The sequence below is a fragment of the Pseudomonas sp. RIT-PI-o genome (genome assembly GCF_001297215.1).
GTDB lineage: Bacteria > Pseudomonadota > Gammaproteobacteria > Pseudomonadales > Pseudomonadaceae > Aquipseudomonas > Aquipseudomonas moraviensis_A.
The window spans coordinates 1-48,657 of sequence record NZ_LHPA01000010.1; the positions used below are offsets into that span (position 1 = coordinate 1).

The window sequence follows — 48,657 nt, forward strand, 5'->3', positions numbered from 1 at the left end:
TGGTGGTCCCCGCAAGATCCAGCCCCCCCCCTCACCCCAGCCCTCTCCCCCCAAGGGGGGCGAGGGGGAACGGGAGCAGATCTTCATGCTTTTCATGACCTGAGTTCGGCTCGACATTTCAGGTCGGCGAAGCTCGCAAGAACAACTCGGTCAGTCCCCTCTCCCTCCGGGAGAGGGTTAGGGTGAGGGGCTTTTGATTTCAGCGCCCCAGATGTGCCACTAGAAAATCGATAAACACCCGCGATTTCTGCGGCAGATGCGGCATATCAGGAAACACCAGGCTGATCGGCTGTGACGGCAGCGAGTATTCCGGCAACACGCGCAGCAGATGCCCGCAGGCCATATCGTCTTCAACCATCCACACAGGCAACACCGATACCCCTAGCGACGACAAGGTCATCGAACGAATCGCCGTCGAGGAATTTGACTGGAATTGACGCGTGCCATTGACCTCGACCCCCTCCCCCACACCATCGCGTAAAACCCACTGCGTCGGCGCCAGCAAATTGCTGTTGGCGATCCACGGTGCGGCATTGAGATCCTGAGGCGTTTTTACCGGATGGCGGGCCAGAAACCCTTCAGTCGCCACCAGCACAATTTCATACTCCGCCAGTTTCCGGCTCTTGAATGCCGAGTCTGCCAGGTTGCCCAGGCGAACCACCAGATCCAGCCGTTCGGCGAGCAGATCGTTGAGCGAAGAGTTGAAGTCGTAGCACAGGCGGATGTCCGGATAGCGCTCGGCGAATAACGGAATCAGCGGCAGGATGAATCGCTCGCCGTATTCACTGGTGGAACTGATCCGCAACGTGCCCGAAACGCGGTTTGTGCCGTGCATCACCCTGTCGAAGGCAGTGTCGATATCGGCAACGATGGTTTTGAATTCGTTGTAAAAGCTTTGCCCGGCCTCGGTCAGAGACACAGCACGACTGTTGCGCATCAACAGCGTTGTAGACAACGCCGCCTCCAGCGCCTTGATGTGCAGGCTGACCATGGCCCGGCTGAGGTTGAGATGGCTGGCAGCCTTGGTGAACGAACCCAGTTCGGCGATCGCCAGAAACGTCTGTACCCGGTTCAAGTGCGTATGCAGGGCGCCCTGCGTCACGGTTCAATCCCTTCAAACATTGTGTTCAGCCCCAGTGCATCGACGGCCGGAGTCTATCGCCCCTATGCTTGACGACAAAGGGGAAAACACCATGAGTTACCGCTATAAAGTCGCGTGGGTTTTCCTGCTCGGCTTCTTTATCGACTGCATCAACATCTTCATGTCGGCGGTGGCGCTGCCCAGTCTGTCGGCAACACTGCACGTCAACAGCTCAGCGGTGGCATGGGTTGGCAATGCTTACATTCTCGGCCTGACGCTGATCGTTCCGGTGAGCACCTGGCTGGCCGCACGCTGGGGCAGCCGCGAAATCCTGACGGCCTCGATGTTGCTGTTTGCAGCAGCGGTATGGCTGTGCGGCCAGGCCGACAGCTTCGAGGAACTGGTGATCTGGCGCTTCATCCAGGGCATCGGCGGCGGCCTGCTGATTCCGGTCGGGCAAGCGCTGGCGTTCAATCTTTTCCAGGGTGAGCAACGGGCGAGAATATCCACGCTGGTGATGGCCGTCGCACTGCTCGCACCAGCGATTTCGCCCACCGTGGGCGGCGTCATTGTCGACATCAGTTCCTGGCGCTGGGTGTTCTACAGCAACATTCCGTTTTCGCTGCTTGCCGCCGGGTTGTCCTGGTTGTGGATCAGGGAAAGCCGCCCCGCCAGACTTCAACGCCCGGATATCAAAGGCCTGTTGCTGGTCAGCGCGGCGCTCGCCAGTCTGCTGATGGGGATGTCGCTGTACGGCGGCGACTATCCGCCATGGGCAGCGCTGGGTTTTGTCATGGCGGGGCTGATATTCATCGCGCTGTATCTGCTGCACTACCGCCGCTGCAACAACCCGATCATCGACTTGAGCCTGCTCAGAAGCAGAAAACTCAGCACGTCGATTTTCATCTATTACGCGATTCCGGGCGTGTTCACCGGGGTCAACCTGATGAGCATTTTCTACCTGCAGAGCACCCTGCACTTCAGCGCCCGGCTGACGGGAATGTTCATGCTCCTCTACGCCATCGGTGCGTTCATTGCGATGACGATTGGCGGCCGGGTCTACAACCGGGTTGGCGCCAGGCGCCTGTTTACCCTCGGCATGCTGTTGCACAGTGCCGGCATTGCCACGCTGGTGCTGGTCAGTGCGCCAGGTGATCTGTGGATCATCGTGATCGCTTACAGCCTGATGGGCATCGGTGGCGGCATAGGTGCCAATACCGCGCAGACCACCTCCATGATGGACTTCGCCGACGGCGATATGCACAAGGCCAGTGTCATCTGGAACATCAATCGCCAGATGTCTTTCAGCCTCGGCGCCGCACTGTTTCTGATGATCTTCAACGTGCTGCTCCAGCGGCTCGACACCACGCCGGCCTATCACCTGACGTTCGCGATTGCAGCGCTGATCGGGCTTTTCCCGCTGCTGCAGATGCATCAACTCTCCCCTGCAAAGGAACGCCCATGACAAACGATCCCATCGAACAGGCCGAACACAGTATTCACCACGTCCACGAGCTGATCCTTCGGGTGTTCACCGATGCCGACGGCATGGGCGCCGCCAGCATCGAGCCGTTGATGCAGGCATTTGCCGAAGATTTCAGCATGCTCGGTATCTCGGCGATTCCGTTGGACCGCTGCGAAGTGGAGCAACTGTTCAGGGGAGCCGTGGGCGCCAGAAAGGGACTCGATATCGAGATCAGTGATTTGCACACGCTATGGCAGCAGGACGACAGGCTGGCCGTGAGCTACGTAGAAACCCATCGTCTGGACGGCGTTGAACACTCGCGGGCGTCGGTGGCGATCCTGAGCGCGCAGCCAGCCGGGGTGAAGTGGCTGTATTTGCATGAAACACCACTGAGCCGGGAAGCCTGAGCCCGCGAGTTACAAGTATTCGGTTTTCCGAACGCGACTCCTCAGTCGGTTCGGTTAACCGGATCAGCGCCCCATCAAATTGCCGCCACAAAAGTTTAATAACGTTATAAAACAAGGCATTAACCAATGGTGCCTGCTCTGGCACGAGTCATGCTCTACACTCTCTCGACGAATGCCTGTTGTGCCAACACTTCAGGAGCCGTCAGGCATTCGAAGCACAAAAAGGGCCGACAAACTGGCTCCATAAAAAAAACAAAGTCGAGGAAAATTTGATGCGCATCGTTCCCCATATCCTGGGCGCAGCCATTGCTGCCGCTCTGATCAGCACGCCAGTTTTCGCCGCCGAGCTCACCGGCACCCTGAAGAAGATCAAAGAGTCCGGTGTCATCACCCTTGGCCACCGTGACGCCTCCATCCCGTTCTCCTACATCGCTGATGCGTCCGGCAAGCCGGTCGGCTACTCGCACGATATCCAGCTGGCCATCGTCGAAGCGATCAAGAAAGACCTCGACCTGCCGAACCTGCAAGTCAAATACAACCTCGTCACCTCGCAGACCCGTATCCCGCTGGTGCAGAACGGCACCGTGGACGTCGAGTGCGGTTCGACCACCAACAACGTCGAGCGTCAGCAGCAGGTCGACTTCTCCGTCGGCATCTTCGAAATCGGTACCCGTCTTCTGTCCAAGAAAGACTCCAAGTACAAGGATTTCGACGATCTGAAAGGCAAGAACGTCGTGACCACCGCCGGCACCACCTCCGAGCGCATCCTCAAGGCGATGAACGCCGACAAGCAGATGGGCATGAACGTCATCTCCGCCAAAGACCACGGCGAATCCTTCCAGATGCTGGAATCGGGCCGTGCCGTTGCGTTCATGATGGACGACGCCCTGCTCGCCGGCGAAGCGGCCAAGGCCAAGAAAGCCACCGATTGGGAAGTGACCGGCACGCCACAGTCGTACGAAATCTACGGCTGCATGGTGCGCAAGGGTGATGCGCCGTTCAAAAAGGCTGTGGATGACGCGATCGTCGCCACCTACAAATCGGGCGAGATCAACAAGATCTACGACAAGTGGTTCATGGCGCCAATCCCGCCAAAAGGTCTGAACCTGAACTTCCCGATGAGCGACGAGCTCAAGGCGCTGATCGCCACTCCGACCGACAAAGCGGCTGACGACAAAAAGTCCTGATTTTCTGACTAACCTTATCCCCTGAGGAGGCGCCTGCCTTTTCAGGGGATGGTCACTCCCTGCTGGCATTTTTCTGGAAACACTCGAACCGGTGGCTGTCGAGCCGATCGCGTGTGCCCGGTCTTTGAAAAAAGACTGGGGAGGGAACGGAGTTCCCCAGGCGGGCACTTGTACATCGATCGAATCGAGGGGAGACCCTAATGAATTACAACTGGGACTGGGGCGTGTTCTTCAAGTCCACCGGCGTGGGCAGCGAGACCTATCTCGACTGGTTCATCTCCGGTCTGGGCTGGACCATCGCCATCGCCGTCGTGGCGTGGATCATCGCCCTGCTGCTCGGCTCGCTGCTGGGCATCATGCGCACCGTGCCGAACCGCATCGTATCCGGCATTGCGACCTGCTACGTCGAGCTGTTCCGTAACGTGCCGCTGCTGGTGCAGCTGTTCATCTGGTACTTCCTGGTACCCGATCTGCTGCCGGCGGATCTGCAGGAGTGGTACAAGCAGGACCTCAACCCGACCACTTCGGCCTACCTGAGCGTGGTCGTCTGCCTGGGTCTGTTCACCGCCGCCCGTGTCTGCGAGCAAGTGCGCACCGGTATCCAGGCGTTGCCTCGTGGCCAGGAATCCGCCGCCCGCGCGATGGGTTTCAAACTGCCGCAGATCTACTGGAACGTGCTGCTGCCCCAGGCCTACCGGATCATCATTCCGCCGCTCACCTCGGAATTCCTCAACGTGTTCAAGAACTCCTCCGTGGCGTCCCTGATCGGTTTGATGGAATTGCTGGCGCAGACCAAACAGACCGCCGAGTTCTCGGCCAACCTGTTCGAAGCGTTCACTTTGGCGACGCTGATCTATTTCACCCTCAACATGAGCCTGATGCTGCTGATGCGCCTGGTCGAGAAGAAAGTCGCGGTGCCCGGCCTGATCTCCGTGGGGGGTAAATAATGGAATTCGATTTCAGTGGCATCGTCCCGGCCATTCCCGGTTTGTGGAACGGTATGGTGATGACCCTCAAGCTGATGGCCATGGGCGTGATCGGCGGGATGATTCTCGGCACGATCCTCGCGCTGTGCCGTCTGTCGCACAACAAGTTGCTGTCGAGCATCGCTGGCGCCTACGTCAACTATTTCCGCTCGATTCCGCTGCTGCTGGTGATCACCTGGTTCTACCTGGCGGTGCCGTTCGTGCTGCGCTGGATCACTGGCGAAGACACGCCGATCGGTGCGTTCACCTCCTGCGTCGTGGCATTCATGATGTTCGAAGCGGCGTACTTCTGCGAAATCGTCCGTGCCGGTGTGCAGTCGATTTCCAAGGGCCAGATGGGTGCTGCACAAGCACTGGGCATGAACTACGGACAGATGATGCGCCTGATCATCCTGCCGCAGGCGTTCCGCAAGATGACCCCGCTGTTGCTGCAGCAGAGCATCATCCTGTTCCAGGACACCTCGCTGGTCTACACCGTGGGCCTGGTGGATTTCCTCAACGCCTCGCGCGCCAGCGGCGACATCATCGGCCGCTCCAATGAGTTCCTGATTTTCGCCGGTCTCGTGTACTTCATCATCAGCTTCGCCGCCTCGCGGCTGGTCAAGCGTCTGCAGAAAAGGTTCGCCGTATGATCTCTATCAAAAACATCAACAAGTGGTATGGGGACTTCCAGGTGCTGACTGATTGCAGCACCGAGGTCAAGAAAGGCGAAGTGATCGTGGTCTGCGGCCCGTCGGGTTCCGGCAAATCGACGCTGATCAAGTGCGTTAACGCCCTGGAGCCGTTCCAGAAAGGTGACGTGGTGGTTGACGGCACGTCGATTGCCGACCCAAAGACCAACCTGCCGAAACTGCGTTCGCGGGTCGGCATGGTGTTCCAGCATTTCGAACTGTTCCCGCACCTGACCATCACCGAAAACCTGACCATCGCGCAGATCAAGGTGCTTGGCCGCAGCAAGGAAGAGGCGACCAAAAAAGGCCTGCAACTGCTTGAGCGCGTCGGCCTGTCGGCGCACGCCCACAAGCATCCGGGGCAACTGTCCGGTGGTCAGCAACAGCGTGTGGCGATTGCCCGTGCGCTGGCGATGGACCCGATCGTCATGCTATTCGACGAACCGACCTCGGCGCTCGACCCGGAAATGGTCAACGAAGTGCTCGACGTGATGGTGCAACTGGCCCACGAAGGCATGACCATGATGTGCGTGACCCACGAAATGGGCTTCGCCCGTAAAGTCGCCGATCGGGTGATCTTCATGGACCAGGGCAAGATCATCGAAGACTGCCCGAAAGAGGAATTCTTCGGCGACATCAGTGCCCGTTCCGAACGCGCGCAGCACTTCCTCGAGAAAATCCTGCAGCACTAACAGCACCACCGATCTGCCCTTTGTGGCGAGGGAGCTTGCTCCCGCTGGGTCGCGCTGCGGCCGCAAAACCTGCAAATTGCGTTGTATCCGACACAACGCATTCGCAGCGTTTACGACTGCTTCGCAGCCGAGCGGGAGCAAGCTCCCTCGCCACAGGTTCCAGGCTCGACCAAACCAGTGCGTCGTCCGCGGCAGCGCTGGTTGACCCAAGGCATCTGTGATGAAATGCGACCCCACTCTTTATCGCGCTGCAGAGCCATCACTTGCCGTGAAGCCCCGTCTGATCCGTCATCTGTTCCTGCCGCCGCTGATCATCGCCCTGATGGTCGGACTGGGGTTCATCGGCTTCTGGACCAGTGAACACTTCGGCATCCGCAGCCTCGGCGAGAACGGCCAGCGCCAGCTGGAACTGCATGCCCGTGCGGTCGAAAGTGAAATCAGCAAATACACCTACCTGCCCAGCCTGCTGGAACTCGAAACCAGCGTCCCGCAGTTGCTGGCCGACCCGACCCCGGAGCACCGGCAGACGGTCAATGATTACCTCGAAGGCCTGAACCGCCGTAGCCGTAGCCGCGCCATCTACGTGATGGACACCACCGGCCGGGTCATGGCCACCAGCAACTGGCGCGATGTCGACAGTTACCTGGGCGAAGACCTGTCCTTTCGCGCCTATTTCAAGGACGCCGTGCGCGGCCAGCCCGGGCGTTTCTACGGCATTGGCAGCACCAATGGCGAGCCCGGCTATTACCTGGCTCACGGCCTCGAAGAGCACGGCAAGATCATCGGCGTAGCGGTGGTCAAAGTGCGTCTGGAAGCCATGGAAGAACGCTGGCAACGGGCGCGTCTGGAAGCGTTCGTCAGCGACGAGAACGGCATCATCATTCTCTCCAGTGACCCGGCCAGGCGGCTGAAATCGGTGATCCCGCTGAGCGACGAGGTCAAGGAAAAACTCGCCCGCAGCCTGCAGTACTACTGGTTCCCGCTCAACGAACTGCAACCGTTGGCCCGCGAGACGCTGGCCGAAGGCGTGGAGAAACTGACCTTCCCGGCCAACAGCGAATTGCAGCCCGACGAGGACGACATCAGCTATCTGGCGCAAACCCGACTGCTGAGCGATACGCCGTGGAACTTCACCCTGCTCACGCCGTTGCAGGACCTGCGCCGCGAAGCGATCAATCAAGGGATTCTGGTGGCGGTGGCGTTTGCCCTGTTCGCCTTCCTGTTGACCGCCTGGAACGAGCGGCGCAAAGCCCCCGCCCCCCGCCTCGCCGCCCGCGAAGCCCTGCAGGAAGCCAACAGCCAACTGGAGCGGCGGATTACCGAACGCACCGCCGACTTGCGCGCCAGCAACGAACGGCTGAAGAGTCAGATCCGCGAGCGTCGCCAGGCCGAAGAGACCTTGCGCCGCGCCCAGGATGAACTGGTGCAGGCCGGCAAACTCGCCGCCATCGGGCAGATGTCGACCAGCATCGCCCATGAATTGAACCAGCCGCTGGCAGCCATGCGCACGCTGTCGGGCAACACCGTGCGCTTTCTCGAGCGCGGCCAGCTCGACGTCGCCAGCACCAATCTCAAGACCATCAATGATTTGATCGACCGCATGGGCCGGATCACCGCCAGCCTGCGCTCGTTTGCCCGGCGTGGAGACAACAAGGGCCAGGCCAGTCTCGGCAAAGCCGTGGATGCCGCGTTGCAAGTGCTGGGCGCGCGCGTGGAAAACACCGCGCTGCAGATTCACCGGCAGTTTGCCGAGGTGCAGTTGCTGATCGATCAGACCCGCCTCGAACAGATCCTCGTCAACCTGATCGGCAACGCCCTCGACGCCATGCACGCGCAACCGCAGCCGCAATTGTGGCTGGAGGGTGAAGAGTTCAACGGCAAGTATCGCCTGCGGGTGCGCGACAACGGCCATGGCATCGACGCCGAAGCGCGCAAGCATCTGTTCGAACCGTTCTTCACCACCAAACCCGGCGAGCAAGGCCTGGGACTGGGCCTGACCCTGTCCGCCAGCCTCGCCGCTGCCACCGGCGGGCATCTGGGTGTCGAACACCCGGCCGGCGGTGGCACCACCTTCGTCCTCAGTTTACCGTTGGTAAGCCCTCTTTCTGCCGAGCCAATATGAACCCCGAACTCAGTGTGCTGATTGTCGAAGACGACCCCCATGTGCTGCTCGGCTGCCAACAGGCGCTGACCCTCGAAGACATCCCGTGCATCGGCGTGGGCAGTGCCGAAGAAGCGCTGGCGCAGGTCGGCGACAACTTTGCCGGCATCGTTATCAGCGACATCCGCCTGCCGGGCATCGATGGCCTGGAACTGCTCACCCGTCTCAAGCAACGTGACCGCAGCCTGCCGGTGGTGCTGATCACCGGCCACGGCGACATCTCCATGGCCGTCGGCGCCATGCAGAAAGGCGCCTATGATTTCATGGAAAAACCGTTCTCCCCGGAGCGTCTGGTGGACGTCGCGCGGCGGGCGCTGGAGCAACGCAGCCTCGCCCGTGAAGTGTCATCGCTGCGTCGGCAACTGGCTGAACGCGATTCACTGGAAGGGCGGATTATCGGTCGCTCGCCGGCAATGCAGAACCTGCGCGAACTGATCGCCAACGTGGCCGACACCTCGGCCAACGTCTTGATCGAAGGCGAGACCGGCACCGGCAAGGAACTGGTCGCCCGCTGCCTGCACGATTTCAGTCGGCGCCACAGCAAACAGTTCGTCGCGCTGAACTGCGGCGGTCTGCCGGAAAACCTTTTTGAAAGCGAGATCTTCGGCCACGAAGCCAACGCCTTCACCGGCGCCGGCAAACGCCGCATCGGCAAGATCGAACACGCCGACGGCGGCACGCTGTTCCTCGATGAAGTGGAAAGCATGCCGCTGCCGTTGCAGATCAAACTGCTGCGCGTATTGCAGGAACGCACCCTCGAACGCCTCGGTTCGAACCAGAGCGTGGCGGTGGATTGCCGAGTGATTGCGGCGACCAAATCCGACCTTGATGAGTCGAGCAAGGCCGGCGAATTTCGCAGCGACTTGTACTACCGCCTCAACGTCGTGACCCTGGAATTGCCGCCGTTGCGCGAACGCCGCGAAGACATCCTGCAACTGTTCGAACACTTCACCCAGCAGTCGGCGCTGCGCTTTGATCGCGCGCTGCCGGAGCTGGACAACCAGACCCTGTCGAACCTGATGAGCCACGACTGGCCGGGTAACGTGCGCGAATTGCGCAACGTCGCCGAACGTTTCGCCCTCGGCCTGCCGGCCTTCAAGAAATCCGGGGCCAGCGCCGGCCAGGGCCTGGCGTTTGCCGAAGCGGTGGAAGCCTTCGAGCGCAACTTGTTGGTCGACGCCTTGCAACGCAGCGGCGGCAATCTGACCCAGGCCAGCCAGGAACTGGGCATGGCCAAGACCACGCTGTTCGACAAAGTCAAAAAGTACGGGTTGAGCCACTGATGGATCTGATTCTGAAAGCAGCGATCGGCGCCGCAGTGGTGCTGATCCTCGCGGCACTGTCGAAGACCAGAAACTACTACATCGCCGGCCTGGTACCGCTGTTTCCGACCTTTGCCCTGATTGCGCATTACATCGTCGGCAAGGGCCGCTCGGTCGACGACCTGAAGACCACGATCGTGTTTGGCATGTGGTCGATCATTCCGTACTTCATCTATCTGGCGACGTTGTACGTGATGGTCGACCGGATGCGGCTTGAAGCATCGCTGGCCGTGGCGGCGGTGGCGTGGTTGATGGCGGCGACGGTGCTGGTGACGGTCTGGGTGCGGCTGCACAGTTAAGATCAAAGGCTGCCCTCACCCCAGCCCTCTCCCGGAGGGAGAGGGAGCCGACCGCAGGGTGCTTCAAATTACATCGACCTGAGAAACCGAGTCGATTACGGATGCGTAACTTGAACGCGTTTTCATAATCGACCCGCTCATTCAGGTCGGCGGATAGCGCAAGACACCTCCGTAAGTCCCCTCTCCCTCCAGGAGAGGGTCAGGGTGAGGGGCTCTTGATCTTCAGCAGCTAAAGCAGATTCCCCTTCGCCACCGGCTCAACCTGCGCCCAATGCGAAGTGTCCTCACGATGCGCCTGCAGATACGGCAGCACCGCCGCCAGCAACGGCTCCTTGAACGCCTCCTGAAACCGATGCGCCAATCCCGGAATCAGCCTCAGTTGACTGCCCTGAATGTGCGCCGCCAGATGCACCCCGTGCATCACCGGCAGCAGCGGATCCGCTGTGCCATGCACCACCAGGGTCGGCACGCGCAACTGATTGAGCAAGGCGACACGGCTAGGCTCGGCAAGGATCGCCATGATCTGCCGCTTCACGCCCTCGGGGTTGAACGCACGATCATAGGACGCCGCCGCCTGCTGCAACAGCGCCTGCCGATCATCGCTGACTGCCGGACTGCCCAACGCGGCCAGCAAATCCGCCTGCTGTTCCAGCGCCACTTGACGATTGGGCGCACCGCGCCGCGAGAGCAATTGCACCAGCGCCGCACTCGGAGCAGGCAGGCCTTCGGCACCGGAAGTGGTCATGATCAGCGTCAGGCTTTCCACCCGCTGCGGCGCCATCGCCGCCATGTGCTGGGCAATCATCCCGCCCATGCTCGCGCCGAGTACGTGGAATTGCTCGACCTGCAGCGCGGTCATCAAACCCAGCGCATCGTCGGCCATGTCGGTCAGGCTGTACGGCGCCGAAATCGGCAAGCCGAGCTTGTAGCGCAGCACTTCGAACGTCAGGTTGGCCTGCGCCGGTGCCTGACGCCAGGTCGACAGGCCGGCGTCGCGGTTGTCATAACGAATCACCCTAAAACCCTGCTGACACAGGGCGACTACCACCTCATCCGGCCAATGGATCAACTGCCCACCCAGACCCATGACCAGCAGCAATGCCGGATCCGAAGCACGACCGATGCTTTGATAGGCAAGGCTGACTTGCGGCAGATCAACGTGCTCGGTCGGCACGTTCACATCACAGCGCCCTGCTGCAAACGAGCCGGCCCCGAACAAAAGCGCGGCCAACGCGGCCGCGACTGAAAAAAATCTCTTCAACATGAAAAAACACCAAAACGCAGCACCCCAGTAGAGCGCGAGTCTGATGAAGTTCGTGCGAGCGCGCTGCCACACTTCCATGACAGTTTGATGAAGAGTGCCGAGCGGTCATCCAGCCGCGGCAGACAATATCCCTGTACCGCCATGCTCCTGAGCAAACGCTTTTGAATGACCCGCACAGGAGCGGATGCCCCGCTCCCCCTTGCGAGTCATCCACCATGCTCGAACCCCTCACACTCGATTTGCCGCCGTCTGCGCCTGAGTCGTTCGCGACGTCCCTGGCGCTGCCTGAAACCATCGACGAAAGTCTGTTGTTACGGGCCAATCAACGCTGGCGCGACAGCAGCAATGGCTTGCGCGAACTGTTTGCGAAAAGTCCCGCCCTGCGCGACACGATCAACGCGTCGCTGCGACAACAGCTGCAACTGGATGGCGAAAAAACCGGATTCGGCTTCATTGCCACCCAAACGCAGCCGGAGCATTTCGTCAGCCTTACCGACGCCTGCGCTTTTGTCGTTCAACATCCGGCGCCAGATACCTCGCTCGACCAGCGCTGCCACGTTATCGGTCTGCCGCCTGATCACCCGCTGTACGCACTGAACCCGTCGCAACTGCTGGAAAAGCTCAAGCTGCTCGACCCGCAGTCCGCCCACGCCACACGCTGGGTCGGGTTCTGGGATGCCCGTGCGCCTGGCACCCCGGTGTCGCGGCGCACGCGTGCTATCGAACTGTACCGAACGCATTTCGAAGCGTGCGCTGACGCTGCGTACGCCAGTAAAACCATCAGCACCGAACAGCTCGACCTGCTGCAGCACATCGTTGATGCCGGCTCCTACCCGGTGACGTTCAAAGGTCAGCCGGTTCACCTGGAAAAACCGGCTCTGGTGCTGAGCAACCACAGCAAAGTCAAACTCCCGGGGGCTTGGGTGATCAGCCTGGGAGACCGCGCCACGGCCCGGGCTCTGCTCTACCTGCCCTGCCGCCCCGCGTGCATCCAGGCATTCGACAATCGAGCGGATCTGCAAACGTGGCTGGCCGCTCAGGTGCAGATTCCCACCGGCCTGCCGCGCGAGATCCAGCGCTTCGATTACAGCGCCGCGACCGACCCGATGATCACCGGTGCCAGCGATCTGTTCGCCGACCGCCAGCATGCGCAGATCAACGCGTTGCGCAACAGCAACCGGGGCAACCCCGGGTTGCGCGACCACGGTGCGCAAGCGCTGGCGCATGTCGATCTCATCGACCATCAGCGGGGCACAGCGATCATCGTTGCAGCGCCCGCGCCAGCCAAGGCGTCCGTCGCGCCGGATACCCTCGCGAGCGACGCTCCTCCGTTGTTTGGCAGCCTGTCCGCTGGCATTCCGCTGGCCGTCAGGCATGCCGCGCTCAAGCGCGAGCGCGATGCGCTCGAACAGCTGCAGACCGATGACCGCGACGGTTCGCGCTTTGAACAATGCCTGGACGCACTGAAAGCACTGGAAATTGCCGAGCAAGCCTGCGAGAACGCCTGCACCTCATTGCTCGACGACTCCCCCATCTCCGACCCGACATTCACTGCGATTTATCAGGCTCACAAGGATGGCTTGCATGCCGAGGCGAAGCTGCAAGCGATCCTCGGGCAGATCGACAGCGCCGAACACGACCTGCTCAAAGCCGTGCTGGACAACCCTGTGGCCAGCGCACGCGATGCCGAGTGGGTCGCGGCCAGCCTGACCCTGTCACTGAGCGAAACCCGCGACGCAGTCACTACGCAGCAGCGCGAGACGCTCAACGGCGTATTTGTCCTCACGCGGCAAGCTGCGCTGACGGACAGCGGGTCCGAGGCGAGTCTGCTGCTTTACTGCCCGGGCAGCGGCGGTGGCCTGCAGCGCTTTCGCGATCGCCGGGCATTGGCGCTCGAATTGTTCAAGCTTGACGAGCAGGACAGCGAATCGGCCTTGCAGCTCGACGCCATTGCCTCTGATCCGCTGCGTCATTGTCTCAGCGCGCTGATTGCCGATTGCGAAACACGGGCCGCCGGGCTGCGCGACCAGACCGGGCACGCCGATGCACTGGAAATTCTCCGTCAGGAGTGCACGGCCGCCGTGCAAGTCCCGGTCAGCGCCGCCAGAAGCCTGATGTTCGCGCATGTGCAAGAGCAGGAGCGCAGCGGTGTGCTGGCCACTCATCTGCCGGACTGGCTGGTGCGTCTGCAGGAAAACGAGCGGATCGCGCTCAAACAGCACATCAAGGCGTACATCGAGGCGATGCGCAAAAGCCATGCGCTGATGACCCGGGCACTGGAACCGCGCGACGACTTCACCCGCAAACACCTGTACGCACGCCTGCGCAAGGACTTCGCCACCGAGGGCTATTTTTCCGTGCAGGTCGAATTGCCCGATTCCACCCGAACCGAAACGGTGGTGGAAGCCAGCCCCGCCGGCCCGCGGCGTAAAACCGTGATCGTGCCCGGCGCTACGCACAGCGTGATGTCACTCGAAGACCTCGCTCAACTGAATATCGACAACGTTCACTCAGTGCTCAATGACTCGCTGTCGCAGCGCCTGATTTTCATGCGCCTGACCGTCAATGCCGCGCGCCAACGGGATCGCAACCGTCTGCTCAACGGCATCAACCTGAGCTATCTGCGTAAAGTCCTGCCGGAGCTGGACCTGCCCAAGGCCTATGAGCGCAGGATCCACGAGGCCTTCCATGGCGCGCCCGGTGAAGCGCTGTTCGTCAGTCAGCATCGGCGTGAAAGCCTGATCGAACCCTGGCGCCTGCTGCTGAAGATTCAGAGTGATAACGCGCGTGCACAAAAACATCTGAACCGCGATGAAGCCGAGGTGGTGAACATTGCGATCGACGCCAACACCACAGACGCCTGGCTCGCCAAGGGCAAGCGCATCGTGCTGCTGCCGGTCGCGCTTGCAGCCGGCGGCAAGGATACGCCGCGCGAAGGCCCGGTGACCTTGTCCGGCGTGACCTTCATTGAAGAACAGATCAGCGGCATGACTCTGCTGTATCTGCCGGACAGCCCGGATCAGCAATTTTTCCGTCGCTACGACAGTCTCGAGTCAGCGCGCAAAGGGCTGTTCACGTTGTGCGCAAATGACCGCTGGATCGAATACCTGGCGGGTAAGGCCTTGCACGGCGATGTCCGCGCGCATACCCGCCGCATCGGTCAGGCCGTGGAAAAAAACTTCGATGCGATTATCGACGTCGGCACGCGCTGGCCGGCGAGGACTTCTCTGGCCGCGCACCTGCTCGACGCGCACATGGGGCGTTTGCTCGAAGCTCATCGCGGCAGTTCGCGCTCCAATGATGAGCTGTTTTTCGAGCGCTACGCACTCAAGGGGCCACGCGCGTTCAATTACATAAAAATGGCGCTGGGCATGGTGCCCTTCGTCGGCACCGTGGTGGCGCTGTATGACGCCTGGAATGCAGCCAATCAGGCCGTGGCGGCGTTTTTGCGCGGCGAGGTCGCGGATGGCCTGGCCGCCATCGAGGCGATGTTTCTCTCGTTGATCGACGCATTCATGGATCTGCTTCCGGGCGAGGCGGTGGCCTCGACGCTCTCGCGCACCACTCGCGCGCTGACACGTGCGCGCCAGGTGCATACGCTGCTGGGCAACGTTGCGGCTCTGCATGGCAAAACCCAGCGGCAGGCCCGGCACGTGCTGGCCCGCTTCCAGGATTACGACTACGAACAACCGCTGTCGCTGGCCGGAATCGAACCCGCCCGTCATGGCCTCTACCGTGGCATTTACCGACATGCGGACGGGGATTTTATCGAACGGCAGGGGCGCATCTACCAGGTGGAGCTCGACACGGACTCGCGCAACTGGCGCCTGTTCGGCAATTCGCGCAAGTCTTACAAACAACCGATCGCGCTGGATGAAAGCGGCCAGTGGGATACCTGGTACGGCGTCTACGGGATCGCCAGCGCGGGTGGCCTGCGGGGCGGCGGCAACGTCGCCGGACATCTGGCCGATACGCTGGACCCTTACTGGCCACCGGTGATTCGCCAGCGCTTGCCACGCTGGTGGGCAGAGCGCACGTTTCGCCGCCACCAGCAGCTGGAACTGGAGACTGAACGCCTGGCCAATCTCATCGATAGCAAGGTCGAGGCGCACAAGAAGGCGATCCTGGCTTTCCAGCACGCCAGCCCCGCCAACCAGCGCGCCCTGCTGCCGGCCGCCGAAGCGGCATGCCTGGAAGATATCCGCCTGTGCGTTCAACGCTATCAGGCGCTGGAGGAGTTGAAGCCGCTCACCAGTGGCAATAAACAAGGGGCCGTCAACCGCGTGCAAAGCTCCCTCGCCGTTCGCCTGACCTCGCGATATGCCATGCGCGCCGGCCAGGTCTCGGCCGGCACCGTCATGGTGCTGGAGGACGTCCGGCGCTTGAGCGGCATGCTCAGCGCTTTGCCGCCGGGCACACGTTCGCAGCGACTGGCGTTGCGTGCCCGGATTCGGGATCTGCAGATCGACTACGTAAACAAATTCGAGGAGCTGGAAAACCTGCGGCTTCAGCTCAATCAGTGGTACGAGCGCATCACCTTGCGATCCGACAGGGTCGGGCGGATCGACAGTGTGAACCTGATCAATCGTCAGCACAGCGATGCCCGCCTGCTCTTTCACAAAACCTATATGCGCCTGGACCTGGTGAAGAATTACAGCTACGACAATGACGTTTCCTGGATGTACTTTCGCGAGCGCACAGACGAACTCTGGAAGGAGGTCAGAGAGGCCGTGACCACCCAGTACGACCTGCCCAACCTTCAAGCCACTGCACAACATCGCAGCCAGATGCTTGAGCGATGCCTGGATGTCTACACGCGCTTCCGACGGCAAATGACCATCTGGATGACGGACTATCCAGAGCATCTTCATCAGGACGCCATCGAACCGCTGCTCGACGGCCTGGAGCAGATGGCCGGCCGTGCCCGCCGTGGCGTAATCGAACCAGCGGCGCCGAGAACGCCCGGACAGCCTGCCCAGCGCGTCTTTACCACTGCGGACGGCAACCTGCTGTATGGCACGGAACGATTCGACACGCGGTCGCAGCGTCGGACTTATGAACGCCGGCTCAGAGATGGCGAAGTGCAGATCTGGGAGCAAGGCGCCGATGGCCGCTCGCGCCAGGTCGGTCCGGCTCAGGCCCCACCACCTGCGACGCCTTCAGTAAGCCTCGCCGGTCTGGTCAGTGATGCCCGGCAGCGTCTGGACAGAATCCCTGCCTACCGGGCCGTAGTGCAGAGCAATGCCGACCGGGGCATGCAGCCGATCGATTTGCAACACATGATGGACACCCAGGCCGGTGAGCTGAACACCCGTGCCGACCGTATCGCCGCCCGATCCGCGCACCATCCGCTCATCCAGCGCCTGCGTGATCAAGCCGCCGAACTGATCGTTGCCGGGCGCGCCCTGCGCACCGAACGCACTCTGACCATCCAGAAGCCCACCGACGGCATGCTTGACGACCTGATCGGTCAGGGCGCGGTGGAAATCCGCAGAACGCAACCGATCAGATTGCTCGGCAGGCATGCCGGTCACCCGGACTATATGCAGGAGTACGAGATCTGGAACCTGACGAGCCAACCCCCGCAGTTGCTGTGGTACGCGCACTTTCACTACCGCAACGCGACGCCGGTGTTCAACCGCTTCGAAACCGCGCATTTGAAATTGCCGCAGCATCGCTTCCAGACCCATGCCGATGATCCGACGCTGCCCTATTCGAAAATCGGCAGACAGTCGGTTGTGCTCGGGCATTTCGAGCGGATCTGACTAAAGCGCCCGGTCTTGCTCACAGCCTGCCACGCTGTGAGCAAGGTCGAATCGCCCAGCCCCGAAAGCAGCGGAGTCGACAACAGACTGACCATGAGACAAACTCAACCAATCCTCGCTGATCACAAGTTTTGTTCATGGAGCCCCGCCGGTGCTTGAAATCCGTCACTTGAAAACCCTGCATGCCCTGCGTGAAGCCGACAGTCTGGTCGACGCCGCTGACCGCCTGCATCTGACACAGTCAGCCCTGTCGCATCAATTCAAAGAACTGGAAGAACGCATGGGCATGCCATTGTTCGTGCGCAAGACCAAACCGGTGCGTTTCACCAGCGCCGGTCTGCGCCTGCTGCAGCTGGCAGACGCCACCCTGCCGCTGCTGCGCGCCGCCGAGCGCGATATCGGTCGTCTGGCCGGTGGCACTGCCGGACGTCTGCACATGGCTATCGAATGCCATAGCTGCTTCCAGTGGCTGATGCCGACCATCGACCAGTTCCGCGATGCCTGGCCGGAAGTCGAGCTGGACCTGGCTTCAGGTTTCGCTTTTGCACCATTGCCGGCACTCGCCCGAGGCGATCTGGATCTGGTGGTGACGTCCGATCCGCTGGAGCTCGCCGGCATCACTTACGTGCCGCTGTTCACTTACGAGGCCATGCTCGCCGTGGCCAATCAGCACGCGTTGGCGAGCAAGCCGTATATCGTTCCTGAAGACCTGCTGACTGAAACGCTGATCACCTACCCGGTGGAACGCGATCGTCTGGACATCTTCACCCGTTTCCTCGAACCGGCCGACATTGAACCGGCGCAGGTGCGTACTTCCGAGCTGACCGTGATGATGATGCAGTTGGTCGCCAGCGGCCGGGGCGTCTGCGGGATGCCGCACTGGGCGCTGCATGAATACAGCTCACGCGGGTATGTGAAGGGCAAGCGCTTGGGGGAGAAAGGTCTGTTCGCGACGCTGTATGCAGCGATTCGCACCGACATGCTCGATGCGCCGTACATGCGCGATTTCCTGCTGACCGCCAAGGACACCTCGTTCTCGACCCTGGATGGCGTCAGCGCCGTACGTTGAAAACCAAATCAAGAGATCCCCCTGTGGGAGCGAGCCTGCTCGCGAAAGCGGTGGATGATTCAGCGATGATGTCGGCTGGACGGACGCCTTCGCGAGCAGGCTCGCTCCCACAAGGATTGGCGTGGTGGGTCAGACTTCACGCCACATGTGGATCTTGTCGAAATAGTCTTCGCCCACGCGCACCGCCAGTGGTTCAAGCCCGTACTGAATGAAGCCGCAGCGCTGATACAACTGAAAAGCCGCGTCGTTGCCGGCAGTGACAGTGAGCTGGACAAGCTTCAGCGCCGGATGCTGTTGCGCTTCGGCCAAAGCCGCCTGGACCAGCTCAAAGCCCAGGCCCCGCCGACGAAAATCCGCCGAGACATACATGCCGAACAGCGTGGCCTTGTGTCGCGCCTTCTCGCGCGGTTCGAAGGCCAGGCCGACAATCCCGGCCAACGTCCCGGCATCGAATGCCCCCAACACCACATCGAGCTTGCTGGTCAGGCGTGCCTCCCACCAGCTCATCGGCATCACCGCGCGTTCGCGCACGCTGGAGGTGAACGCCTGCGGATGCCGGTCGTAGGCTTCGAGCATCAGCGCGCGGTACGCCAGGGCATGGCTGGCATCCAGCCGTTCGATCCACACTTCAGGCGGTCCGCCGCTGTTCCAGCATCAACCGCACCGCGAGGCCGCCGAGCACCAGGCCCATGAAATAGCGCTGCACCGCCAGCCAGGTCGGGTTGCGCACGAACCACGAGGCGATGCCTGCAGCGAAGAGCGCGATCAATAGGTTGACGCTGAAACTGACGCTGATCTGGGTCAGACCGAGGAGGATGCTTTGGGTGAAAACGGAGCCATGTTCAGGGCTGATGAATTGCGGAAACACCGACAGATAGAAAACCGCGATTTTCGGGTTCAGCGCACTGGTGAGAAAGCCCATGGTGATCAGTTTGCGCGACGAATCCGGCGGCAATTGCCGGGCTTCGAACGGCGAACGTGCGCCGGGTTTCAGCGCTTGCCAAGCCAGCCACAACAGGTACAGCGCGCCGGCCCATTTCAGCACTTCATAGGCCATCGGCACGGCGAGAAACACCGCCGTCAAGCCGGCCGCCGCCGCGAACATATGCACGAAGAAGCCGCCGACCACACCGAGCAGCGACGTCACGCCGGCGCGGCGGCCCTGACAGATCGAACGCGAGATCAGGTAGATCATGTTCGGCCCCGGCGTCAGCACCATCAGCAGAGCGGCAGCGGCAAAGATCAGCAAGTCTGGCAGCGGGATCATGGCAACGTCCTTTGCGGGAATGATCAGGCGAGTGCAGTCAGTGAACGGCGATAAAACGGCAGGATGTGCTCGCGTGTCAATGGCGCCAGTTCGAGCGCCGGATCAGTGGCCGGATCGACCCAGATGACTTCCTCGATTTCCGCCGCCGGGCACACGTCAGTATCGATGGTCAGTTGAAAGATTTCCGCGTGCACGATGAAGCCTGGCTCGTTGGCGGCGGGGGCGGAAAACCGGCTCAGATAGATTGCCTGCGCCGGGTCGATCTGTAGGCCCAGTTCTTCTTCCAGCTCCCGCGCGAGAGCGTGAACCGGCAGCTCATGGGCTTCGATCTTGCCGCCCGGCTGCATGAACGCCGTAGTACCGCGTTTGCGCACCAGCAGGGTCTGGCCGTGAGCGTTGAGCAACAGGGCAGCGGCGATATGAATGGTCGACATGAAGGAATCCCTTGGTGCAAAGGCGCCAAGGATCCCATGCCCGTCAGCGGTAAGCCAAGCGCAAGACTCAGGTCGCTTCCTGGAAGTCCAGTTCCGGTGGCTGACGACGGAAACCGCCGGTGAGCACGGCGAGACAGACCACGCCGATCGCCAGCCAGCTCAGCCCCAGCCAGACCGCCAGATGATCGAGGCTGACCATCAACCAAACCACAGCGGCGTATTCGCATCACCCCCAATGTAGTGCACGCACAGCGCAACGAAGGCGATGAGCACAAGGAATTGCCAGGGCGCGGGCGGTTTCCGGGAACTGGATGTCGGGCGTTTGATGCTCAGCGGTTGCTCCAGCAAAGAAATCGCCCGTAAGCTGGAAATCTTCGTGGAAACCGTGAAAGTCCATAAGAAACACATGTACAGCAAGCTGGGGATCAAATCCCAGTCAGAGCTGTTTTCGATTTTTCTTCAGGCACAAAACGCCTGATCGTTTGGTGAAGTTGCTTTTTGTAGGAGTGAGCCTGCTCGCGATGGCGTCGGGTCAGTCAAATCATTTGTAGCTGATATACCGCTATCGCGAGCAGGCTCACTCCTACAGGGGAATGTGTTTATCCCTGAATCTTCGCTGATTATTCCGAGTCCGAACCCAAGGAAACCGTATGAGCCTGTCACTCCTGAGCCGCTACGCCTTCTTTGCCGTCTGTGTGATTTTCACTCTCGCCAGCCTGCCTTTCCTCGACCATGACTGGCTGTGGCCGATCACCGCTGTCACTGGCGTGCTCAGCCTGCTCGGGATCTTCGACCTGCTGCAGACGCGCCACGCGGTGCGCCGCAACTATCCGATTCTGGGCAATATCCGTTATCTGGTCGAAGGCATCCGCCCGGAGATTCGCCAGTACCTGCTCGAGTCCGACAGCGACGCCCTGCCCTTCTCCCGCGCCCAGCGTTCGCTGGTGTACTCGCGAGCGAAAAACGAGACCGCCGACAAACCGTTCGGTACCTTGATCGACGTCTATCAGTCCGGCTTCGAATTCATCGGCCATTCGATGCGTCCGGCGCCGTTGAGCGATCCGAACGGTTTCCGCGTCACTGTCGGCGGCCCGCAATGCACGCAGCCGTACTCGGCGTCGATCTTCAATATTTCAGCGATGAGCTTCGGCTCGCTCAGTGCCAACGCCATCCGCGCGCTGAACCAGGGTGCGAAACTCGGCAACTTCGCCCACGACACCGGTGAAGGCAGCATCAGCCCGTATCACCGCGAGCACGGCGGCGACCTGACGTGGGAACTGGGCAGCGGCTACTTCGGCTGCCGCACCAGCGACGGCCGTTTCGACCCGGAGCGCTTCGCCGTGCAGGCACAGAACCCGCAGGTGCGCATGATCGAAATCAAGATGAGCCAAGGTGCCAAACCCGGCCACGGCGGCATCCTGCCCAAACACAAGGTCACCCGGGAAATCGCCGAAACCCGCGGCATCCTGATGGGCGAAGACTGCGTTTCGCCCTCGCGCCACAGTGCGTTTTCCACACCGATTGAAATGATGCTGTTCATCCAGCAGCTGCGTGAACTGTCCGGCGGCAAACCGGTGGGCTTCAAGTTCTGTCTCGGCCATCCGTGGGAATTCATGGGCATTGCCAAAGCCATGCTGGAAACCGGCATCCTTCCCGATTTCATCGTCGTCGATGGCAAGGAAGGCGGCACTGGCGCAGCCCCTGTCGAGTTCACCGACCACATCGGCGTGCCGATGCGCGAAGGTCTGCTGTTCGTGCACAACACGCTGGTCGGCCTGAACCTGCGCGACAAGATCAAACTCGGCGCCAGCGGCAAGATCGTCAGCGCCTTCGACATCGCCAGCGTGCTGGCCATCGGCGCCGACTGGGCGAACTCCGCGCGCGGTTTCATGTTTGCCATCGGCTGTATCCAGTCGCAAAGCTGCCACACCAACAAATGCCCGACCGGCGTCGCCACCCAGGACGCCCTGCGCCAACGCGCTCTGGTGGTGCCGGACAAGGCCCAGCGCGTCTACAACTTCCACCGCAGCACGCTCAAAGCGCTGGCGGAAATGCTCGCGGCGGCCGGGCTCGAGCATCCGTCGCAACTGTCGGCCAAGCACCTGGTGCGGCGCATGTCGGCGACCGAGATCAAGTTGTTCTCGCAGTTGCACGTGTTCCTGAAACCGGGGGAATTGCTCACCGGTGAAGTGAATGGCGAGTTTTACTCGCGGATGTGGCAGATGGCGCGGGCGGACAGTTTTGAGCCGCTGGACGTAGTGGCCGCGTAGCGCTGGCGATCGACTCGCGCCCACCACAAAAAAAGCCCCGATCCTGTGACCGGGGCTTTGTTTTTTCAGCGACTGGACTTACGAAACCGAACGCACCGTGTCTTGGGACACCTGGGTCGGCTGCAACTTGAACACGTAGAACAACACCGTCAGCAGTACCAGAAACGCAGGCCCTACATACAGCGCCACGCGGGTATCCGGGAAGTACGCCATCAGGCCGACCACCAGCACCAGAAACGCCAGGGCGAAGTACGAGCTGACCGGGTACAGCCACATCTTGTACTTGAGCCCGGCACGTTCGCTGGCGCTCAGGCCTTTGCGGAATTTCAGTTGCGCCAGCAGGATCATCACCCAGGTCCAGATCGCGCCGAAGGTTGCGATCGAGGTGACCCAGACGAAGACTTTTTCCGGCACCAGATAGTTGAGCATTACACCCAGCAGCAACACCGCGATCGATAGCAGCAGCGCACGACGCGGCACGCCGTTGTTCGAGGTCTTGGCGAAACCGGCCGGGGCTTGGCCATTCTGCGCCAGGCTGTAGAGCATGCGCCCGGTGCTGAAGATGCCGCCGTTGCACGACGACAGCGCCGCAGTAATCACCACGAAGTTGATGATGCCGGCGGCGGTCTTGATGCCCAAACGCTCGAAGGTCATCACGAACGGGCTGCCCTGGGTGCCGATTTCATTCCACGGGTAGATCGACAGGATCACGAACAGCGCGCCGACGTAGAACAGCAGAATCCGCCAGAACACCGAGCCGATCGCGTCTGGAATGGTCTTTTGCGGATTCTTCGCTTCACCGGCGGTCAGGCCGATCATCTCGACGCCGAGGTAGGCGAACATGACCATTTGCAGGGACATCAGCACACCGGTGACGCCGTTGGGCATGAAGCCGCCGTGCGCCCACAGGTTGGAAATCCCCAGCGCCACTCCGTCATTGCCGAAACCGAAGGCAATGATGCCGACGCCGCCGATCACCATGGCGATGATGGTGACGATCTTGATCAGGGCGAACCAGAACTCGAATTCGCCGAAGGCTTTGACCGCGATCAGGTTGATCGAGCCCATGCTGATCAGCGCCGCCAGGGCCCAGATCCAGCGCGGCACATCCGGGAACCAGATGCCCATGTACACCGCCACGGCGGTGATTTCCGCGACGCAGGTCACCAGCCACAGAAACCAGTAGTTCCAGCCCGTGAGGAAGCCTGCCAGCGGACCGAGGTAGTCCTGCGCATAGCGGCTGAACGAACCGGCCACCGGGTTATGCACGGCCATTTCGCCGAGGGCGCGCATGATCACCAGAATCGCCAGACCGCCGAGAATGTAAGACAGCATGATCGCCGGGCCAGCCATTTCGATGGCCTTGGCCGAACCGAGAAACAGGCCGACGCCGATACAGGCGCCGAGCGCCATCAGGCGGATATGCCGTTCGCCGAGTTCGCGTTTGAGCGGACCGCCCTGGGCGGTATTGCCGTGAGGCAGAGGATTGCCGACTGGCATAGGGGTACAACCTCGTCTTGTTATTGGATATGACCGCCGGGTTTCGAAGCGTCGGCCGGTAGGCCTTGGCTGGGCAGGAAACCGCGTCGGCTTCATGGGCAGACGCATCAGCGGGCGTGCAGTATAAAAAGCTCCGGGCAGGATTTTTCACTCTATAAGTCACAACATTCAGCGACAACTCTCGGCAAAAGCCCGGTTTGCGGAGAGGGTTTACCTACGTCATGTAGGAATTTTCGCCGCCAAAAAAGGCGCCGAGTATTGCACAGTCATGGTGCAGCGTCATGTTGCCCGCATGGGTTGCACCGTTCGCATGGGGAGGGGACTTGTCGAATCGCCGCGCCTTGCCGCTTGGTGGCGTAGCAGTCGGAAACCTGACTGGCTGCAGCAGTTGGGACTGCTGCGCAGTCCAGCGGGAGCAAGCTCCCTCGACACAGGGGATCGGGTTGCTTTGCCTTCCCGGAACTTGCCCGCGCGTTAGGAGAATCGTCTGACAGGCTTCTCAGACTCGATTCAAGCAATCGGCAGCTAGGGTAAATAAGGAATCAATCATCAGGACGCAACGGAATGCGCAAATGCTTATATTCGCATCGACTTCGACGCGGGCGGTGCTCTGAGCCAGGACGCGCTTATCTGATCACGGTTGTCGTCTATCAACGCCGTCCGATCTTCACCGAATGGCGAATCGGTCGTTTGCTGGTAGCGGAACTCAAGCGAGCCCAGGACCAGCAATGGGTCAAGTCGATCGCATGGGTAGTCATGCCGGATCATTTCCACTGGCTCGTGCAACTTGAAAACGCTTCGCTGGAGCGATTGATGCAAACCGTCAAATCCCGCAGCACGCTGACCATCAATCGCGCGCTGAACCGAACCGGGGCCTTCTGGCAAACCGGATACCACGACCGCGCGATCCGAGACAACGAAGACCTGCGCCCCTATGCGCGCTACATCATTGCCAACCCTTTGCGCGCCGGCCTGGTAAAGAAAGTCGCCGATTACCCACTTTGGGACGCTTGCTGGCTCTGAAACACCCCCTTGTGGCGAGGGAGCTTGCTCCCGCTCGGCTGCGCAGCAGTCGCAGAACCTGACTGCGCGGTGCATCAGGCAGATTTCGGTGGCATGCGTTGGGACTGCTGCGCAGTCCAGCGGGAGCAAGCTCCCTCGCCACAGAAGGGGTGCATGGCCGCGGACTATCGGCTACTTCCGCCATCGCTGCCCTGCCTGCTCCCTCTGAAACACCGCTACCCTTGTGGCGAGGGAGCTTGCTCCCGCTCGGCTGCGCAGCAGTCGCAAAACCTGATTGCGCGGTGGATCAGGCAGATTGTGGTGGCATGGGTTGGGACTGCTGCGCAGTCCAGCGGGACCAAGCTCCCTCGCCACAGAAGGTGTGCATGGCCCCGGACTATCGCCAACTTCCGCCATCGCCGCCCTGTCTTGCTGCCTCTGAAACAACTCTGCCTTGCTCCCTGGCCACCGCAAGGGTGCATGGCCGCCAATTAGCGCCCCCTTCCGCCATCGCGGCCCTGCCTTGCTACCTCTGAAACAACACTGCCCTTGTGGCGAGGGAGCTTGCTCCCGCTCGGCTGCGCAGCAGTCGCAAAACCTGATTGCGCGGTGGATCAGTCAGACTGTGGGCGCAGGGGTTGGGACTGCTGCGCAATCCAGCGGGAGCAAGCTCCCTCGCCACAGAAGGGGTGCATCGCCCCGGACTATCGGCTACTTCCGCCATCCTCGCCCTGCCTTGCTGCCTCTGAAACAACTCTGCCTTGCTCCCTGGCCACAGAAAGGGTGCATGGCCGCCAATTAGCGCCCACTTCCGCCATCGCGGCCCTGCCTTGCTACCTCTGAAACACCACTGTCCTTGTGGCGAGGGAGCTTGCTCCCGCTCGGCTGCGCAGCAGTCGTAAAACCAGACTGCGCGGTGGATCAGGCAGATTGCGGTTGCATGGGTTGGGACTGCTGCGCAGTCCAGCGGGAGCAAGCTCCCTCGCCACAGAAGGGGTGCATCGCCCGGACTATCGCCCACTTCCGCCATTGCCGCCCCTGCCTGCTGCCTCTGAAACACCCCTGCCCTTGTGGCAAGGGAGCTTGCGGGGATTCTGCGACCGCTCCTCCCGCAGTCCTTTACATTTTTTTCCCCACGGCCAACCACCGTCTAAGCTTTAGACAAGTCCGATCAATCTGCGTGAATGGATCAGTCGACTATGGGTGCTTTGTGGCAAACCGATTCGAGTAAAACCGTGGTCCCGACTGAACGTGTGGATGAAGCGCCTGTCCCTGAAAAACCCCGCCGCAATCGGCACGGGTGGAAGGCTTTCTGGTTGTTGTTTGTGATCATCGCGGTCGTCGTGGGGCTCGCCGCGTCCAAGGAAATGCGCACTTCGCGCTTCCAGGCGCGGGAACTGAGCCAGTACGCTGCTTCGCTGACCTACAAACTCGAACCCGGGCCCAGCGAAGCGATTCGTTATCCGGGCAACGGCCCGTTCGATCTGCGCCTGGGTTACAGCTCGCTGGATGAATTTCTGCCACGCCTGCTCAAGCGCAATTACGTGATCACCGAGCAGACGCGCTTCTCCCCTGCCCTGCTCAGCTACACCGACAAAGGCCTGTTCGTGCCCTATTCGGAGAAGATCCAGGCCGGACTGTCGATCACCGATTGCCGGGCCGCGCCGCTGTACCGCTACAACTATCCGCAACAGCTGTACCCGGACTTCGAAGCGATTCCGCCGGTGGTGGTCAGCAGCCTGCTGTTCATCGAAAACCGTTTTCTCCTCGACCCGAAGCAACCGCTGGCCAATCCGGCGGTGGACTGGCCGCGCTTCGGCATGGCGGCGTGGTCGCAAGTGGCGAAACTGCTGCGCCTTCCCGGGCAATCGGCCGGCGGCAGCACCCTGGCGACGCAACTGGAGAAGTACCGTCACTCGCCTGAGGGCCTGACTTCATCAGGCGCGGAGAAAATCCGCCAGATGATTTCCGCCAGTGTCCGCGCTTATCAGGATGGCCCGCAGAGCCTCGGCGCGCGGCAGAACATCGTCCGTGACTACCTCAACAGCGTGCCGCTCTCGGCGGTGCCCGGCCACGGCGAAGTGCATGGCATGGCCGAAGGCTTGCGGGTCTGGTACGGCAGCGATTTCAACAAGGCCAACGAGCAATTGAACAGCCCGGCGACCGACCCGCAGACCATGGCCGCCAAAGGCCTCGCCCTGCGGGAAATGCTCTCGCTGATGATCGCCCAGCGCCGCCCTTCCCACTACCTGACCAAGGGCCGCGAAGAGCTGGCCAACCTCACCGACAGCCACCTGCGCCTGCTCAAGCAGAACGGCGTGATCGACAGTGCCCTGGCCGATGCCGCGCTGGCGAGCACTGTGTCGTACCGCGACTGGCAAACCCAACCCACCCTGCAGCCGATCGAAACCAACAAGGGCATCAGCGTCGCTCGCAGCCGTCTGGCGAGCATGCTCAACCGGCCGCTGTACGACCTCGACCGCCTCGACCTGTCGGCCACCAGCACTCTGCAGGGCGACCTGCAAACCCAGGCCACCGCTTACCTGAAAAAACTCGCCGATCCGGCTTATGCCGCCGAAATCGGCCTGCTCGGCGAACGCTTGCTGACGCCCACCAGTACCACGCAAGTGCGCTACAGCTTCACCCTGTTCGAACTGACCCCGGACGGCTCCCGGGTGCGCGTGCAGACCGACAGCACCGACCAGCCGTTCGACATCAACGAGGGCAGCAAGCTCGAACTGGGCTCCACCGCAAAAATGCGCGTGCTCACCACTTACCTGCAAATCGTCGCCGAGCTGCACGACAAGTACGGCGCGATGGGCGTGACCGAACTGAAAAAGGTCGAGATACCGGATCAGGATCGCCTCAGCCGTTGGGTCATCGACTACCTGATCGAGAACAAGGACCACGACCTGTCGAAGCTGCTCGGCGCTGCGCTGGATCGCAAATACTCGGCCAGCCCCGGCGAGGCGTTTTTTACCGGCGGCGGGCTGCACACCTTTCACAACTTTCGCAAAGAGGACAACGGGCGTCTGCCCACTTTACGCGATTCGTTGCGCGAGTCGATCAACCTGCCGTTCATTCGCCTGATGCGCGATATCGTCCGTTACACCACCTACTCAGGACCCAACGGCGAATTGCTCAAGGATGATCGCGACCCGCGGCGCCAGGAATACCTGGCCAGTTTTGCCGACCGCGAAGGCACCTCGTTCCTGCTCAAGTTCTGGAAGAAGTACAGGAACAAGGACACTCAAGCGCGGCTCGATACCTTCCTCGACAGCATGCGCCCGACGCCGATCCGCATGGCGGCCGTGCATCGCTATCTGCTGCCGGAAGCCAGCCAGGAAGATTTCAACCGGTTCGTGCGCTCGCACCTCAAGGGCACCAAACTCAACGAAAAACTCACGGACGACCGCCTGATCCGCCTCTACGATTCGTATGGCCCCGGCAGTTACGACCTGCCCGACCAAGGCTTTATCGCCAAGGTGCATCCACTGGACCTGTGGCTGATCGGCTACCTGCTGCATCACCCGGAAGCGACCTTCAGCGAGATCGTCAAGGCCAGCCATTTCGAGCGTCAGGAAGTCTACAGCTGGCTGTTCAAGAGTCGCCACAAGGGTGCGCGCGACAGTCGTATCCGCACCATGCTCGAGATCGAAGCCTTCCTCGACATCCACCAGCGCTGGCAGAAAGTCGGCTACCCATTCGACCACCTGGTGCCGTCACTGGCCACGGCCATCGGCAGTTCCGGCGACCGCCCCGCCGCACTCGCCGAGCTGATCGGCACCATCCTCAATGACGGCGTGCGCATGCCGACGCTGCGCATCGACAGCCTGCACTTCGCCGCCGGCACGCCCTACGAAACCCGACTGGTCAATGATCCGCATGTCGGCAAACGGGTAATGCCGGTGGAAGTCGCCAGAGCCATGCGCGAGGCATTGTCGCAAGTGGTCGATGCCGGTACCGCCAAACGGGTCTCGGGCAGCTTCAAATTGCCCGACGGTACGCCGCTGGCCATGGGCGGCAAAACCGGCACCGGCGACAACCGCATTGCCGCGATCGGTTCTGGCGGACGGATCATCAGTTCGAAGTCGATCAATCGCACGGCAACCTTCGTGTTCTACATCGGCGATCACCATTTCGGCACCCTCACCGCCTTCGTCCCGGGGCGCTCGGCAGAGAACTTCAAGTTCACCTCGGCCCTGCCCACGCAAGTGCTCAAGGGCATGGCGCCGATTCTCACGCCATATCTGCAGCCGGGCAGCGACTCGCAATGCAAACCGACGCAGACCGCCAGCGTGGCCATGCTCGAGGCGCCGCGCCCTACAACGAGGTAACAAATCGTGTCGGCTTTTTCTGCAACAGGGTGACGATTCTTCGCTTCAGTGGGTGGTATCCCTGCATTTTTCAGATTCGAATTCCTGTCGGGTTGCTGACCCGCGGCGAGGTTTGCCTCCCGATCTTTGAACTTTTGTTTTGTCCTGCCCTGAGTAGGCTGATCATTCCTCCACAATCAAGGATGATTGGCCATGTCTCTCTCCCCCCAGCCTGCGGTCAACGCGGACAAAGGGCGGCACTACGAATTCATCAAGTCCGCCGTCAACGACAATTTCAAAACCGCCACCGTCAGCCGGGGCCTCGCCTTGGCAGCCTCGCCACTGAAGATTCAATCCTGGTACACCACCGCGCCCGCCCCTTACCTGGTCAGACTCGCGATTGCCAATCTCAAGGCCTGGGGTTCGCAGAACCGGGTGGATCATTTGCTGGCGAAAACCGATCTGCATGCCTTCGCCGAGCCGCTGCTGAAGGCAAGCATCAAGGAGCGACACGGCATCGAGCCGGACGTCAAACGCACCTTTCTGCGCCTTTACCTGCCCAAGGACAAACCGTGGTACGCCATCGATGTTTCCAAGGGCGTTGTGACCCGCACCGTCTCGCTACTGGACGCCGCCCTGCACAACTTCGCCAACAGTGAAACGGTCGGTGACGGCTCGGACTACATCAGCCAACCGGATGCGCGAGGCTTGTTCGATGTCCTGCCGATCAAAGGTGCCATGCCCATCAGCCAGTTCCAGACGCTGTGCCGCGAGCTGGATATCGGCGCGCAGTATAAAAAACATCTGGAAAGCTACCTGCTGCCCGGCGAGCCTCTGGCCGAAGCCGTGCTGCAACACAAGGTGAGCGAGAGTCAGAAAGACGCCCTCGCCGTCGCCGCACACCTGGCGCTGATCAAGGAAGACATCCAGTACGACACCTACAAAATGCTGTTGAGCCTGGCCGAAGGCAGTCCGCAACTGCTGCTCAATGGCTGCGCAATGCAGTGCTCAGACCTGTCGCTGCTCGGCACCCGGCTGACCGGCGTCCTGGTGTTGACCCACGCCGTGACGGACAAGCGTGGCATCCGACGCCTGATCGTCTACATCCCCCACGACCCGGATCACCCGCTCAAGGAGTACGACTCTTTGAAAGCTTTCCGCGATGAACTGACGCGTCAGCTTCGCGACGACCGGCTCAGCGAATCAACCGGACAGACCTATCGCCAGTTCTTCAGCCAGTTCGTCGATCAGCAGCAGCGCGGGCACTTCTTTGCCGAGCTCGAGCAACGGCTGTTCATCGTCAGGTACCACGCGAGTCAGGACCCGTCCGACCCGCTGCCGCCGTGGCACAAGGTGGCGGTAGAGAATCCCAATCTGCGCTTCGCTCGGGTGAAATTGCAGGGCGATTACTGGCGCCACGCCTATCAGCAAAAACTCGACAAGATTCTCAATGACGCCCGGGAAATCGCCGTTTCCACCGCGGATACCGACAGCAAGGCGCGCTGGGCGTGGTGGGACAACTTCAAGAAAATTCTCTCGGACATTTTCAATGTCGCGCTGTTGATCGCCACCCCATTCGTGCCGGGGCTGGGCGAACTGATGATGGCCTACACCGCTTACCAACTGACCAGCGACGTCATCGAAGGCATCGTCGATCTGGCCGAAGGCCTTTGGCAGGAAGCCGCCGGGCATGTCATCAGCGTGGTCACCGACATCATTCAATTGGCCGCCTTCACCGCCGGCGCACAGATCGGCGAAGCGTTTCGCGTGAAGCTGTCACCGCTGGTGGACGGCATGAAACCGGTCAGGCTGCCCGATGGCAAAGCGAGTTTATGGCACCCGGACCTGAGCCCCTACGAACGCAACGAACTGATGCTCCCTCCAGACGCCAGACCCGACCGCCATGGCCTGCATCAGTACGGCGACGAAACCGTCCTGCCACTGGAGGGCAAGCTGTACTGTGTCGAAAAACCCTCGCCGCCAGCCACGTCCAACACCCACCGCATCAAACACCCGCGCCGCGCCAACGCCTACCAACCAAAGATCGAACACAACGGCCACGGTGCCTGGCGGCATGAACTGGAAACCCCGCAAGACTGGTCGAACGAAACGCTGATGCGGCGTCTGGGCCACAGCGTCGAACGCTTTTCGCCCACGCAACTGGAGCAGGTGCGCATCAGCAGCGGCACCGATCACAGCGCGCTGCGCCAGATGCATATCGACAACAGTCCGCCGCCACCGCTGCTGGCCGACGCGGTCAAACGCTTCAGCGCTTACGACGACGTAGTCACGGCGAGTGCCGACATCCGTGGCGGTCGGCCGATCGACCCTCAAGCGGTCTGGCTGGAACCGCTGTTGACCGCGTTGCCCGGCTGGCCTGACGGCAAAGCGCTGGAGGTGTTCGCCGATGCCAGTCTGAGCGGTCATTCGCGCAAGTACGGCGACCCGCAGGCTGCGCCGGCCGATACCTTGAGCATCAGCCTCGGCGATCTGAACGCCGGCCGGTTGCCGGATCGGCTGGCGGACTTCCTCACCGACAGAGAACTCCATAATCTGCTGGGGCACGAGGTTGCCCGTGCCGATCGTGCGAGCGCCTTGCGCAATCGACTGGCGGATGCCGTGGATGAGCGCCGTGGCGCCGTTTCCCGGCATGTCTATCGAGCCTTGGAAAGACCCGACAAAGCCGACATCAGAATCGTCAGACAGACTTTCCCGGAGCTGCCATTGCCGCTGGCCGAGAAGCTCCTGGCCCAGGCCAGATCCACCGAACTGCAAAGAATCGCCGACGAACAACGCCTGCCATTGCGCCTCAAGACTCAGGCTCGGGAACTGGATTTCGAAGCCAGCGCGGCCCGCGCCTACGATGGTTTTTATCACGACGAACTGATGACGGCCGACACCGAACGCCTGGCGCTCAACACCCTCAGGCTCAATACCGACACCTTCGCCGATCTGCGCCTGGAAGTCCGCGATGGCAGCTACGACGGGACATTGCGCTGCAGTGTCGGGCCGGATGACGCAAGCACCGTCCGACGCCTGATCCGCGACGAACACGGCCGCTACGAAGTACTCGACGTGCACAATAAAAAACTGCATGACGCCGATGATTTCCATGAGTCGATTCTGCATGCCGTGCCCGCCGAAACACTGCCTGCCGTGGGTTATCAACGCGGTCAGGGACGTCCGCTGAAACTGTGGATCATGGAACAGGCCGAGACTCCTGCGCAGCGCCGAACCGCACTGGCCGAGCCGCCCATCCGGCCTGAGGCGACGATTGAAACCGAAACGCAGGTACGCGGCTTGTCCCGGTTCTTTGGGAGCCGGACGCCAGATCAACGCATCGAGCAGCTTTACCCGACAATGAATGCACGTGCGAGAAACGCGTTCATTGAAACCCTGGCGCGCCAGAGCGAAGGCAACACCCTCAATGCCATCGCAGAGCTGGAAAACGAGCGCAAGGATTTGCACAAGGCATTACAGGCGTGGCGTGACGATCACCCCATCGGCATGGATGACGCGGGAGAACCGGGCTACGGCGCCTCCAGGGATTACATGCAGACCGGCGGCAATCACATCGAACAACGGATGATTGAATGCTTCAAACGCCAGAGCGATGTTTTCGACGAACCCGACATCCATCCCGAGCAAGGCTACACGCTGGACCTCACCACCGAGTTCGGCGGCAAGGATCTCGAACGCTGGTGGAAGGATTTGCGCCAGCGCCCCGACATGAACAAGCACATCGACAAGATCACCGCACTGAGGATCAACAAAACCTCACTCTCGGCAGATCCGGATGGATTGCTCGGCAGTTTCCCCCATCTGCGCCGATTGAACGCCCGCCAATGCGAACTGAAAGAAATCCCGTCCAGCATCGGCCAGATGCGTCAACTCGAGGATCTGGATCTGGCCGACAACCTCATCCGTCTCACACCGCGATCCAGCGAACGGCTCAAGGAACTGGTGCGGCTGCGCTCGCTGAACCTGAACGGCAATCCACTGCGCACGCCACCCGATGTCGGCCGCATGTATCGGCTGGAGGAGCTGAGTCTGGCCAAAACCGATATCCACACCTGGCCCGAAGGGCTGTTCAAGGTGGGCAGCATCAACCGACACCGCCCACGGGGGTTCATGCTCGACATGCGCAAGGCGCCGATCGACACCTTGCCCGAGGTCACGCCCGGGTCCGGTCAGGCCTTCGTCCTGAGTCGGGCAAGGTTTGATACGGAAAAACTGACCAATGAAGAGCGGGTCCGCTATCAACACTATCGCAGCTCTTCAGGCCTGGGTTATGTGATCGATTATCCAGAGGCATCCAGCACCGAACTCAGCCATTGGCAAGAGCCCTTCGATGAGCCTGAGCATTACAGCCCGTCCGTGGCGTTCAGAAAATATCGCGAAGAATCCTGGTTCGACCTGATGGCCGAGCCCGACTCCGCCGGTTTTTTCAGCGTGATTGCCAAGCAAAGAGAAAGCGCGGATTACCGGACGAATCCCGCACGAAAAAAGCTGACCAGACGCGTCTGGGAAATGGTCGAAGCCGCAACGCTGGACTCGGAACTGCGCGAAAAACTGTTCAGACAGATTGTCTCCCCTGACGACTGTGGGGACCTCGGTGCGCAACTGTTCAACTCCCTCGGAATGAAGGTGCTGGTGTCCAGAGCTTATGCAGAACAGACATCCGCCAAGGTTCTGGACGACAAACTCGTGCGCCTGGCGCGCAGTGCTGCGCGGCTGGATCTGGTGAGCGACGAAGCCCGCGTGGAATACAGCCGTCAGGCACAACAGAACCTCATCGATCCGGGCAACCCGCCCCCGGACGAAGTGGAAATCCATCTGGCGTTCGAGAAAGGCCTGGCAGAACGACTGGAACTGCCCTGGCAGTCCGAAGCGATGCTTTATGAGGAGCGTTCCGGCGTAACAAAACAGGAGATCGAAACGGCGTACAGGATGATCGTGAAGCGGGAACAGGGCGACGGCCTGGTCAATGCAATGATTGATCTCTCCTCAGACAATTTCTGGGAGCGTCACCTGCGCAAAACCCACCCGACCCAATACGAACGCAATGATCGTCTCTTTGAGGACAGACTCGAATGGCTTGATGAATTGCGCACGGCACAGGCGCAATGGGCCACCCTCACTGATCGAACGCAGTTCAATGCATTGACGCGAAAACTGGAAGCCCTCGCGACCCGGCTTGGCATCCCCCACGCCGAGATATTCACCGACGAACCCATGAGCCAGCGCCGCTACAACAGGCTGCTTGATGACCTCGGCTACCAGCGCAAGGAACTGTCCCGACAACTGACCCGTGAGGCGATGAGACTGGCGGGCCTTTAACGGCAGGTTTGCAACCCGGCCAGCCCCGACAAGGACTGGCCGGACGGCACGCTGCCGACAACCGGCGCCAGCACAGGACCGTTCCATGTTCGCCCGATGCGACAGCATTTTTCCGCTGCGGCATAAACCGGCGCACACGGATAGCTGTGCATATCGATCACTGCGCACCCGGCGCTCTGGCGTTGAACATCAGCACCACATTGCCGTAATAATCCCCGGAGCGATAACCACCCTCCGGTTCGATCGGGTCGATCTTCAACGCCACGCGCTTGCCCCCGGCCGCTTCCTCCTCGGACAAGACCTGGCGCGGGGTGACGTGCGAACTCAGTTCGACATCGTTGAAAGAGACCCGCAGATCGATCACTTCACCGGGACGGCCGTTCTCCAGATAGGAGTCGTAGGCAAGCCGCGCCTCAATCGCGCTGCTGTCGTGGCGCACATCGAAATTGCGCATCAGCCCGCTGAGGGTCGCGCGCTGGTAATCCCACTCAAGCCGCTGCGGCCGGTGAATCCAGTCCGGTTCCGCCGGAATGATGTAGAACGGCCGACTGGGAATGGTCAGGGACACTTCGAACGTGTGCTCTTCGCGCGCGGCCCACGCCCCGACGCCGCTCAGCGCAGTGGCGGCCAGCAGCGCGGCGGCGGTGCATTGCTTGATCATGTTGGTTACCCGATGCGTCAATGGAAAACAAACCTAGCGACTGGCGATCTTCACGGTTTTCTTCTCGCTGCCTTCGATCAGGAAGAAGCTGTACTGACGGCCTTTCTCCTTGTCGAACGCAAAGCTCTTCCCTGCCAGCACATGGTGTTTGGTGGTCGCACCACAGTCGTTTTCCTTGCTCAGCGAACAGCTTTTGAACTCATCGACAATCAGTACGGTGTTGCCGTCGTTGCGCAGTTCATAGCGGCTGTCGGTGTCATTGATGACGGTGGCAAAACGCGCGTCTTTGGGCCGCACGAAGAAGATCGTGCCGAACCCGGTCATCACGTTGACCCCGGCGGAAAGCGAGTTTTTGTAGTCTTCGCGCTCTTCGCTGCTGACCACGAACTCGTCTTCCTTTTCCGGCACCACCGGAACGAAGCGCACGCGGAAATAGCGTTCGCGATCCCGCTCGCCCATGTACAGCAGACGCGTGCCCTGCATGCCCTGCGCCGGCACGATCAGCCGCGCCGGACTGGCCATCACACCGTTGCGTGAAGCGCCGTCAGCTGCGTTTTGCACAGGCACTTCCTGCGGCAGGCCATCGGCGCCGTAGATGATCTCCAGTACGTTGATCTTGACGAACGCGGTGGCGTCGCCACTGTTGAACACCCGTTTCAGATAGGTGCTTTTATCGGCGTCGAGATAATCATAGACAGTGCCGACATTGATCTGCGGCCCGGCCTGCGCCGTCAGGCAACACACACTGAGCACGCCCAGCAGAAAACCACGTTTCATCGCGTTCAACTCCATGAAAATCGAAAAAGGCCGGACTGCAGTGCTCACACATCCGAGTCCCAGATAATGGTGATGTTGCCGCGCAGCCGGTCGTTCTTGCCGGGGCGCAGGAGAAAGTCGATCGCCGCCGGTTCCAGCTCGAAATGCAGCGCACCGGGTTTGCGATCCACATAGATGCCCGGCTGGAACGGACCGACCCAGTTGTCGAAGTGCAAGGGAATTCGGTCAACGTCACCACCAGGGCCAGTGATGCCCGTGGGCAGGCTCATGGACACCTTGACCGGAACGCTATCGCCCAGGGGGCTGCCGAGGCTGCAGTACGGTCCGCCCATGGAATTGCACAGCATCATCACCTTGAAGCGCGACGACGCAGAGAGGTAGAAAGGTTGATCGCGGAAAATCCTTCTCGGCTTGCGCCCGCTGTCGAGCCACGGCGCCCAGCCGCCTTCGGGCTCCAGCGTGACTCTGTTGCCACCCGGTGGCAGATCGACTTTGAGGGTGTGCTGTACGTCCAGCACGAAGTCGAGGGTCAACTGCGTGTCATCCGGTTGCATCATGTAGCCCATGTGGAAATCGCCCCCGGGACCCATGGTGTAAGTAATCGATCCGGTATACAGACCGCTCGACATGCTCAACGGGTTAGGGGTCTTGAGCTCATAGGCGAAATCAAGCTTGTCGAAGTACATCCCGGGGATACGGAAAACGGTGTTTTTGGTGCAGGACGCCTCCAACGGGGTATGCCAGAAAAAACGATAGGTAGTGTCGGAATACCCCGCCAAGCCGCTGCCAACACAGGGCGAAGGGGCATAAAGCCAACCTGTTTCGGATTTCCAGAGCTTGTCATGTGCCTGCGCGGCGTTCGAAATTCCAGTGAGTTCCTGCACCCGATCACTCAGAAAATACCGGGAGCCTATGCCGGTAATGCGTACCTCGACGATCTCCGCTTCCTGGGTATCGCGATTCGTGATCGTCAACCGTCGCCAATCTGCTGGCACTTTCAAAGAGATACCGTCACCCGGTACGAGTGGTCGGTCTGCGCTGTAGCGAACCGGCAACTCGATGCTGAACATTTTGCCGTCAGCGCATTTGCCGGGAAAAGCCACGCAATAGCCGCTATTGGGTGTCTGGTTGACGAACAGGTTTTTGCTCGGCTGCGACGGATCAGGTTGAAACAATGCGCGGATCTCCTGATTGATCGCCTGCGCCGGCAATATGCTCAGTGCCAGCGCCAATGCGCAGCCGCCTGTGATTATCTTCATGGAATCAACCTGCCTTCTGTTCGGTGGAGTTGACGTCAGCCAGCGTGTCCGGCGTGCAGCGCAGATCACCGATCATCAACACGTTGTTTTCGCTGCGATGGCTGCCGGCATCGAGGCGGAACTGGCACAGCAACTGATTGCCCTGACGCACTTCCAGGGTCGGTGAGCCGGCGTTCATTTCCATCGAGAAGAACCCGTCGACTTCGGTCACGCCACGGCTGGCGTGGTTGATCACGTGGTGGCCCTTGAGCGGACGCCCTTGCCCGTCCACCAGCCGGCCGAGCACGGTCAGGGTTTTCATCACGCGGATCTTGCGGTACTCGACGCCGCCCTTGTTCAGGTGATAACGCGTACGCGCCGGTTGGATGGTGGCGGCCGGCACTGTGTTGCCTTCGAAATCGAAACTCACCGAGCTGTTCTGATACGCCGTGATCGGAATGAAATTGCGCCCTGGCTTCAACGCCGCCCCGCCACCGCTGTAATCGTCGGCACGCAGGACGATGTCCTCGATGTCCGACTCCACATCCACGATCATCCCCGCACCGCGCACTTCACTCTGGCTGGTCATGAGCATCTGCTCGCCGCCCACCACCAGCGTGCTGTCGACGTTGAGGCCGCCGGTGAAGTTGCCGTTATAAGAGGAGCGCTGGATGAAACCGTCGCCGTTGACCGAATCGGTGCGGAAGTTCGCCAGGCTGGCGACACCTATGCCATAGGTGTCGGTGAGTGCTGTGAGCGAGACGTTTTGCAGCACGTGGTCCTTGAAGTCCCGGCGCCAGCCGAGCGAGGCGTTGTTGTCGCGCGCGCCGTCGCGGGCCGTGCGCGAACCGATGCTGCCGGTGATCTGCTGGCCGGGTGCGCCGAGGGCCATGTTGATGCTCAGGTCGACCCCGCGATTGCGCGCATCGCCGCTGCTGAAACTGCCCGGCCGATCAAAAATCGACAGGCGCCAACTGGCGTCGCTGCCCAGCACCAGGGTGCGCTGGGTCCAGCCCAGATCGAGACCCATGCCTTCGACATTGCCCTCGCTGTGCGAGACCCGCGCGTTGACCGAGCTCTTGCTGCTGAGGCGATGGTTGAGCGCCAGCGACGAATTGCTGGTCTGGCCGATAAACACATTGCGCGGACGTACCCGGGTGCCATCGGGCAGGGTGTCGTAGGTGTTGGTGGTGTCGAGCCAACTGCGGTTGTGGCTGACAACAATGCTGCCGGCGCCATAGTTGTACAGGCTCTGCAGGTCGAGACCGGTGCCGTAGTCCTCGGTCTTGTAGACGTTGGCATACAGGCTGATGTGATTGGCCAGCGTCCAGTCGATCGACGTGCCGTACTGCAGCTTTTCCCGGATCTGCCGCGCCGAAGCGCCGACAATCACCCGGGGATGCAACAGGTAATTCACCGCTGCACCGGCGGTGGGACTGCCGCTCGCTTGCGTGTCCCAGTTGCTCAGCAGTTTGCTTTCTTCACCGGCAAACACGTTGTAGCGCCAGCGTTCGTCAAGGTTGCGCCAGTTGTTGGGCTTGTACACCAATTCCTGGGTGGTGGAGGTGATCTGGCCGTCTTCGACCAGCCGCACTTCCACTTCATAGATGCCGCCGGGCAGCGGTCGCGTGTCGAGGGTCTGCAGACCGGCCGGCACCGATTGCGTATTGATCAGCAAACCGTCACGCCAGATCTCCACCGAACCCTGGCGGTTGGCGGTGACGTAGATCGGGTAGACGCTGGGCATCGGACTGTTGATCGCGAGGCTGTCGGAGCTGCCGTACATGACGCCGACCGCCGTATCGGGACTTGTGCCGAACGTGCGCGGCTGTCGCGTCAGGCCTTCGGAATTGGGGGTGAAATAGCCCACGCGAAAGAAACTGCCTTGCAGTTCGCGCTGGGTGTGCAGCTCGTGGACGGCGTGATAAAGCTTGTCGTCAGGGCCGCCGAGCCGGGCCATTTGCAGGTTGAGCGTCTGGCTCCAGTTGCCCAGGCTGGCACTGGCTTCAAGGCCAAAGCGCCCGCCGAGGTCCTGATCCTGGCCACCATTGAGGTTGAGCTGGTTGCGCACCATCAGGCCGCTGCTGCCGCCGCTCGGCTGCTCGTAATAGCGCTTGGCTTCAATGTCGCGCTCGGCGTTTTCGGTGACGATCGAGACCAGTGAGTTTTCCAGGTTGTAATGCACGGCCAGAAACTGCTCCGGGCACGAACCGCTGCACGCGCCCAGGGGCACGCCGGGCTTGAGGAAGCTTGCCCATTTTTCCCGCTCGGCGGGGCCGAAACGGTTTTCGCTGGTGTCGGTGAATTCGAGAAGCGTGATGCGATCATCGCGGGACAACACCACCATGGCCTCACCCAGCGGCTGCTGGTCGACTTCGACCCGCACCGCCAGCGGCACATCAAAGAAATGCTCCTCGAAATCCGCCGGCAAGCCCTTGGCCTGCGCCAACAGACTACGTGGCGTAGTACCGGCGGTGTTGGATGCGACGGCTGCGCTGGCACAAAACAACAGCGCAAGCGCAGCCGCGATGGGGGTCATCGGGAACATGAACTCGTACTCTGATTGACTGACTATGAAAGTCCGTCGGGGCAAACATCACTGCCTGCCCCGTCGGTTGACGCCGCTCGTGAAAAGCGAGCGTTTTGAATCCGGTCAGTCGATCAGTTGCCGCCAACCGGTGGCACGGCGTCGAAGATCATCGCCACGGAACCGGTGTAGTCACCCGGCTCGAAGTTGCTGCCCTTGGCGGAGATTTTCAGCGGTGCGCGATAGTTGACATCGGACTCGGCTTCACCAACGACCAGTTGTGGCGTCAGGGTCAGTTCCTTGTTGTTGAGCATCACTTGCAGTTCGATCGAAGTGCTGCCCGCGACCAGTTTCGGCAAGCTTTCGAGGCTGGCGTGAACCGAACCGTTGTTGTTGCGCACGTCGAAGAAACCGTTAACTTCGGCCATCTTGCCGGTGGTCGGCTGGTAGCTCATGTCCTGGTCCTTGTTGACCAGATCAGGATCGGTCGGCACCACATAGAAGCCGTTGGTTGGCACGTGAGCGACGAGGCTGATGGAGTGCGAGGCTTCGCCCGCAGCGAAGGCGGTGGAGGTCATTGCCAGAAGAGCCAGTGGGGCAGCGATTGCGAATTTCTTGAGCATCGTTCAGTACCTGTTTGCTGTATATAAGGGGTTGTCATCGAAAGTTCATAAACCCTTGCCCCAGCAACTGCCGGATCAACTTGAACTCTCAACGGTGGGCATCATCGGCTGTTGACTCTGGAATGTAAGCAGGCAACTTCCGACAAGCGCGTAGTTAAACAACCCCGCACCCCGCCAGAAAAAAGAACGAAAAACAGATACTTGCGATATTCGCTGTAAGTTACGCCCTACACACAGTTTATCGAGAAAAACCATACAGCAACTTGGGCGCTTTAACCCGGTAACTTTCGAGGAATTAGAATATATACTCAAGTGCAACTAGAGCGTTAACTTTAACTTCTTGGTCACGGCTTATCTTCCACGTCGAAAAACATTCATCGGCGTTTTTCAAGCTGCGACCACTCGTCCGGCCAGGCCAATCCGGAGCCAGAAACGGGTTGCACGGACCTTAAGATATATCTTAAGTTGTATCTAAATACGACGAGAGAGAAAGCGAAAAATGAGAGACCATCATTCCCCCCACCGCGAACACGGTGATGGCCGCGACGGCTTCGAGAAGCGCCCCGGTCGCGAACGCGGTGGCCGTGGCCCGCGTGTTTTTGCCCCCGGTGATTTGAAGTTGCTGCTGTTGGCGTTGATCGCCGAACAGCCGTGCCATGGCTACGACCTGATCCGCCAGATCGAAGGCATGTTCGACGGCGCCTACAGCCCCAGCCCCGGGGTGATCTACCCGACCCTGACGTTTCTGGAAGAGAGCGACCTGATCGTCGGCGATGCCGAGGCCGGCAAAAAGCGTTACAGCGTGACCGACGCCGGTCGTCTGTCTTTGAGTGAACAAGCGGTGGCGCTCGACGGCGTTCGCATGCGCATCGACGTCAGCAAGCGCTCGCTGCGCGGCCATGACCGACCGCCGGAAATCCACGAAGCCGTGCACAACCTGCGTCATGCCCTGCAGTTGCACCACGGGCGCTGGAGCGCCGAGGAAATCCTGCGCGTGCGCGACCTGCTCAATGACACCGCCAAAGCCATCGTGGACGGCCCTGCCGTTCAACCTGCCCCGGAGAAAGCCGAATGACCGCAGTCGATACTCAAACCATCCACCGCGTAATGCATGAGATCAAACGGCGCAAACTTGAAGTTTTACGCGTCACCGACCTGACCCCGCGCATGCGCCGCATCACCCTCGGCGGGCCGGAGCTGGCCGGGTTCATCAGTCTGGGCACGGACGATCACGTCAAACTGCTGTTCCCGCAGAACGCCGAACAAACCGCGGCGCTGGAGACCCTGCAGCTCGGCGCCGGCAAGGACAACGGCCCGATGCCCGAGATGCGCGACTACACGCCGCGCCGCTACGATCTGGAAAAAATGGAGCTGGACATCGATTTCGTCCTGCACGGCGACGGCCCTGCCTCGACCTGGGCCGAGCAGGCACAACCCGGGCAGTTCCTGCACATCGGCGGACCGCGCGGCTCGATGATCGTGCCGGACATCTTCGACAGCTACCTGCTGATCGGCGACGAAACCGCCCTCCCCGCCATCGCCCGCCGCCTCGAAAACCTCGCGGCCAATCGCAAGGCGCTGGTGGTGATCGAAGTGGAAAACGGCGCCGAACAGCAAATGCTCGAAAGCGCGGCGCAGTTCAATGTGATCTGGGTACTGCGCGAAGGTGGCAAGGACAACCTGCTGACCACGGTCAAACAACTGCAGGTGCCCAAGGGCAATCTCTATGCATGGGTGGCGACGGAAACCAAGGTCTCACGGCAGATTCGCCGGGTGCTGATCGATGAGCATGGGCTGGATGAACAGTTCATCAAGGCTGTCGGCTACTGGCGCGCGGAAGGCTCGGAAGAGGAGTAATGCTCCCCTGTAGGAGTGAGCCTGCTCGCGATAGCGGTCTGACAGTCAATATCTCAGGTGACTGACACACCGCGATCGCGAGCAGGCTCACTCCTACATCGAACGGCGGCGATCCAGACCAATCACTAGCAACCCCACCAGCACAAACCCCACCAGTATCCCCCCGGCATTCGCCAGCACCTGTGGATAACCCAGCACCGCCACATCAATGAACGGATACGCATAGGCGCCGAGCAGATGCCCGCGCAGCAAGGCGTAGATGAAATACACCAGCGGATAGATCAGCCATAGCGGCAAGTGCCACAGGCGCAACGTCCCTTTGGGTACGCAGCACCACCAATAGCCGAGAAACAGCAGCGGCATGACGTCATGGAGCAATTCATCAGCGATGAACTGCCAGCCCTCGGGGTGCCACAAATGCCGCAACAGAATGCTGTAGGCCAGACCGACCACGGCGATACTTACCGCGATGCCACTACTGACCCACGGTTGCAGAAACCAGCGCCGCGCCGCGGATTCACGTTCGCTCACGGCGCAGGTCAGCACCGTCGCCACCAGGGTGTTGGTCAATATGGTGAAGTAGCTGAAGAAACTCACCAGCCCGCCCAGCAGGCTGGCGCCGATGCTCAATCTTGCGAAGAAGATCAGGTACAGCTGAATCGTCAATCCAGCCCAGCCCAGTGCGGCCAGGCAGGTGATCAGGCGTCGCCGCCTCGCGCTGTCCATCTCAGAGCGGTCGCTTGGTGCGCATCAGTTTCACGTACAGGCGCTCGACCTTCTCCCGCGCCCAAGGGGTTTTACGCAGGAAGGTCAGGCTCGACTTGATGCTCGGATCGCTCTTGAAGCAACGGATGTCGATCCGCTCCGCCAGCCCCGACCACTCGTAGTGAGCGACCAGTGCATTGAGGATCTGTTCGAGGGTCACGCCATGCAGCGGATCGGGAGTCTGTTCGTTCATGCCGGGCCTTTGAGCGAAGTGGAAATGCGTGAAGCCGCGCACCTTAGCCGAGGGGGTGATCGGGTGGAAGGCCTTCCTGCAAATGTAGGCCAACCCGGAAAGATCGCAGGCTATGACCCGACTCACAATGCGCCCGTTTGCCGCACTGTTACCGAATCCGAAACGCTGCATGTCTGCGAAAGCCCTTTCTCAATTTGTTACAGATCATTATCCTGCCGCCCTTCCGCTGAAACGCTTCACTGCCTGCGACAATCTGAAGCGTTCGGCCTGCACCCGAAAAACATCAAAAAAAGACTTATTCATGGCTGATTTTTCCTTTTCCCGAGATAGCGCTATCTCCATTCTGCGCACCCTTGGCGGCTGCACCGCTCTTGGTTTTGCCACCTGCACCTTGGCAAACCCGGCCTTCGACAGTGAATCACCGTACATGCTCGGTGACTGGAACGGCACACGCACAGCACTCGCGGAAAAAGGCTACGCGTTCAAACTCGATTACACCGGCGAAATGGGCAGCAACCTGCACGGTGGCTACGACCACGATCGCACCGCGCGCTACAGCGATCAGTTCGGCCTCGGCACCCATCTGGATCTGCAGAAGATCCTCGGCTGGGACGATGCCGAATTTCAGTTGACCATCACCAAGCGCAGCGGCAACAACATCAGCAATGACCGCATCAACGATCCGCGTGTCGGCGGCTTCACCTCGGCCCAGGAAGTCTGGGGCCGTGGCCAGACCACGCGCCTGACGCAGATGTGGTATCAGCAGAAATTCTTCGATCAGGCGCTCGACATCAAGGTCGGCCGTTTCGGCGAGGGCGAAGACTTCAACAGCTTCCCCTGCGACTTCCAGAACCTGGCCTTCTGCGGCTCCCAGGTCGGCAACTGGGTCGGTGGCATCTGGTACAACTGGCCGGTCAGCCAATGGGCGCTGCGGGTCAAATATCACCTGACGCCGGAGCTGTACGCGCAGGTCGGCGCTTACGAGCAGAACCCGTCGAACCTCGATCGCGGCAACGGCTTCAAACTCAGCGGCAGCGGCACCCAGGGTGCGATCCTGCCGGTCGAACTGGTGTGGACGCCGAAGCTCAACGGCCTGCCGGGCGAATATCGCGCCGGTTATTACTACAGCAACGCCAAGGCCTCGGATGTCTACAAAGATCGCAATGACCAGCCGGCAGCGCTGAGCGGCGAAGCCTACCGCAGCGCGTCGAGCAAGCACGGCGTGTGGCTGGGCCTGCAACAGCAAGTCACCAGTGTCGCCAGCGACAACAGCCGTGGTTTGAGCCTGTTCGCCAACGCGACGATGCACGACAAGAAAACCAATGCCATCGACAACTACGTGCAGGCCGGCCTGACCTACAAGGGTCCATTCGACGCCCGCGCCAAAGACGACATCGGTTTCGCCCTGGCTCGCGTCCACGTCAATCCGGCCTATCGCAAGAACGCCGAAATGACTAACCGCGCCAACGCCATCTACGACTACGACAACCCAGGTTTTCTGCCACCGCAGGACACCGAGTACAGCGCCGAGTTGTATTACGGCGTGCACGTTACCAACTGGCTGACCGTGCGCCCGAACCTGCAATACATCCGCCACCCCGGTGGCGTGAACGACGTCGACGACGCCCTGATCGGCGGGATCAAGATCCAGTCGTCGTTCTAAAGATCTGCACACATCCAATGTAGGAGTGAGCCTGCTCGCGATAGCGCTGTTTCAGCCACTGGAGATGTCGCCTGTAACACCGCTATCGCGAGCAGGCTCACTCCTACAGAAGCAATTCGTTAGCCGAACAAGTTTTTATCTGAACCATGCCTGCGCCAAATCGTCATCTAAAGTGACTACAGCGCGGGACTACATAAACGTCACGGAGAATCACACTATGAGCACCGAAAGTGCTTCGAGTCGGGGCCGTCTGCTACCGGGCCTGCTCGGCATTCTGCTTCTACTGATGGGCCTGGCCATGCTGGCCGGGGGAGTCAAGCTGAGCATGCTCGGCGGCTCGCTTTACTATCTGCTGGCCGGTATCGGCATCGCATTGACCGGCATCCTGCTGCTGATGCGCCGTCGTGCGGCGCTGGGCCTGTACGCCATCGTGCTGTTCGCCAGCACCGTGTGGGCGCTGTGGGAAGTTGGCCTGGACTGGTGGCAACTGGTGCCGCGCCTGGCAATGCTGTTCGCCCTCGGCCTGGTGATGTTGCTGCCGTGGTTCCGTCGCCCGCTGCTGCTCAACGGCCCTGCCCCGATGGGCACCGGCGCGCTGACCGTAGCCGTGGTGCTGGCCGGCCTGACCGCTGTAGCCAGTCAGTTCACCAACCCTGGGGAAATCAAAGGCCAGCTGGATCGCGACAGCGTCGACGGTATGACCAACACCGCGCCGGCCATGCCCGACGGTGACTGGAACTCCTACGGCCGCAGCGCCCACGGTGATCGTTACTCGCCACTGGCGCAGATCACCCCGGCCAACGTGAGCAAACTGGTGCCGGCCTGGACCTACCGCACCGGCGACATCCCGGGGCCGAACGATCCGGGCGAAACCACCGCTGAAAATACCCCGCTGAAAGTCAACGGCATGCTCTACGTGTGCACGCCGCACAGCCAGGTGATTGCGCTGGATCCGGACAGCGGCAAGGAAATCTGGCGTTTCGATCCGAAGCTGAGCACGCAGAACGCGGCCAACTTCAAAGGCTGGGCGCACATGACCTGCCGTGGCGTGAGCTATCACGACGACGCGGTCTATGCTTCCGAGCAGAGCCCGACCGGTTCGGCCAGCCCGGCCCCGGCCAGCGCCTGCCCGCGCCGCATCTTCCTGCCAACCGCTGACACCCGTCTGATCGCCCTGAACGCCGACACCGGCAAAATGTGCGAAGACTTCGGTGACAAGGGTCAGATCGACCTGTCTGCCAACATCGGCGGCTTCAACGCTGGCGGCTACTACTCCACGTCGCCACCTGCGGTCACCAAGGACCTGGTGGTGATTGGCGGTCACGTCACCGACAACGTTTCCACCGACGAGCCTAGCGGCGTGATCCGCGCGTTCGACGTGCACACCGGCAAGCTGGTGTGGAACTGGGACAGCGGCAACCCGGACGACACCGCGCCGATTGCCGAAGGCAAGACCTACACGCGCAACTCGCCGAACATGTGGTCGATGTTTGCCGTCGATGAAAAACTCGGCATGCTCTACCTGCCGATGGGCAACCAGACCCCGGACCAGTTCGGTGGCATGCGTACACCTGAATCGGAACTGCACGCCGCGGGCCTGACTGCGCTGGATATCGCCACCGGCAAGGTGCGCTGGAACTTCCAGTTCACCCACCATGACCTGTGGGATATGGACGTCGGCGGTCAACCGACCGTGATGGACATCAAAACCGCTGACGGCGTCAAGCCAGCGGTATTGGCTTCGACCAAGCAGGGCAGCATCTACGTGCTGGATCGCAGCACCGGCAAAGCCATCGTGCCGATCAACGAAATCCCGGTGCCGCAAGGCGCGGTGGAAGGCGACCACACCTCGCCGACCCAACCGAAGTCCGACCTCAACTTCATGCCGCCACCACTCAAAGAGCGCGACATGTGGGGCGTGACGCCATTCGACCAGATGCTCTGCCGGATCGACTTCAAATCCCTGCGTTATGACGGCCCGTTCACCCCGCCGTCGCTGCAAGGTTCGATCGTGTATCCAGGCAACTTCGGCGTATTCGACTGGGGCGGCATTTCGGTCGATCCGGTGCGCCAGATCGCCTTCGTCAACCCGAGCTACATGGCGTTCCGTTCGAAACTGGTTCCAGCAGCAGAAGTTGCCGGCGGTCCGGGTCGCAAGAGCGAAACCGAAGGCGTGCAGCCTAACAAGGGCGCGCCATACGGCGTGATCCTCGAAGCGCTGCTGTCGCCAATGGGCCTGCCATGCCAGGCGCCAGCGTGGGGTTATGTGGCAGCGGTCGACCTGACCACCAGCAAAACCATCTGGATGCACAAAAACGGCACCGTGCGCGACAGCTCGCCGGTTCCTATCCCGCTGAGCATGGGCGTACCGAGCCTGGGCGGCACCTTCACCACCGCAGGTGGCGTGGCCTTCCTGAGCGGCACCCTCGACCAGTACCTGCGCGCCTACGACGTGAAAAACGGCAAGCAACTGTGGGAAGGCCGCCTGCCAGCCGGCGCGCAAACCACACCGATGACGTACACCGGCAAGGACGGCAAGCAATACGTGCTCGTCGTCGCCGGCGGTCACGGCTCGCTGGGCACCAAGCAGGGTGACTATGTGATTGCGTACAAACTGTCTGAATAAGCGTTAGCGAGCGGTAAAGAAAAGGCGATGTCCCGTGAGGGACATCGCCTTTTTTGTGCATGAAATCTTAAAGCGGTTCACAAAACCTGTAGGAGTGAGCCTGCTCGCGATAGCGGTGTGTCAGACAGCAACTTTGGGCCTGACACACCGCTATCGCGAGCAGGCTCACTCCCACAATGGACAGTCCGCAGCGAGATACTATCCTGGCGATCCAGCTCCTACACAAGGCGGGCGTCAGCCCGGTTGACTTAAAAAGCTTTCCCACCACTTTTCATCCGCTCCAATCGATCATTGATCAATTGCTCGGCCTGTTTGCGGGTCTCAAGCAAAAAACTCTCATCTGTCGCGTCATAGATCACCCGAAAATGCAGTCCCGGAGTGTCAGAAGAATATTCGCGAATGATGTAATCCTTGTACCTCGAATCTGTATAACTCACGGTTTGATTCCTTGAAGTCGGAGATTGGCATTCATCCTGACGCCTAAGGGCGCCTGATTAATCTCGGGGCAACCGACAAATATGTCTACTGTCAGAAATTACAGGACCTCAAGACCAGTTCGAAATAAACCGCAAACAATTCTGATCTATGAATTAACCGTTGAATTGAAGATGACTCTCGAGAGACATCGTCTTATCGTGCACGCTGTTTTCAGAGTCACCAAAGCTACCCTGTGAGAGTGAGCTTTCTCACGAAGGCGTCAGCACATTCAACATCTACGCTGCATGACACGTCGCTATCGCGAGCCGGCTCGCTCCTACACAAAACAAAAATCAAAATCAAAATCAAAAGATCGCAGCCTTCCGCAGCTCCTACACACGATGAGCGCAAGCTCGAGTTCCGCTTTTGATCCTGGAGCCCGTCGGCAGGCTGAGTGGAGGGATTGATCCGGGCGTGGGAGCGTAGCGACCGTACGACGCAGTCGGACACAGCGAGTGTAGGTGCAGCGAAGCAAACCGGAGCCGCTGCGCCAGGATCGATCCCGTAGCGAAGGAACCCCGAGCCCGAGCGAGCGGGCCGAACGTCAGGGCGAAGACCTTTTGGTTCCTTTTGGGGCGTTTGCCAAAAGGGACTCGCCGTAAGGGCGAAACCGCCAGCCGCAACCCCCAAAAAAACGGATATTCACACAATCCCCCAGAGCATGGCCGGCCCAAAGGCCGCCAAGGCCCCCCTGAACACCACCACCACCAACCACACCACCACGCACACCCCCCCACCCCCCCCCCCCTACC

At 60.8% G+C, this 48,657-nt stretch carries 33 protein-coding genes and 2 pseudogenes; 20 read left to right on the plus strand and 15 right to left on the minus strand.

What is annotated here, in order from left to right; genetic code table 11:
* Nucleotides 1-199 precede the first annotated feature (199 nt).
* Nucleotides 200-1,087, minus strand: a complete 888-nt coding sequence (locus AEQ63_RS02530) for a LysR family transcriptional regulator (protein ID WP_064361680.1) — start codon at nt 1,085-1,087, stop codon at nt 200-202.
* A 106-nt stretch (nt 1,088-1,193) separates the two neighbouring features.
* Here AEQ63_RS02530 and AEQ63_RS02535 point away from each other — a divergent pair, with 106 nt between their 5' ends.
* The 9 genes from AEQ63_RS02535 to AEQ63_RS02575 all read left to right on the plus strand — a co-directional run bounded on the left by AEQ63_RS02535 (nt 1,194) and on the right by AEQ63_RS02575 (nt 10,271).
* Nucleotides 1,194-2,546 (plus strand): MFS transporter, encoded by a 1,353-nt coding sequence (locus tag AEQ63_RS02535; protein ID WP_064361681.1) that lies wholly within the window; start codon nt 1,194-1,196, stop codon nt 2,544-2,546.
* A complete protein-coding gene (locus tag AEQ63_RS02540) occupies nt 2,543-2,953 on the plus strand; it encodes a DUF4440 domain-containing protein (protein WP_064361664.1) in 411 nt (136 codons plus the stop codon). Before AEQ63_RS02535 ends, AEQ63_RS02540 begins: the two co-directional genes overlap by 4 nt.
* Before the next feature lie 272 nt (nt 2,954-3,225).
* Nucleotides 3,226-4,140 carry a glutamate/aspartate ABC transporter substrate-binding protein gene (locus tag AEQ63_RS02545; RefSeq protein WP_042607378.1) on the plus strand — a complete coding sequence of 305 codons (915 nt, stop codon included), beginning with the start codon at nt 3,226-3,228 and terminating at the stop codon, nt 4,138-4,140.
* 200 nt (nt 4,141-4,340) lie between these two features.
* Nucleotides 4,341-5,087, plus strand: coding sequence for an amino acid ABC transporter permease (locus AEQ63_RS02550; protein ID WP_042607379.1), 747 nt, complete (start codon nt 4,341-4,343; stop codon nt 5,085-5,087).
* Nucleotides 5,087-5,758, plus strand: a complete 672-nt coding sequence (locus tag AEQ63_RS02555; RefSeq protein WP_016773391.1) for an amino acid ABC transporter permease — start codon at nt 5,087-5,089, stop codon at nt 5,756-5,758. Before AEQ63_RS02550 ends, AEQ63_RS02555 begins: the two co-directional genes overlap by 1 nt.
* Entirely contained in the window at nt 5,755-6,489 is a 735-nt protein-coding gene (locus tag AEQ63_RS02560) for an amino acid ABC transporter ATP-binding protein (RefSeq protein ID WP_016773390.1), read from the plus strand. The genes AEQ63_RS02555 and AEQ63_RS02560 overlap by 4 nt, the downstream gene beginning before the upstream one ends.
* A gap of 220 nt (nt 6,490-6,709) precedes the next feature.
* Nucleotides 6,710-8,611, plus strand: coding sequence for a sensor histidine kinase (locus tag AEQ63_RS02565; RefSeq protein WP_064361665.1), 1,902 nt, complete (start codon nt 6,710-6,712; stop codon nt 8,609-8,611).
* Entirely contained in the window at nt 8,608-9,933 is a 1,326-nt protein-coding gene (locus AEQ63_RS02570) for a sigma-54-dependent transcriptional regulator (RefSeq protein WP_024014166.1), read from the plus strand. Before AEQ63_RS02565 ends, AEQ63_RS02570 begins: the two co-directional genes overlap by 4 nt.
* An 8-nt stretch (nt 9,934-9,941) precedes the next feature.
* Nucleotides 9,942-10,271, plus strand: a complete 330-nt coding sequence (locus tag AEQ63_RS02575; protein WP_172667875.1) for a GlpM family protein — start codon at nt 9,942-9,944, stop codon at nt 10,269-10,271.
* Nucleotides 10,272-10,500: 229 nt separating this feature from the next.
* On the opposite strand, the gene AEQ63_RS02580 is transcribed toward AEQ63_RS02575, so the two are convergent.
* On the minus strand, nt 10,501-11,535 hold the full coding sequence (locus tag AEQ63_RS02580; protein WP_064361682.1) for an alpha/beta fold hydrolase: 1,035 nt from the start codon (nt 11,533-11,535) through the stop codon (nt 10,501-10,503).
* 215 nt (nt 11,536-11,750) lie between these two features.
* Here AEQ63_RS02580 and AEQ63_RS02585 point away from each other — a divergent pair, with 215 nt between their 5' ends.
* A complete protein-coding gene (locus tag AEQ63_RS02585) occupies nt 11,751-17,300 on the plus strand; it encodes a dermonecrotic toxin domain-containing protein (RefSeq protein ID WP_064361666.1) in 5,550 nt (1,849 codons plus the stop codon).
* Between the two features lie 151 nt (nt 17,301-17,451).
* The gene (gene metR, locus AEQ63_RS02590) at nt 17,452-18,369 is read left to right on the plus strand and encodes a transcriptional regulator MetR (RefSeq protein ID WP_042607384.1); all 918 of its coding nucleotides are present in this window, start codon (nt 17,452-17,454) and stop codon (nt 18,367-18,369) included.
* A 129-nt stretch (nt 18,370-18,498) separates the two neighbouring features.
* Here the strand turns inward: metR and AEQ63_RS02595 are convergent, their stop codons facing one another.
* From AEQ63_RS02595 to AEQ63_RS27635, 4 genes and pseudogenes are all read right to left on the minus strand, one after another.
* Nucleotides 18,499-18,996, minus strand: coding sequence for a GNAT family N-acetyltransferase (locus tag AEQ63_RS02595; protein WP_064361667.1), 498 nt, complete (start codon nt 18,994-18,996; stop codon nt 18,499-18,501).
* A 1-nt stretch (nt 18,997) separates the two neighbouring features.
* Nucleotides 18,998-19,636, minus strand: coding sequence for a LysE family translocator (locus AEQ63_RS02600; protein WP_042607386.1), 639 nt, complete (start codon nt 19,634-19,636; stop codon nt 18,998-19,000).
* A 23-nt stretch (nt 19,637-19,659) separates the two neighbouring features.
* Nucleotides 19,660-20,070: an NUDIX hydrolase gene (locus tag AEQ63_RS02605; RefSeq protein ID WP_064361668.1), complete on the minus strand. Its 411-nt coding sequence runs from the start codon at nt 20,068-20,070 to the stop codon at nt 19,660-19,662.
* Between the two features lie 67 nt (nt 20,071-20,137).
* A pseudogene (locus tag AEQ63_RS27635) lies at nt 20,138-20,284 on the minus strand (amino acid permease); the annotation flags it as partial.
* Between the two features lie 87 nt (nt 20,285-20,371).
* Here AEQ63_RS27635 and AEQ63_RS27025 point away from each other — a divergent pair.
* Together AEQ63_RS27025 and AEQ63_RS02610 are read left to right on the plus strand one after the other, a co-directional pair.
* Nucleotides 20,372-20,548 (plus strand): annotated as a pseudogene (locus AEQ63_RS27025) (response regulator transcription factor); the annotation flags it as partial.
* A 172-nt stretch (nt 20,549-20,720) separates the two neighbouring features.
* Complete coding sequence (locus tag AEQ63_RS02610) at nt 20,721-22,340, plus strand: FMN-binding glutamate synthase family protein (protein ID WP_064361669.1); 1,620 nt, start codon at nt 20,721-20,723, stop codon at nt 22,338-22,340.
* Between the two features lie 78 nt (nt 22,341-22,418).
* Here the strand turns inward: AEQ63_RS02610 and AEQ63_RS02615 are convergent, their stop codons facing one another.
* Nucleotides 22,419-23,840 (minus strand): amino acid permease, encoded by a 1,422-nt coding sequence (locus AEQ63_RS02615; protein WP_042607390.1) that lies wholly within the window; start codon nt 23,838-23,840, stop codon nt 22,419-22,421.
* Nucleotides 23,841-24,404: 564 nt separating this feature from the next.
* On the opposite strand from AEQ63_RS02615, the gene AEQ63_RS02620 reads away from it, so the two are divergent.
* The 3 genes from AEQ63_RS02620 (at nt 24,405) to AEQ63_RS02630 (ending at nt 34,498) form a co-directional block, all read left to right on the plus strand.
* Complete coding sequence (locus tag AEQ63_RS02620; RefSeq protein WP_064361670.1) at nt 24,405-24,863, plus strand: REP-associated tyrosine transposase; 459 nt, start codon at nt 24,405-24,407, stop codon at nt 24,861-24,863.
* Nucleotides 24,864-26,041: 1,178 nt separating this feature from the next.
* Nucleotides 26,042-29,179: a transglycosylase domain-containing protein gene (locus AEQ63_RS02625; RefSeq protein WP_064361671.1), complete on the plus strand. Its 3,138-nt coding sequence runs from the start codon at nt 26,042-26,044 to the stop codon at nt 29,177-29,179.
* A gap of 192 nt (nt 29,180-29,371) precedes the next feature.
* Entirely contained in the window at nt 29,372-34,498 is a 5,127-nt protein-coding gene (locus AEQ63_RS02630) for a dermonecrotic toxin domain-containing protein (protein WP_064361672.1), read from the plus strand.
* A 157-nt stretch (nt 34,499-34,655) separates the two neighbouring features.
* Here AEQ63_RS02630 and AEQ63_RS02635 read toward each other — a convergent pair whose 3' ends face one another.
* The 5 genes from AEQ63_RS02635 to AEQ63_RS02655 form a co-directional block, all read right to left on the minus strand.
* Nucleotides 34,656-35,159 (minus strand): CS1 type fimbrial major subunit, encoded by a 504-nt coding sequence (locus AEQ63_RS02635; RefSeq protein ID WP_173867354.1) that lies wholly within the window; start codon nt 35,157-35,159, stop codon nt 34,656-34,658.
* Between the two features lie 33 nt (nt 35,160-35,192).
* Nucleotides 35,193-35,936: a pilus assembly protein gene (locus AEQ63_RS02640; protein WP_042608302.1), complete on the minus strand. Its 744-nt coding sequence runs from the start codon at nt 35,934-35,936 to the stop codon at nt 35,193-35,195.
* 44 nt (nt 35,937-35,980) lie between these two features.
* Nucleotides 35,981-37,195 (minus strand): hypothetical protein, encoded by a 1,215-nt coding sequence (locus AEQ63_RS02645; protein WP_064361674.1) that lies wholly within the window; start codon nt 37,193-37,195, stop codon nt 35,981-35,983.
* 4 nt (nt 37,196-37,199) lie between these two features.
* Nucleotides 37,200-39,722, minus strand: a complete 2,523-nt coding sequence (locus AEQ63_RS02650; RefSeq protein ID WP_064361675.1) for a CS1-pili formation C-terminal domain-containing protein — start codon at nt 39,720-39,722, stop codon at nt 37,200-37,202.
* A 113-nt stretch (nt 39,723-39,835) separates the two neighbouring features.
* Nucleotides 39,836-40,324 carry a CS1 type fimbrial major subunit gene (locus tag AEQ63_RS02655; RefSeq protein WP_042608305.1) on the minus strand — a complete coding sequence of 163 codons (489 nt, stop codon included), beginning with the start codon at nt 40,322-40,324 and terminating at the stop codon, nt 39,836-39,838.
* Nucleotides 40,325-40,823: 499 nt separating this feature from the next.
* Between AEQ63_RS02655 and AEQ63_RS02660 the strand changes: the two genes are divergently transcribed.
* Together AEQ63_RS02660 and AEQ63_RS02665 are read left to right on the plus strand one after the other, a co-directional pair.
* A complete protein-coding gene (locus tag AEQ63_RS02660; protein ID WP_042608306.1) occupies nt 40,824-41,399 on the plus strand; it encodes a PadR family transcriptional regulator in 576 nt (191 codons plus the stop codon).
* Nucleotides 41,396-42,181, plus strand: a complete 786-nt coding sequence (locus tag AEQ63_RS02665; RefSeq protein WP_064361676.1) for a siderophore-interacting protein — start codon at nt 41,396-41,398, stop codon at nt 42,179-42,181. Before AEQ63_RS02660 ends, AEQ63_RS02665 begins: the two co-directional genes overlap by 4 nt.
* A 93-nt stretch (nt 42,182-42,274) precedes the next feature.
* On the opposite strand, the gene AEQ63_RS02670 is transcribed toward AEQ63_RS02665, so the two are convergent.
* Both AEQ63_RS02670 and AEQ63_RS02675 read right to left on the minus strand, forming a co-directional pair.
* Nucleotides 42,275-42,907, minus strand: a complete 633-nt coding sequence (locus tag AEQ63_RS02670) for a Pr6Pr family membrane protein (protein WP_064361677.1) — start codon at nt 42,905-42,907, stop codon at nt 42,275-42,277.
* Nucleotide 42,908: 1 nt separating this feature from the next.
* Nucleotides 42,909-43,139, minus strand: coding sequence for a VF530 family DNA-binding protein (locus AEQ63_RS02675; protein ID WP_042608309.1), 231 nt, complete (start codon nt 43,137-43,139; stop codon nt 42,909-42,911).
* A gap of 301 nt (nt 43,140-43,440) precedes the next feature.
* Here AEQ63_RS02675 and AEQ63_RS02680 point away from each other — a divergent pair, with 301 nt between their 5' ends.
* Both AEQ63_RS02680 and AEQ63_RS02685 read left to right on the plus strand, forming a co-directional pair.
* Nucleotides 43,441-44,802 (plus strand): carbohydrate porin, encoded by a 1,362-nt coding sequence (locus AEQ63_RS02680; RefSeq protein ID WP_064361678.1) that lies wholly within the window; start codon nt 43,441-43,443, stop codon nt 44,800-44,802.
* Nucleotides 44,803-45,019: 217 nt separating this feature from the next.
* The gene (locus tag AEQ63_RS02685; protein WP_042608311.1) at nt 45,020-47,428 is read left to right on the plus strand and encodes a glucose/quinate/shikimate family membrane-bound PQQ-dependent dehydrogenase; all 2,409 of its coding nucleotides are present in this window, start codon (nt 45,020-45,022) and stop codon (nt 47,426-47,428) included.
* Nucleotides 47,429-47,676: 248 nt separating this feature from the next.
* Here the strand turns inward: AEQ63_RS02685 and AEQ63_RS02690 are convergent, their stop codons facing one another.
* Entirely contained in the window at nt 47,677-47,865 is a 189-nt protein-coding gene (locus AEQ63_RS02690; protein WP_064361679.1) for a hypothetical protein, read from the minus strand.
* Nucleotides 47,866-48,657 lie beyond the last annotated feature (792 nt).

Coding starts and splice junctions, on each gene's coding strand:
- AEQ63_RS02535 (WP_064361681.1), top strand. CDS start 1,194: ATGAGTTACCGCTATAAAGTCGCGTGGGTTTTCCTGCTCGGCTTCTTT.
- AEQ63_RS02540 (WP_064361664.1), top strand. CDS start 2,543: ATGACAAACGATCCCATCGAACAGGCCGAACACAGTATTCACCACGTC.
- AEQ63_RS02545 (WP_042607378.1), top strand. CDS start 3,226: ATGCGCATCGTTCCCCATATCCTGGGCGCAGCCATTGCTGCCGCTCTG.
- AEQ63_RS02550 (WP_042607379.1), top strand. CDS start 4,341: ATGAATTACAACTGGGACTGGGGCGTGTTCTTCAAGTCCACCGGCGTG.
- AEQ63_RS02555 (WP_016773391.1), top strand. CDS start 5,087: ATGGAATTCGATTTCAGTGGCATCGTCCCGGCCATTCCCGGTTTGTGG.
- AEQ63_RS02560 (WP_016773390.1), top strand. CDS start 5,755: ATGATCTCTATCAAAAACATCAACAAGTGGTATGGGGACTTCCAGGTG.
- AEQ63_RS02565 (WP_064361665.1), top strand. CDS start 6,710: ATGAAATGCGACCCCACTCTTTATCGCGCTGCAGAGCCATCACTTGCC.
- AEQ63_RS02570 (WP_024014166.1), top strand. CDS start 8,608: ATGAACCCCGAACTCAGTGTGCTGATTGTCGAAGACGACCCCCATGTG.
- AEQ63_RS02580 (WP_064361682.1), bottom strand. CDS start 11,535: ATGTTGAAGAGATTTTTTTCAGTCGCGGCCGCGTTGGCCGCGCTTTTG.
- AEQ63_RS02585 (WP_064361666.1), top strand. CDS start 11,751: ATGCTCGAACCCCTCACACTCGATTTGCCGCCGTCTGCGCCTGAGTCG.
- AEQ63_RS02600 (WP_042607386.1), bottom strand. CDS start 19,636: ATGATCCCGCTGCCAGACTTGCTGATCTTTGCCGCTGCCGCTCTGCTG.
- AEQ63_RS02605 (WP_064361668.1), bottom strand. CDS start 20,070: ATGTCGACCATTCATATCGCCGCTGCCCTGTTGCTCAACGCTCACGGC.
- AEQ63_RS02610 (WP_064361669.1), top strand. CDS start 20,721: ATGAGCCTGTCACTCCTGAGCCGCTACGCCTTCTTTGCCGTCTGTGTG.
- AEQ63_RS02615 (WP_042607390.1), bottom strand. CDS start 23,840: ATGCCAGTCGGCAATCCTCTGCCTCACGGCAATACCGCCCAGGGCGGT.
- AEQ63_RS02620 (WP_064361670.1), top strand. CDS start 24,405: ATGCGCAAATGCTTATATTCGCATCGACTTCGACGCGGGCGGTGCTCT.
- AEQ63_RS02625 (WP_064361671.1), top strand. CDS start 26,042: ATGGGTGCTTTGTGGCAAACCGATTCGAGTAAAACCGTGGTCCCGACT.
- AEQ63_RS02630 (WP_064361672.1), top strand. CDS start 29,372: ATGTCTCTCTCCCCCCAGCCTGCGGTCAACGCGGACAAAGGGCGGCAC.
- AEQ63_RS02635 (WP_173867354.1), bottom strand. CDS start 35,159: ATGATCAAGCAATGCACCGCCGCCGCGCTGCTGGCCGCCACTGCGCTG.
- AEQ63_RS02640 (WP_042608302.1), bottom strand. CDS start 35,936: ATGAAACGTGGTTTTCTGCTGGGCGTGCTCAGTGTGTGTTGCCTGACG.
- AEQ63_RS02645 (WP_064361674.1), bottom strand. CDS start 37,195: ATGAAGATAATCACAGGCGGCTGCGCATTGGCGCTGGCACTGAGCATA.
- AEQ63_RS02650 (WP_064361675.1), bottom strand. CDS start 39,722: ATGTTCCCGATGACCCCCATCGCGGCTGCGCTTGCGCTGTTGTTTTGT.
- AEQ63_RS02655 (WP_042608305.1), bottom strand. CDS start 40,324: ATGCTCAAGAAATTCGCAATCGCTGCCCCACTGGCTCTTCTGGCAATG.
- AEQ63_RS02660 (WP_042608306.1), top strand. CDS start 40,824: ATGAGAGACCATCATTCCCCCCACCGCGAACACGGTGATGGCCGCGAC.
- AEQ63_RS02665 (WP_064361676.1), top strand. CDS start 41,396: ATGACCGCAGTCGATACTCAAACCATCCACCGCGTAATGCATGAGATC.
- AEQ63_RS02670 (WP_064361677.1), bottom strand. CDS start 42,907: ATGGACAGCGCGAGGCGGCGACGCCTGATCACCTGCCTGGCCGCACTG.
- AEQ63_RS02675 (WP_042608309.1), bottom strand. CDS start 43,139: ATGAACGAACAGACTCCCGATCCGCTGCATGGCGTGACCCTCGAACAG.
- AEQ63_RS02680 (WP_064361678.1), top strand. CDS start 43,441: ATGGCTGATTTTTCCTTTTCCCGAGATAGCGCTATCTCCATTCTGCGC.
- AEQ63_RS02685 (WP_042608311.1), top strand. CDS start 45,020: ATGAGCACCGAAAGTGCTTCGAGTCGGGGCCGTCTGCTACCGGGCCTG.